This window comes from Pseudoalteromonas sp. APC 3694, assembly GCF_030407565.1.
Classification (GTDB): Bacteria; Pseudomonadota; Gammaproteobacteria; order Enterobacterales; family Alteromonadaceae; genus Pseudoalteromonas; species Pseudoalteromonas tetraodonis.
Genome location: NZ_JASDDE010000034.1, coordinates 1 through 42,555, shown reverse-complemented (window position 1 = coordinate 42,555; position 42,555 = coordinate 1). Strand labels below are relative to the sequence as shown.

General features: G+C 40.6%; 32 protein-coding genes and 1 pseudogene. 22 read left to right on the top strand and 11 right to left on the bottom strand.

Features of this window, described 5'->3' with window-relative positions:
- The first annotated feature begins 479 nt into the window (after nucleotides 1-479).
- The 4 genes and pseudogenes from QMA00_RS12535 to modF all read left to right on the top strand — a co-directional run bounded on the left by QMA00_RS12535 (nucleotide 480) and on the right by modF (nucleotide 6,534).
- Complete coding sequence (locus QMA00_RS12535) at nucleotides 480-842, top strand: hypothetical protein (protein WP_013463853.1); 363 nt, start codon at nucleotides 480-482, stop codon at nucleotides 840-842.
- Complete coding sequence (locus tag QMA00_RS12530) at nucleotides 842-3,172, top strand: fatty acid cis/trans isomerase (RefSeq protein WP_076922188.1); 2,331 nt, start codon at nucleotides 842-844, stop codon at nucleotides 3,170-3,172. Before QMA00_RS12535 ends, QMA00_RS12530 begins: the two co-directional genes overlap by 1 nt.
- 119 nt (nucleotides 3,173-3,291) lie before the next feature.
- A pseudogene (locus QMA00_RS12525) lies at nucleotides 3,292-5,015 on the top strand (response regulator).
- A 67-nt stretch (nucleotides 5,016-5,082) separates the two neighbouring features.
- Nucleotides 5,083-6,534, top strand: a complete 1,452-nt coding sequence (gene modF / locus QMA00_RS12520) for a molybdate ABC transporter ATP-binding protein ModF (protein ID WP_076922187.1) — start codon at nucleotides 5,083-5,085, stop codon at nucleotides 6,532-6,534.
- Nucleotides 6,535-6,540: 6 nt separating this feature from the next.
- On the opposite strand, the gene QMA00_RS12515 is transcribed toward modF, so the two are convergent.
- The 4 genes from QMA00_RS12515 to QMA00_RS12500 form a co-directional block, all read right to left on the bottom strand.
- Complete coding sequence (locus QMA00_RS12515) at nucleotides 6,541-7,419, bottom strand: TraB/GumN family protein (protein ID WP_076922186.1); 879 nt, start codon at nucleotides 7,417-7,419, stop codon at nucleotides 6,541-6,543.
- Nucleotides 7,420-7,519: 100 nt separating this feature from the next.
- Entirely contained in the window at nucleotides 7,520-9,454 is a 1,935-nt protein-coding gene (locus QMA00_RS12510; protein WP_076922185.1) for an LTA synthase family protein, read from the bottom strand.
- Complete coding sequence (locus QMA00_RS12505; protein WP_076922184.1) at nucleotides 9,445-9,816, bottom strand: diacylglycerol kinase; 372 nt, start codon at nucleotides 9,814-9,816, stop codon at nucleotides 9,445-9,447. Before QMA00_RS12505 ends, QMA00_RS12510 begins: the two co-directional genes overlap by 10 nt.
- Nucleotides 9,813-11,486, bottom strand: a complete 1,674-nt coding sequence (locus tag QMA00_RS12500) for a phosphoethanolamine--lipid A transferase (protein WP_262976416.1) — start codon at nucleotides 11,484-11,486, stop codon at nucleotides 9,813-9,815. Before QMA00_RS12500 ends, QMA00_RS12505 begins: the two co-directional genes overlap by 4 nt.
- A 529-nt stretch (nucleotides 11,487-12,015) precedes the next feature.
- Here QMA00_RS12500 and ilvG point away from each other — a divergent pair.
- From ilvG to QMA00_RS12460, 8 genes are all read left to right on the top strand, one after another.
- On the top strand, nucleotides 12,016-13,665 hold the full coding sequence (gene ilvG, locus QMA00_RS12495; RefSeq protein ID WP_076923018.1) for an acetolactate synthase 2 catalytic subunit: 1,650 nt from the start codon (nucleotides 12,016-12,018) through the stop codon (nucleotides 13,663-13,665).
- Nucleotides 13,662-13,904, top strand: a complete 243-nt coding sequence (ilvM, locus tag QMA00_RS12490) for an acetolactate synthase 2 small subunit (protein ID WP_028834467.1) — start codon at nucleotides 13,662-13,664, stop codon at nucleotides 13,902-13,904. Before ilvG ends, ilvM begins: the two co-directional genes overlap by 4 nt.
- Nucleotides 13,905-14,006: 102 nt before the next feature.
- A complete protein-coding gene (gene ilvD / locus QMA00_RS12485; protein ID WP_013463862.1) occupies nucleotides 14,007-15,863 on the top strand; it encodes a dihydroxy-acid dehydratase in 1,857 nt (618 codons plus the stop codon).
- A gap of 2 nt (nucleotides 15,864-15,865) precedes the next feature.
- Nucleotides 15,866-17,419, top strand: a complete 1,554-nt coding sequence (gene ilvA, locus QMA00_RS12480) for a threonine ammonia-lyase, biosynthetic (protein WP_013463863.1) — start codon at nucleotides 15,866-15,868, stop codon at nucleotides 17,417-17,419.
- Between the two features lie 144 nt (nucleotides 17,420-17,563).
- On the top strand, nucleotides 17,564-18,547 hold the full coding sequence (locus tag QMA00_RS12475; protein ID WP_076923017.1) for an ABC transporter substrate-binding protein: 984 nt from the start codon (nucleotides 17,564-17,566) through the stop codon (nucleotides 18,545-18,547).
- Nucleotides 18,548-18,680: 133 nt separating this feature from the next.
- Nucleotides 18,681-19,865, top strand: coding sequence for a methyltransferase (locus tag QMA00_RS12470; protein ID WP_076923016.1), 1,185 nt, complete (start codon nucleotides 18,681-18,683; stop codon nucleotides 19,863-19,865).
- A 10-nt stretch (nucleotides 19,866-19,875) separates the two neighbouring features.
- The gene (gene can, locus QMA00_RS12465) at nucleotides 19,876-20,541 is read left to right on the top strand and encodes a carbonate dehydratase (RefSeq protein ID WP_076923015.1); all 666 of its coding nucleotides are present in this window, start codon (nucleotides 19,876-19,878) and stop codon (nucleotides 20,539-20,541) included.
- 1 nt (nucleotide 20,542) lies between these two features.
- Nucleotides 20,543-21,187: an NAD(P)H-binding protein gene (locus QMA00_RS12460; protein ID WP_028834472.1), complete on the top strand. Its 645-nt coding sequence runs from the start codon at nucleotides 20,543-20,545 to the stop codon at nucleotides 21,185-21,187.
- Nucleotides 21,188-21,235: 48 nt separating this feature from the next.
- Here QMA00_RS12460 and QMA00_RS12455 read toward each other — a convergent pair whose 3' ends face one another.
- A complete protein-coding gene (locus tag QMA00_RS12455) occupies nucleotides 21,236-21,499 on the bottom strand; it encodes an accessory factor UbiK family protein (protein WP_008112735.1) in 264 nt (87 codons plus the stop codon).
- A 113-nt stretch (nucleotides 21,500-21,612) separates the two neighbouring features.
- On the opposite strand from QMA00_RS12455, the gene rep reads away from it, so the two are divergent.
- The gene (rep, locus tag QMA00_RS12450) at nucleotides 21,613-23,631 is read left to right on the top strand and encodes a DNA helicase Rep (protein ID WP_076923014.1); all 2,019 of its coding nucleotides are present in this window, start codon (nucleotides 21,613-21,615) and stop codon (nucleotides 23,629-23,631) included.
- 13 nt (nucleotides 23,632-23,644) lie between these two features.
- Here rep and QMA00_RS12445 read toward each other — a convergent pair whose 3' ends face one another.
- The 3 genes from QMA00_RS12445 to elbB form a co-directional block, all read right to left on the bottom strand.
- Nucleotides 23,645-26,209 carry a diguanylate cyclase gene (locus tag QMA00_RS12445; protein WP_076923013.1) on the bottom strand — a complete coding sequence of 855 codons (2,565 nt, stop codon included), beginning with the start codon at nucleotides 26,207-26,209 and terminating at the stop codon, nucleotides 23,645-23,647.
- A gap of 174 nt (nucleotides 26,210-26,383) precedes the next feature.
- Nucleotides 26,384-26,776, bottom strand: coding sequence for a cytochrome c5 family protein (locus QMA00_RS12440; RefSeq protein WP_016899314.1), 393 nt, complete (start codon nucleotides 26,774-26,776; stop codon nucleotides 26,384-26,386).
- A 223-nt stretch (nucleotides 26,777-26,999) separates the two neighbouring features.
- Complete coding sequence (elbB, locus tag QMA00_RS12435) at nucleotides 27,000-27,647, bottom strand: isoprenoid biosynthesis glyoxalase ElbB (RefSeq protein WP_175610064.1); 648 nt, start codon at nucleotides 27,645-27,647, stop codon at nucleotides 27,000-27,002.
- Between the two features lie 509 nt (nucleotides 27,648-28,156).
- Here elbB and polA point away from each other — a divergent pair.
- The 3 genes from polA to QMA00_RS12420 all read left to right on the top strand — a co-directional run bounded on the left by polA (nucleotide 28,157) and on the right by QMA00_RS12420 (nucleotide 32,494).
- Entirely contained in the window at nucleotides 28,157-30,892 is a 2,736-nt protein-coding gene (gene polA / locus QMA00_RS12430) for a DNA polymerase I (protein WP_076923011.1), read from the top strand.
- 499 nt (nucleotides 30,893-31,391) lie between these two features.
- A complete protein-coding gene (locus tag QMA00_RS12425; protein ID WP_076923010.1) occupies nucleotides 31,392-31,979 on the top strand; it encodes a YceI family protein in 588 nt (195 codons plus the stop codon).
- Entirely contained in the window at nucleotides 31,976-32,494 is a 519-nt protein-coding gene (locus QMA00_RS12420; RefSeq protein WP_024602130.1) for a DUF1285 domain-containing protein, read from the top strand. The genes QMA00_RS12425 and QMA00_RS12420 overlap by 4 nt, the downstream gene beginning before the upstream one ends.
- On the opposite strand, the gene yihA is transcribed toward QMA00_RS12420, so the two are convergent.
- A complete protein-coding gene (yihA, locus tag QMA00_RS12415; protein WP_076923009.1) occupies nucleotides 32,495-33,151 on the bottom strand; it encodes a ribosome biogenesis GTP-binding protein YihA/YsxC in 657 nt (218 codons plus the stop codon).
- A gap of 281 nt (nucleotides 33,152-33,432) precedes the next feature.
- Here yihA and QMA00_RS12410 point away from each other — a divergent pair, with 281 nt between their 5' ends.
- The 3 genes from QMA00_RS12410 to QMA00_RS12400 all read left to right on the top strand — a co-directional run bounded on the left by QMA00_RS12410 (nucleotide 33,433) and on the right by QMA00_RS12400 (nucleotide 35,909).
- Nucleotides 33,433-34,065, top strand: a complete 633-nt coding sequence (locus QMA00_RS12410; RefSeq protein WP_013463877.1) for a c-type cytochrome — start codon at nucleotides 33,433-33,435, stop codon at nucleotides 34,063-34,065.
- Nucleotides 34,066-34,796: 731 nt separating this feature from the next.
- Nucleotides 34,797-35,381: a Der GTPase-activating protein YihI gene (gene yihI, locus QMA00_RS12405; protein WP_013463879.1), complete on the top strand. Its 585-nt coding sequence runs from the start codon at nucleotides 34,797-34,799 to the stop codon at nucleotides 35,379-35,381.
- Between the two features lie 12 nt (nucleotides 35,382-35,393).
- Complete coding sequence (locus tag QMA00_RS12400) at nucleotides 35,394-35,909, top strand: DUF2489 domain-containing protein (protein WP_024602131.1); 516 nt, start codon at nucleotides 35,394-35,396, stop codon at nucleotides 35,907-35,909.
- 71 nt (nucleotides 35,910-35,980) lie between these two features.
- Here the strand turns inward: QMA00_RS12400 and hemN are convergent, their stop codons facing one another.
- Entirely contained in the window at nucleotides 35,981-37,354 is a 1,374-nt protein-coding gene (hemN, locus tag QMA00_RS12395) for an oxygen-independent coproporphyrinogen III oxidase (protein WP_076923008.1), read from the bottom strand.
- A 116-nt stretch (nucleotides 37,355-37,470) separates the two neighbouring features.
- Nucleotides 37,471-37,995: a ribosome biogenesis factor YjgA gene (yjgA, locus tag QMA00_RS12390; RefSeq protein WP_013463882.1), complete on the bottom strand. Its 525-nt coding sequence runs from the start codon at nucleotides 37,993-37,995 to the stop codon at nucleotides 37,471-37,473.
- Between the two features lie 145 nt (nucleotides 37,996-38,140).
- On the opposite strand from yjgA, the gene pmbA reads away from it, so the two are divergent.
- The 3 genes from pmbA (at nucleotide 38,141) to QMA00_RS12375 (ending at nucleotide 42,391) form a co-directional block, all read left to right on the top strand.
- Complete coding sequence (pmbA, locus tag QMA00_RS12385; RefSeq protein WP_013463883.1) at nucleotides 38,141-39,490, top strand: metalloprotease PmbA; 1,350 nt, start codon at nucleotides 38,141-38,143, stop codon at nucleotides 39,488-39,490.
- Nucleotides 39,491-39,599: 109 nt separating this feature from the next.
- The gene (locus QMA00_RS12380; RefSeq protein ID WP_076923007.1) at nucleotides 39,600-40,079 is read left to right on the top strand and encodes a DUF721 domain-containing protein; all 480 of its coding nucleotides are present in this window, start codon (nucleotides 39,600-39,602) and stop codon (nucleotides 40,077-40,079) included.
- Between the two features lie 239 nt (nucleotides 40,080-40,318).
- Nucleotides 40,319-42,391, top strand: coding sequence for a M13-type metalloendopeptidase (locus QMA00_RS12375; RefSeq protein WP_262976421.1), 2,073 nt, complete (start codon nucleotides 40,319-40,321; stop codon nucleotides 42,389-42,391).
- Nucleotides 42,392-42,555: the final 164 nt, after the last annotated feature.

Here is a 42,555-nt window from a genome sequence, read left to right as displayed (position 1 = left end):
AGGTGGCCGTACTGTAGGTGCTGGTGTTGTAGCAACTATCGTAGAGTAATAATTAACGTTTAAGTTAATTGTTAGAAAAAGGTCACTTAGGTGGCCTTTTTTAATGCCTGCAATAAAATAAAGGTTTCAGGTGCAAGGTTTAAGGTTTTAGGTAAAGCAGCTCGGTGTAAATTTAACACTGTCACTTGGGTTGAGTTTTATCGCACTTAGAGGGTAAAGCATGAAGGTTCTACACTTACCTTATGCATTGGTGCTTAGTAGCAACGATCGTTGAGTTCTCAATTATTGTAATGCTGCAGGTTTCAGGTTTTAATGAGTGAAGTTTGGCGTTCCTGTTGTTGTCGTAACGAAGTTTAAAGCAGCATTGATACCGCTGCTTAAAAATTAACGAGGCTATTTTAAGGCTTGTTTATCGTTATTTAAGTTGGAACGTTGTTATAATAGGTAATAATTAAATAGTCAGTAGCGCAGAGAGTCCAATGGAACTTGAACAAGATAGCAATTTAACACTTCCTTTATTTATTCTAGATGAAACACTAAGTACCCGTGACTTAGCGCAGCCTGACTTGGAAATTTCAGTTATCTTAAGTGATGAGCTGCTTACTCAACTATGCCAGAACCCCAGTGCAGACAGTAGTATAGGCATTAGCATTGCAGACTATGAGTTGAATATCATCAATTCAAGCTTTGCTACCATAGCGCATAGCGAGCATGACGCTCAATTAACCATAACACAGGGCCCTCTATTAAGCGCTGTGGTGACTACTGTTGAAAACCTAACATTTGTATCACCACAAATTGATATGATGCCTACGTTCGATTTAGGTGATGAGACAGAATAATGAAAAAAAATATTATAGGTACTTTTGTACTGATTATCTTAAGTGGTTGTGCTTACTTAGGTAATGCACATTACAATGAATTATTCGGTCCTGAGCAAACACAAGATCGTATGGTTGCTCATAATAGCGGTGCTGGGGCTGAGTTTTTACAGCAGGTAAAGCCTGTACTCGATAACCGCTGCGTGGTTTGTCATGGCTGTTATGATGCGCCTTGCCAATTAAAACTCTCTTCTCCTGAAGGTATCGACAGAGGCCTCAGTAAAGAGTTGGTTTACGATGGTACTCGGTTGTTAGCCTCAACGCCGAGCCGATTATTATTTGATGCAACCACGACCGAGCAATGGCGTGATAAAGAATTTAGCCCGGTATTAAACGAGCGAGCACAAACTGAAGAAGCCAATTTAGCGGGTAGTGTGTTATTTAATACGCTGGTATTAAAGCAAAGTTCACCCTTGCCAGAAGATGAAGTATTAGATGAACGTTTTGATTTTTCGCTTAGCCGCAACCAAAGTTGTGCGACGATGGGTGAGTTTGACCAATTAGCAGATGAGCAACCGCATGCGGGTATGCCTTATGGCTTGCCTGGAGTGACTGCTGCTGAATTTCAGCACTTACAAAACTGGATTAAAAAAGGCGGGAAAATGGCGCACATCAAGCCGCCATCAGCTGCTGAGCTTGCGCAAGTAAAAAACTGGGAAGCATTTTTAAATCAAGATGGTTTGAAGTACCAATTATCAGCGCGCTATATTTATGAGCATTGGTTTTTAGCACACATCTATTTTAGTGATGCACAATCACCTAACTTTTTTAAGTTGGTACGCTCAAGTACCCCCCCTGGTGAAGACATTAAGCTAATAAGTTCTCGTCGCCCTTACGATAATCCAAACGTTGAGCGTGTTTATTATCGACTGCTTCACGACCGTTCTACTATTTTATCAAAAACGCATTTACCGCTTAAACTTAATGATGAAAAGTTGGCACGTATTTACCAGCAATTTATTGCGCCAAATTACACTGTATCTAGTTTACCAAGCTATGAGCCTACCCTTGCATCAAACCCGTTTAAAACGTTTGAAGCACTGCCTATAGATGCAAAATATCAATTTATGCTCGATGAAGCTGAGCTAATTATTATGGGCTTTATTAAAGGCCCTGTTTGTCGTGGTCAAATAGCACTCAATGTGATTAATGATCATTTTTGGGTGGCGTTTGCTGATCCTAAAAAGGTAGCGACTCCGGCGGTAGGTAAAATGCTGGTGCAACATGAGGATGCATTAGAGTTGCCCGCAGCAGAGGAAAGTAATGCGTTACCGATTTCTAATTGGGTCAAATACTCGGTTCGCGAAAAACGTTACTTAAAAGCCAAGGTAGAGCTTGCTAATAATCTGTTCAAAAACGGCGAGCATTTAACCACCGACTTATTGTGGAAAGGGGATGGGCACAATCAAAATGCGGCACTGACTATTTTTCGACACTTTGATAGTGCAACTGTAGTTAAAGGCTTTATTGGCCAACAACCTAAAACTATGTGGGTGCTTGATTACGCGCTGTTTGAGCGTATTCATTACTTGTTAGTTGCGGGCTTTGATGTGTATGGCAATATTGGCCATCAATTAATAACGCGCTTATACATGGACTTTTTACGTTTAGAAGGTGAGCACAACTTTTTAGCTTTGTTACCTGAAGCTCAGCGAGAGACAATTAAACAGAGTTGGTATCGAAAATCACCACCTAGTTTGTCGACCTTTTTTGAAAACAATCGTGAGTTTAGTCAACCCAGCGGTATTAACTATCAAACAGATGAACCGCAATCAGAGCTATATGGCTTAATTAAAGAGGCATTAGAGCCCGTTTTAAGTCCTCGTTATGACTATAAAAAAGTACCCGCACCATTAAGTGCGATTAATACCATGCCTGCTAAAGCAGTTAACTTACTGCCACAGCTATCTTATGTGCTAGTGAAAGAGCAGGATGGCCACACAGGCTATACGATTATTCACCATAACGCGCACTATAATATTTCGAGTCTACTAAACGAAGATGGACAGCGCGCTTATGAAGAAGATACAGTGACAATTGTTCCGGGCTTTATTGGTGATTATCCTTCTGCAATTTGGTATTTAAATAACGCCCAACAGGTTTCGGCCTTTGCAGAACAGTTACCGCTAATGCAAGTGGAAGCTGATTATCGCGCTTTAAAGTCTAAGTTTGCGATTCGTCGAACTCACCCGCAATTTTGGCAATACAGCGATATTTTACATCAGGTTGCCCGCCAGTACCGAGGTGTTGAATTTGGCATGTTTGATTATAATCGACTAGAAAATCGTTAGGTACACGCTAAACGGTTACAAGAGCCCAGCTTAACTAGCTGGGTTTTTTATATTTAATAATTTAGTAATTAGTTTGCTAAGCTTAGGCTACAGTTAAAACAAAAAAAGTAACCTAGTGTATGTTCAACATTGTTAAGAGTATTCGCAAACGTTACCGTTGGGCTTTAGTTGCCATTGCCTTGTTGGTCAGCGTATCTGCATTACTGATGCAATACTTCTTTTCAGTGCAAAAATACGATGCAAAAATTATCAATATAGCTGGCAAGCAACGTATGCTTTCGCAAAAAATAGCTTGGCATAGCAATGCATTAATTAATCAAACGGATAATCACGCACAACATCTTCAATCGTTAAAACACTCCCTTGAGTTATTTGAACAAGCCCATGAATATTTACTCACTAAAGATGAACAAGGTGACGCAGTTTATCTAAATACACCTTTATTTGATTTATATTATGCCCCCCAAGCAACTTAGATGCAGAAGTGTTGGCCTTTATAACGCAAGCTAAAAATTTGGTTTCTCAAAAGGAGCCTATTAATTTGGCTTCGTTTTCCGTGAGCGAAGTTGAAGCATTACTTAAAAAATTAGACACTGCGGTGAGCTTATTTGAGCAACAAGCGGTAAAAAAGGTTGATTGGATCGCTAGTATTGAACTGCTTTGTTGGTTTTTTACTCTGGCATTATTGTTTTTAGAACTTAGATTTGTGTTTATGCCAATGGAGAAACGAGTTCTAGAGACCTTACAAAAGTATCAACAACAAAAAGAATTTGCGGAGCAGGTAAGTAATATCAAAGAGCACTTTATTGCACGAGCCAGTCATGAATTTAGAACCCCATTACAGGGGTTAATTACCTCGATCGATGAGCTAAAAATTCCCACTTCACAGCAGGATATACAACGCCAAGCTCGGTATTGCTCGGCGAGGTTGTTGGCGATGTTAGATGAATTACAAGATTTACAAGCGCTGAGTTTAAATCGTTGGTCGTTAAACCCGACCTCTGACAACTTACTAACGACCATAAATAAAGTGTTAGTTGTGTATGAATATGGTTGTACTGAAAAAGGGTTAAAGTTAATCAGAGAGTTGGCAGCGAGCTTAGACTGCGCGGTGATTGTAGATCATGCACGCTTACAACAAATAGTTAATGAGCTACTTAGTAATGCATTAAAGTTTACAGAGCAAGGAGAGGTGAAAGTCATCGCTACGCTCAACAATAACCAACTATCGCTGAGCGTCGAGGACACCGGCTGTGGCTTTGATCACCTTATCGAGCAATTAGAATTAGACAGCACTGAGCAAAGTAACCATTTTCAAGGACTCAGAACAGGCCTTACCCGTGTACAATATATTGTTGATGCCTTAAAGGGCGAGATTCGTTTTGAAAATAATCGTCAGCAAGGGGCATCTGTATTTTTAACATTACCATTAGAGATGGATACTACTTTAAGCAAGTCATCGTCAATTCCTGATAACTTACATTGTTTAGTCGTTGAAGATAACCCACTTAATATGCTGGTACTCACTAAGCTATTAACTGCATTGAACATACACGCTGAATGCGCTGAGAATGGCAAAATAGCGTGTGAAATGGTCGCCAAAAAATCTTATGACGTCATCTTTATGGATTTAAATATGCCGGTTATGGATGGGTTTGAAGCCACTAAAATCTTGCATGATAACGATAAAACACTGTCGATTATTGTGGTTACCGCAAACACCTCTGATAGTGATCTTGCTCGCGCTAAAGCTTGTGGAGCAATAGGTCATATTCATAAACCCATAGATCAGCAAAGCATAATCGCGGCGCTAAACGATGCTTTTCTACCTGAGGTTGATTAAATCTCACTTGCCTAATTATTCCTTATTACGTTAGTTTGAGTTTTTAAGCTCTGTTTTGGGATCTAACGTGCGCTCAATTTTACTACAGCAATTTAGTGGTTATTTATCTACCGATGACAGTGTTCGGTATTATATCGACGATTTAACTTGGCAAGTAAAGCAGGGTGAACATTGGGTCTTACTCGGGGGTAATGGTGCTGGAAAATCAGCACTCGCAGCAGCGTTAATTGGTGAAGCAAAACAACAAAGCGGGCAACGTCATAGTACCTTTAACAAGCTACAATTAGTGTCAAGTGATCTACAAAAGCAGTTACTTAACACGCATCGTAAAAGTGAAAAGCCACAAAAAGTAACAGACATGCTCTTTGCTGAGCCTCAAATAAATAGCGATTTATGCCAACAGTTAATCACCGCTTTTAATTTTGATGCCTTACTTAATCGTGATTTTACTGATTTATCTACTGGCGAAACGCGTAAATTATTATTAATTAAAGCGCTATCTGCTAACAGTGATTTAGTTGTGCTTGATGAACCATTTGATGGCTTAGACTCTGAATCGGTTGGGCAGCTAAACCGCCTATTACAGCAGTTGAGCGCACAAACCTGCTTTGTGTTTGTGCTAAACCGTGTTGACGAAATTCCAGCGTTTGTTGATCACTTTGCTTATGTGAATAATGGTCGTTTACAACATAGCTTGGCAAAACCGTGTGCAGCAAAACGAGCGGATTTATTCAAATTACTTCATTTAGAGCATACATCATTAAGTATTCCCGATGCGCCTGAACACTGCTTTAAATCAGCGACAAACACGCCACTCGTTAAGCTCACTAATGTTCATGTGCGTTACAGCGAACAAACAATTTTTGAAAATTTAAACTGGACGATTAACCAATATCAGCACTGGCAACTCACCGGGAAAAATGGCTCAGGTAAAACCTGTTTATTAAATTTAATTACAGGTGATAACCCTCAATGCTATAACAATGAGATTGAAGTGTTTGGTTTTAAGCGTGGCACAGGGGAGAGTATTTGGGATATAAAACAGCACATTGGTTATATTTCAAATACGCTACATTTGCAGTATCGAGTGAGTATTTCGGCGCTTAATACTATTATTTCAGGGTTTTTCGATAGTATTGGTTTATATCAACAAGCCAGTGAGTTACAAACGCGTTTAGCTAAAGAGTGGTTGGCACTAATTGGTTTAAGTGACAAAACAAATAGCGCTTTTACCCAGCTATCGTATGGCGATCAGCGACTATTACTGATTGTGCGCGCAATGGTTAAACATCCTGCTTTGCTTATTTTAGATGAGCCATGTTTAGGGCTTGATGAGGCAAATCGTCAACGCGTTTTACTGCTGATTGAAAAGGTGTGTGCTGCAAAAACGAGTACCGTTATTTATGTAAACCATCATGCAGCAGATACCATTAAAGGGATTGAACACACCTTAAAAATGGAAGATTTTAAACCGGCTCACTATGGGCAACAAGCTGCTCATAGTGAGACGCTTATATAAGCTTGTTTATAACTGAGTAACCTTAAACCCTTGGTCGCGAAGTTGTTTAATTAAACCATGCTGCTCAACTAAGTGCAGAGCACCTACCGCAATAAACACCTTGCCTTGTTCAAGTTTAGGCGTGAGTTGAGTGACCCAATTATTATTGCGCTCAATCAGCATCACTTGCTCGCTTTGTTGACCGTATTGGCTGTCATCAAAACTGGTGTGGTAATAGCCGGTTAGGGTTTGCATATCGCCCTTTTTCCATGCATCCACTAGGGTGATAAAGTAGGTATTAATATCGCTTAGTTGCTCAAAAGTTTCTGCCATCATGGCATTGCTTAATGACTCTAAGCCATTAAACATCTGTAGTTGTTGCTCTATGGTTTCAAGCTCCGCAATGTTAATACTGTGCTTTTGCGCGTACTCGAGTATTTGCTTATCGATGCCGTTTTTATCTGAATAGCCCGCGTTTTGAAACTCAATTTGCATCATGGTCAACATAACAGCCCAAGGTTTGAAACTGTTGAACATGGCAATATCAATCGATTTTTTAGCAAAGTAGTCTTTGAGGAGTTGATAATTTTTTTCTGAAAGCTCGCTCTGTAGCGTACGCCCGTTAGTAAGCAGCATAAACGGCATAGAACGTTGTTGCATTTGTAATGGTGATAGTTTATTTATATCCACTTCAACAACAACTTGATTACTGTTATCCAGTGCGTGAGTCACTTTTTGTGGTAGCCCTTTCATGCTGGCATCACCCACATGCACGGTGCCAAATAAATACGAGCTAGCGCCTTGTTTTTCTATTTTGAATAGAGCCGGTGCTGCATAGCCATTGACGCTAAAGGCTAAAAGTAATAACACCATAAATAAATGACTAATACGTAATGACACGTTCATAAAATCCTATCCAAGTTTAAGTTGTTTTATAAATACTAACTTAGTTTACTTTATAGGTAACGTAAAAATGCCTTATTAATCAATCAGGCATTTTTCGGTGTTATTGATACCAATTATTGCTGTAGGCCATGTTGCCATAATTAGCCAGCGCACGAGCTTGCTTGATGAGTGCGCTATCGTTATGCTTGGGGTGTAACTGCTTATTTTTATAAATATAGGTGGTTGCTGGTTTATCTGGCTGCAAAATAACAACGTTATCATTTTGCATGTAAGCAAAGTTTTTATCGTACTGCATCATTGCACGCTGCTTATTTTTGGCCACGGGGCGAGTGAGATCGTGACCAATCATTGGGTGTTCACCGCTGGCGCCAATAAGCGACAGTAAGGTGGTAGGAATATCCAGCTGACTGGCTAATTGATGATCGCGTTTGGGCTTAATACCGTTTCCAAAAATAACCGCAGGAATTCTAAAGTGATCAATAGGTATAAGGCTGGAACCAGACACGCGTGAGTCGTGATCAGCAATCACTATAAACACAGTATCGTCCCAGTAAGATGATTTTTTCGCCTTTTCAATGAATGTGCCTAGGGCATAATCTGCATATTTAGCTGCGTTATTACGGCTTTGCTTTGGTTGCTCAAACAGGGCTATTTTACCGTCCGGAAATTCATAAGGGCTATGATTAGAACTACTAAAAATCAGACTAAAAAATGGCTTTTGCTGTTGCTGTAATTTATTCAGCTCTTTATCTGCTTGAGTAAATAAATCTTCGTCAGATGCGCCCCATGAACCATTAAAGTTAATGTTAGCGAAGCTTTCACTATCAACAATATCACTAAAGCCGTTACCCAAAAAGAAGCTACGCATGTTGTCAAAGTGACTTTCTCCACCATAAATAAACTGAGTATGGTAGTCCTGCTTTGCTAAAAAACTAGCCAAGGTAAAAAAGTCACGTTGTGATTTATCGAGTTTTACAACCGCGCGTGAGGGAGTCGGTGTAAAACCGGTTATAACTGCTTCAATACCGCGTACAGAGCGAGTGCCGGTAGCGTATAAGTTATCAAATCCCCAGCCCTGTTGATAAAGTGCATCTATATTAGGCGTTAAGGGTAAGCCACCTAAGGTACCTACATAACGAGCGCCCAAGCTTTCTTGCAGAATAATAACCAGGTTTTTCTTTTTACCTTGGTAGCTTGCCTGATGAAAAGTGCGGGTAGGGGCATTTGGATTATTAAATATTGCTTGAGGATTTTGCATGGTACTGCGTACTATGGCGAGTAACTCCTCTTGAGGGACCTTGCCATAATATGCCTGACTTGATTGCTCATTGGAGAGCTGTTTTAACGCAAATGCTACGCTATATGATGAATTAAGCGTGAGGTCATTCAGCAAGTGGTCGGTCGAAAATGCCACCATAGCGGGGTTTAATGGACGATGGCCTAATGAATTTCGAGCGCCTAACAGTGTTAGGCTACATATAATAACAGCTAATAGTGATAGTTTTATTGCCCCTAGGGACGAGCGGTTTTGCCATTGCTGAGTAAGAATTTTGTTAGCAAATTTAATGGTGAAAACGAGCGCTAAAACAGCGAAGAGGACTTCGAGTTTGTAACCTGAAAAAATCATTTTAGAGACTTCTTTAGGATAAATAAGGTATTCAATAAATAGGCGATTAGGGCGTAAGTCGTATTCGTTAATAAACGTGGGTGTAATAACCTCAAAAAACACTAACATTGCAGCCATTATTACTAAATACCACTTTACGACTCCTCGAATATAAGCAGTTAATTTGAGAGCATGTGCTGTAAGTGTTAGTAACAAAGCGGGGGTTATGATGTAGCATAATGTTGCTATATCAACACGTAAACCGCCTACAAAAACAAAGTGCCAGGCGCCTTCGGTAAATACACGGCCACTTTGCCACAAACTTAAACCTAATCGCGCAAAAGTTAGCAAGCATAGGAGTGCGAAAAAAAATACCGCTAAAACCCACAATGGCCCCAGTACTTTTTTAGTGCTACTGATTAAGTCCATAGCACAGACCACCAAACTAAAATAGCAATAAGCATGGCGATAAAGACACTGGCGGATGCAATATCTTTAGCTAGGCCTGATAGTTCATGATATTCGCTACCGATGCGATCAACCACCACTTCGACTGCGGTATTGACCAACTCAGCAAATAACACAAACAATAAGCTGGCAATCAATATTAATTTGCTACTTAAAGTAATTTCTTGCAAGTAGGCAAATACGCCTAGCAAACTAAATAAAACCAACTCTTGCTGAAAAGCAGCCTCAAATCGGCTCATCCATTTTAGGCCATTAAATGTATGGCTTAAGGTAAAAATTAGGCGCATTAGGCCTTGGCGTTTTATAACGGTTTTATTATTCATATTTTAGTTTCGTTATGGTTAATCGTTTGACATGACGCGAGTAAATCTTCAGAGGTTTGGTAGGTTTTACTCGCAACACCGGTTAAGCTTAAAAGGGTATGAAAAATAGCATCGTGTGATTGCGCTAAAGTGCTATTTAAGTTGTTTAGACACTTGGCTGTAATGCGCTGATTATGCTCATCAGCCCAGATGTAAAGAGGCACATGGGTTTGAGCTGTTGGTGCAAATGCATAGGGAAAGCCATGTAAGTATGCGCCATTTTCACCGAGCGACTCGCCATGGTCTGACACATACAGTAACTGCTTATCAATATTAGCTGGCAGTGCCTTTAACTGTTCAATAACTTGAGCGTTGATAAAATCACTATAAGCAATTGTATTATCGTAGGTGTTAACCAGTTCTTCAGCGCTACAGTTTTGAATATCGCTGCGGTCGCAGGTAGGACTAAACTGTTTAAATTTTTCAGGGTAGCGCTTAAAGTAAGTAGGGCCATGTGAACCCATCATATGCAGCACTATAACCGTATTAGCCTGACTCAAATTGGCAAGCTTGTGCTTTAGTGGGGCTAGTAACGCTTCATCAAAACAGTATTTACCATCACATAGTTCGGATGCTTTGGTATCAATACTAATGGTAGGTACGCGCGTGCAGACGTTTTTACAGCCACTATTATTATCAACCCACAACACATCTGCGCCTGCTTGTTGTATCAAATCAATCACGTTTTGCTGATTATCACTGTCTAAACGAGAAAAATTGGCATGAGTTTGCAGTGAAAACATACACGGTACTGACACTGCCGTGGCCGTGCCACACGACGATACGTTATCAAAATAAGTGACATTATGTTTTTGCGTGTATTGGTTGGTATTACGCTCATAGCCTTGGTAGGCAAAATTTTCAGCTCGTGCGGTTTCACCTACCACTATGACAGTAACTCGTGTTGTACTTGGTGATGCTAAAGTTGGCGTGGTATCAATATTTTTAAATTCAATATCGCTATAAAGTAACTGGTCACGGGCGTATTTGTAGCCACTAGAGAGATATTGAAATGGAATAATTTCTTTTTTAAGAATACGGTTATTACGACCCGTTGCCGCGTAATCGGCGTAAAAGTTAACGACCACTAATGCAATGAGTGCAAAGCTTGCTAAAAGCAGTTTAAGACGGCTAATAACTTCTTTGTACGGGCGGGCGCAGTTTATTTTTATTCTACTCAGAATAAAGACAGGTAATGCGGCAAAAAGCAGTAAAAAGCCAACAAGTTGCAGGTTTAAATAACTTAACGCTTCACTAGAGTCTGTTTCTACGGTGTTTTGTATCATGGAATAATCAAACACCACACCATAGTTCAATGAGCCATATAACGCCGCACTCGAGAGCACTAGCAGCAAGTAGTTAATGGGTTTTAGTATTCCCCGAATAGAAACCACTGAAAAGAATATGATTAGCAAACAAATCAGTAGTAACGGCACAGAAATCAAAAATAGCCATGAAAATGTGTGCAACGAGGTAATAGCGCTAAACGCACCATGCATAAATGGAATATTAATAACTAAGCCGTAATAACAAGCCATAAAAATAATGAATGCATTAGCACTGCAATTAAAATAAAAGCGTTTTTTAGTATTTTCTTGCGGTTGCTTACTGAGTTTGAAAGTTGGGTTCATAACACGCCTCTTTTTCGTGAACGTTGTTATGCTAGGCTGCCAGACTTAAGAAACTCTTAAGAAATCGATTTATTTTAATTTTGTTAGATAAAAATGAGGTGGCTTACTAAAAATTAATCAAACCAGAATTCAGTGTTATAAGAATAGTGAATTTCCTGAGTTGAAATGAAGGGATAAAAAATCTATTTAACCTGGTTTAATTGAATTTTAAAACCTGAGTAAGCGTGTTTTTATAATTATTTTGAATTGAATTTGGTGTTGACTTACCGCCCTGAGCGCGGTACTAATATAAAAAGACAGCGAAACAAGATGTTCGCAATGACTAAATCTTAAATGGTACTGAATTTTATGCTTAAAAATGCACTTAACCTAGTCCTGATTATTATCGTGGTGATTATTCCCGCGAGGGCTTCGTAGTGCTTTAAAAAACTAAGCATTGAAAAGCCCTCCGCACTTAACCGTCCGGGGGGCTTTTTAGTTTTAGAGTTAAATTTTTAATGGGTTGTCACACAGGAATGAGGATTTACTAATGACAGGCGCAGAACTAACAATAGATTTACTCGCCAAACACGGCGTAGATGAAGTATTTGGCTACCCAGGTGGTGCTATTATGCCCATTTACGATGCCTTGTATGGTGCGCCTGTAAAACATTACCTTACTCGTCATGAGCAAGGTGCAGGGTTTGCCGCCGTGGGCTATGCACGCAGTACTGGACGTTTAGGTGTGTGCTTGGCAACATCAGGCCCTGGAGCTACTAATTTAATTACCGCATTGGCAGATGCCATGATGGACTCAGTGCCTTTACTTGCTATTACAGGGCAAGTACCAACCGCCGCTATTGGCTCTGATGCTTTTCAGGAAATTGACGTGCTTGGCATGTCGCTTTCGTGTACTAAACACAGTTACATGGTTGAGCGAGCAGAAGATTTAGCCGAAATATTACAAGAAGCGATGCATTTAGCACAAAGCGGCCGCCCAGGCCCCGTTTTAGTTGATATCCCCAAAGACATTCAAATGGCGCAGGTGCCTTTTAAACCTTGGTTAGCGGCAGATGAATACTTACCGCAACTTAATTTAAACCAAGTTGCTATCGCCAATCAATTACTCAGTGAAGCCAAGCAACCCGTAGCGTATGTTGGTGGGGGCGTTCATGCCGCTGATGCGCAAAATGAATTAATGCAATTTTTAAATAAAACGCAAATGCCTGCGGTTTCAACCCTTAAAGCATTGGGCAGTGTATTACCTGATTACGAATATGATTTAGGCATGCTAGGTATGCATGGTGGTCAAGCCGCTAATTTAGCGGTGCAAGAATGTGATGTATTAGTGTGTATTGGTGCTCGCTTTGATGACCGTGTAACAGGCAACTTAGCTAAGTTTGCTGCAAAAGCAAACGTGATTCATTTAGACATAGATGCAGCCGAGGTCGGTAAGCGTAAACCCGCAAAGGCTTCTTTAATTGCTGATTTAAAAACCTCACTTCCCGCCCTTGAGTGCGTCGTTACGCCAAAAGCGTGGTGCGATCATAATAAACAAATGATGGTTAAGCATGCATGGCGCTACGACTATCCTGGTGAAAAAGTATTTGCCCCTTATTTACTTAATCAACTAAGCCAGCGTATGCCAAGCACCAGTGTTGTTTGCTGCGATGTGGGTCAGCACCAAATGTGGGTTGCGCAGCATATGAAATTTAACCATCCATGCAACCACTTAAGCAGTGGCGGTGCAGGCACCATGGGATTTGGTTTACCTGCGGCAATCGGCGCACAAATAGCGAGAAAAGATGACTTTGTGATCACCGTATCAGGTGATGGCTCAATCATGATGAATATCCAAGAGCTTGCCACTATTCGTCGTAATAATTTACCAGTAAAAATACTGATACTTGATAACCAGCGTTTAGGCATGGTTCGCCAATGGCAGGAGCTATTTTTTGAAGGGCGTTACAGCGAAACTAACCTGTCAGACAACCCTGATTTTGTCCAACTTGCTGCTGTGTTTGGTATTCCTGGACAAACGATTACCCACGCTAACCAAGTAGATGATGCAATTACAGCCTTATTAAATAGCGATGGGCCTTACATTGTTCATGCTTGTATTGATGATAAAGAAAACGTATGGCCACTTGTTCCACCTGGGGCTGCTAACGATGAAATGATGACGGAGAAAGCACAATGAAACACAGTTTAACTATTGCCTTAAAAAGCCAAAGTGTCGCAATCGAGCGCTTTTTACGTGTCGTGCGTCATCGTGGTTTTGATTTAACTCACTTGCAGCTCAATATGGACGATGGCCAATATAATATGGCCATGACGGTTGATAGCGATAAACCAATTTATTTGCTTACCAGTCAACTAAATAAATTGGTTGATGTGAAACATGTCACGCTGCAAAGCTTACAGCAACAAGCTGTATAACAAAAAATTTAACAGATTTTACGAGTAACTGTTCACGTGGTTACTCATCAATTTTAAGAATGAGGAATGCCCGCATTTATTGCGGCAAATACTGAGGTAACTATGGCTAAATTAAGAAGTGCAACGACTACTGAAGGACGTAAACGCGCAGGCGCAAGAGCATTATGGCGTGCAACAGGCATGACCGACACCGACTTTGGTAAACCAATTATTGCTGTGGTTAACTCATTTACACAATTTGTGCCGGGGCATGTGCATCTTAATCAGCTTAGTGAACTAATGGCTGAAACCATCACCCAAGCGGGCGGTGTTCCAAAAGAATTTAATACCATCGCCATAGATGACGGTATTGCCATGGGGCACGGCGGTATGCTTTATTCACTGCCATCGCGCGATTTAATAGCCGACTCGGTAGAGTACATGGTCAATGGCCATTGTGCTGATGCGATGATTTGTATCTCAAACTGCGACAAAATCACCCCTGGGATGATGTTAGCGGCGCTGCGTTTAAATATACCGGTTATTTTTGTATCGGGTGGCCCTATGGAAGCGGGTAAAACTAAATTAGCCAATATCGATATTAAACTCGATTTAGTAGATGCCATGGTTAAAGGTGCCGATGAATCGGTAAGTGATGCCGACTCAGAGCAAGTTGAACGCTCTGCATGCCCTACCTGTGGGTCGTGTTCAGGGATGTTTACTGCCAACTCAATGAACTGTTTATTAGAAGCAATAGGCCTTGCGCTGCCGGGTAACGGTACCACGCTTGCGACCCACAAAGACCGTAAACAATTGTATGTTGAAGCAGGTGCTCGCATCGTTGATTTATGCCGCGAGTATTACCAAAAAGATAACCAAGACGTACTGCCTCGTGCCATCGCTAATAAAACCGCATTTATGAACTCTATGGTGGTTGATATTGCCATGGGCGGCTCATCAAATACGGTATTACATTTACTCGCAGCGGCACAGGAAGCTGGCGTTGATTTTGATATGTCACACATTGATGAACTTTCACGTAAAACCCCGTTTTTATGTAAAGTTGCCCCAGCTACCGCGCAATACCATATTGAAGACGTACACCGCGCTGGTGGCATGATGGCCATAGTACGCGAGCTTGGTAAAGCCGGCTTGGTTGATTTATCGGTTAATCATGTTGCCGGCATGACCATGGGTGAGCTGGTAAAAAAATGGGATGCAACGGATCCTAATAACGAAGTGGCGCGAAAGTTTTACCGCGCGGGTCCCGCTGGTATTCGCACTACTAAAGCCATGAGCCAAGATTGTCGTTGGGACGAAGGGGATAATGACCGTGAACATGGTTGTATTCGCAGTGTTGAACATGCATTTCGTCAAGATGGCGGCCTCGCGGTACTTTCAGGTAATTTAGCGGTTGATGGCTGTATTGTTAAAAGTGCCGGCGTTGTCGATGAAATGCTGCACTTTGAAGGCACTGCTGTTGTTTATGAGTCTCAAGATGACTCTGTAGAAGGGATTTTAAATGGTGAAGTAAAAGCCGGCGATGTAGTTGTAATTCGTTACGAAGGCCCTAAAGGCGGCCCAGGCATGCAAGAAATGCTATACCCAACCAGCTACTTAAAATCAAAAGGCTTGGCTGAAAAATGTGCCTTGATCACCGATGGTCGCTTCTCGGGTGGTACGTCAGGTTTATCAATTGGTCATGTGTCTCCCGAGGCAGCCAGCGGTGGCGCGATAGCTTATGTTGAAAATGGCGATAAAATTATCATCGATATCGCTACTCGAGAAATCACTTTAGCATTAAGCGATGAGGAACTCGAAGCTCGCAGGCAAAAACAATTGGCTCGTGGTAAACAAGCTTATAAGCCGCTTAACCGCGATCGTTATGTGTCATCTGCGCTTAAAGCGTATGCGCTACTAGCAACCAGTGCCGATAAAGGTGCGGTGCGTGATTTAGCCAAACTGGAGGAGCTTAGTTAGGTATGGTTTCTCAAGAACTCGATTATTTTCGCGCTATTATCCAAGCCAATATGGAGCCTTTAGCTAAGGTGACTGAGGTGAGTGAAATGGCCGAATTGAGTGCACGATTAGGTAATCATGTTTGGTTAAAGCGTGAAGATCAGCAACCGGTGTACTCGTTTAAATTACGCGGTGCTTTTAATAAATTAAATAAGCTGCCAAAGGGCTCGGTCGTGATAACCGCATCGGCAGGCAATCATGCTCAAGGGGTGGCGCTGAGTGCTTCACACCTAGGGCATAAAGCCACCATTGTTATGCCCGTAACGACGCCTGAAATTAAGGTTAATGCGGTAAGGGCATTGGGCGGGGAAGTCGTGTTACATGGTCATCAATTTGATGCCGCAAAGGCGTATGCGCTTGAATTAACTGAGCAGCGAAACGGCGTATTTGTCCCTCCATTTGATGACCCCGATGTCATTGTTGGTCAAGGCACAGTTGCCCGTGAACTAATGCAACAGCTGAACGACTTAGACGTGGTATTTATTCCTGTTGGCGGCGGCGGATTGTTGGCGGGTATGGCGGTGTACATTAAATCGCTGCGCCCAGATATCAAAGTGATTGGAGTCGAGGCTAATGAAAGTGCTTGTTTAAAAGCTGCCATGGAAGCGGGAGAGCCTGTAGAGCTAGAAAGAGTAGGAAGCTTTGCCGATGGTGTTGCCGTAAAAATAATTGGTAGCGAAACATTTAGACTGGCGCAAAAGTTTTGCGATGAAGTGGTGACCGTATCAGATGATGAAATATGTGCTGCCATGCAAGATATTTTTGTATCAACCCGTGCTATTGCCGAACCTTCAGGCGCACTTGCAACCGCAGGGCTTAAAAAATGGTCTCAGCAGTCGGGTTTAAAGGGGTTAAACTTAGCGGCTATTTTGTCTGGTGCTAATTTAAATTTTGATCGCTTACGCTATGTAGCTGAACGAACTGCATTAGGTGAGAAGAACGAAGCATTATTAGCGGTAACAATTGATGAAAAACGCGGTAGCTTTAAACAATTTTGTGCCTCACTCGGTGGGCGCGCTATTACCGAATTTAACTACCGATATGCAGGGCCTGGCGAGGCGCAAATTTTTGTTGGTATTGCACTGCGCCAAGGATTAGCAGAACTTGAGGAGCTTAAACAAAGCCTGACCGATAATGGCTATTCGTTTTGCGACTTGTCAGATAATGAATTAGCAAAACTTCATGTACGGTATATGGTTGGTGGTAAAGCGCCAGAGCAGCTACATGAACGCTTACTGCGGTTTGAGTTTCCAGAGTACCCAGGTGCATTAGCGCGCTTTTTAGATACACTGGGTAGTAATTGGAATATCACTTTATTTCACTACCGTAATCATGGCGGTTCAACGGGTAATGTATTGGCAGGTTTTGCTATTGAACCAAGTCAATATGAGATGTTTAATGAGCACTTAAACCGCCTAGGTTACAGTGTTCAAGACGAAACCCATAACCCGTGTTTCACCCAGTTTTTAACCACACAACCTCAAGCAGAAAAGCTTGAAAAGCTCGCCTTAGCATAATCCTATTTTAAGCAGGCATCTTCTGTGGATGCTTGCTTTATCAGCTGCTTTACATATAGTTACGTTAATCACTACGTTTTTTGGAAACTCTCTTTGTTACTTAAAGGAATGATAATTAGCGCCTGCCTTTTTTGTAGCCAGTTAATGGCGCAGGAATCAGTCACACTACAATTAAAGTGGACACATCAATTTCAATTTGCGGGTTATTATATGGCTCAGCAAAAAGGGTATTATGATGAGGCCGGTTTAGACGTCACTATTGTGCCTGCAGATCAAAAACGACCAAATAGTTTTGGCGCGGTAGAGCGTGGTGAAGCCCAGTTTGGGGTTGCGCATTCTGGTATTTTACAGCAGCGTATTGCAGGTAAACCCTTTGTAGCCATGGCTGCCATATTACAGTTTTCTCCTTATTGCTGGATGGTCAAAGAAAGCTCTGATATTTTTCATGCCCGTGATTTTGTCAATAAACGTGTAAGTGAAGTGAGTAAAGAGAGCAATTCTGAGTTGTTAACTATGCTCAAGCGCAGCGGTATAAATATCGAAAAGTTGGCTATATACAAAGGCGATAAATTACAAAAAGCATGGATGGAAAATAAAATAGATGCCATCGAAGTCTATGTTACCGACTTACCTTATTATATGGATCAGCAAGGTATTGCTCATCGACTTATATGTCCACAACGTTATGGTATGGACGTATACGCTGATATTTTATTTACCAGTGATAACATGATTAAGTACCACCCCGATACGGTAGAAAAGTTTTACCAAGCGAGTTTAAAAGGGTGGCGCTATGCGGTAATGAATATGGATGAAGCCATCGCCATTACTCAGCAGTTTTATGCCCCTGAGCGTAGTTTTCATCAATTAGCTTATGAGGCCGAAGTGCTAAAAAACTATATTGCGCCACCAAGCACCAATGTGGGTAATATGTCGATGGCCAAATGGCGTTTAATTGCTGATTTATATGAGATTGACCAAACAAAGTTTGACGAAGTAAAAGCCGATTTTATTTATAAATATAAAAAACAAGAAACGTTGCAGCTTTCTTGGATGCTGATTGCGGCCATTATTATTAGTATTATTTCTATTCCCCTTTATTTACGGTTAATGTTCAAAGCACGCTAATGGCTAATTTAACCAATAGAAAAGGTGGGAAAGTTAAGTAATCCCCTTGCTCTGCGAGGTTAAAAAAATAACCGCTTAATTAGGCGTGAGTGTACTGGTATAATTTATTGCCTTTTTAATATTTTAAGCTGTTATGACCTTAACTGAGCAATTTACTGCCCTCGATTCGTTACTGATGAATACGCGCTCGTATTGGCAATGTACTGCGTTTGATTTTGACTGTTTACCGTGGCCTGAATTACACGACCCCCTAACTGCTTTAACTGATCAGGACGTTGCTGAGTTAGATACTGATCAAGCGCAACTTTATCAGTTTTTTTCACCTTACATACCCGGTATTGAGCAATTAAGCCGATTAGCTTCACTCCCTGTCATAACAAGCAGTCGAACGGATTATCCGTTTTGGATTAGTAACGGTATTAAAGGACGAAAGTTTACACAGCTACAAGACTTTGTTGGTGCGCTACCTGCCAATGATCAGCCTATTTTAGAGTGGTGTGCAGGCAAAGGCCATTTAGGACGAATGTTAGCTTTTAATGGTGCGCCGAGCGTGCACAGTATTGAGCTACAATCTCACTTATGTGAGCAAGGACAAAAAAGTGCGCAGCAACAGGGGCTTGCTATGCAATTTAGCCAAGCTGATGTACTCACAGATAACACTCAGGATTTTTTTAACCCACAAACCCATGCCGTTGCTTTACATGCCTGCGGTGCGTTACATCAAACTTTTATGCATCAAGCCAGTGCGGCCAAAGTAACACAAATTAGTTTTTCACCTTGTTGCTATCACTTGTTTACCGAGAATAATTATCAAGCAATGAGCGAACAGGCGAAGCGAAGTGCGCTTAATTTAACTCATCGAGATTTAAAACTCGCCTTGCAAGAAACCGTCACAGCTCCATCGCGAGTGGGCAAAGTACGAAAAACAGAAGTTGAGTGGCGACTCGGGTTTGATGCTTTAAGAAAGTCACTCACCGGTGAGTCGGCGTATGTTAGTGTGCCCTCAGTGAATAAAGCAATATTTTCAGATTCGTTTGAATCATTTTGTAAGTGGGCGGCAGATAAAAAAGCCTTAAAACTGCCAAAAGATATTGATTACAATAAATTTTTATTGATTGGGCAGGCGCGAAAAAAGATAACCGAGCGAGTTGAACTGGTTCGACATGTGTTTAGAAGAGCAATAGAAGTTTGGCTTGTGCTCGATCGTGCTTTATATTTGCAACAGCAAGGCTATAACGTCAGTGTTAGTACATTTTGTGAGAAGCAATTAACACCCCGTAATATTTTAATTTTAGCCAGTTTAACGCCCTCGACCTAAAAGAGATGTAATGAGAAATTTAAATAACCTACTAGAAAATAATAAACGCTGGGCATCTAGAACGAGCGAAGCTAATCCCGAATTTTTTAAAGTTTTATCGATGCAACAAAATCCAGAGTATTTATGGATTGGTTGTTCTGACTCACGAGTTCCTGCTAATCAAATTGTTGATTTATTACCAGGTGAATTGTTTGTGCATCGTAATGTTGCCAACGTGGTAGTGCACACAGATCATAATTGCTTATCGGTTATGCAGTATGCGGTTGAAGTATTAAAAGTTAAACATATTATGGTTGTTGGCCACTACGGTTGTGGTGGTGTACAAGCGGTATTAAACGAAGACCGCTTTGGCTTTATTGATAACTGGCTACGCCATGTTGGTGATGTAAAAGAAAAGCATTTAGAGCAACTTAATGCTCTACCAGAAAAACAGCGTCTTGATCGTTTAATTGAGCTTAATGTAATTGAGCAAGTGCGTAACGTATCGCGCACTAGCATTGTTCAAGATGCTTGGTTACGAGGTCAAGAGCTCACAGTGCATGGCTGGGTATATGGATTAGAAAACGGTCACCTGCATGATTTAGAGTCGGTAGTTAGCTGCGCTGAAGAAGAATGCACTAGCTATAAAAAGGCAGTACACCATGTACTGAACAAGTCAGCGGGTAGTCACGCTTAATATGGCTAAAACGGCGTTAATAATCGGCAGTACCGGCTTAGTGGGCAGCCAGTTATTACAACAGCTGTTAGCATCTCCTTGCTATACGAAAGTAGTGAGCTTATCGCGCCGCCAATTAGACTTTTCTCATCCTAAATTAACTAGCCATGTTATTGATTTTGAGAACCTGACACATTACGTTGAGTTATTCAAAGGTGACGTGTTTTTTTCCTGCTTAGGCACCACGCTAAAGCAAGCTGGAAGCGCAGCAGCACAGCGTAAAGTTGATTTTGAATACCAATTTATTTGTGCGCAAATGGCGGCCAATAACGGTGTTCCTCATTATTGTTTGGTGTCATCAAGTGGCGCAAATGCGCATAGCATGAGCCGTTACCTAAAAATCAAAGGGGAACTTGAGCAGCAGGTAAAGCAGCTTGGTTTTTCGCGCTTGAGTATATTGCAACCGTCTTTGTTAGTCGGCGAGCGATCAGAGCTTAGAATTGCAGAAAAGTTAGGTGAGGTGGTACTGCCACTGTTAACGCGTTTTGGCATCTTCAAACGGTATAGACCAATAACCGGTGAGCAAGTAGCTAATAAATTGCTAAGGGTGAGCATAGAGCAGCAACAAGCAACGGGTTACTATGTGCTCGACGAGCTATTTGAATAACTGAGTGATTAGCGCCATAAAGCAGGTTCGTCTATGGCGTTATATTTATTATTCTGCGTCTGTTTTTGCCGATAATTGCTGTTCAAGTATCGCTACTTTTGCTTCTAATTCAGTCAGCTTTTCACGGGTGCGGATCAGCACTTGGCTTTGAATATCAAACTCTTCACGGCTTACAAAGTCCATTTCGGCAAGCTTATTTTGTAACACTTGCTTGGTTTTGCCTTCAAGTGTATCAGCCAGGTTTTTTACACCTTGTGGCATGTTATTAGTGATCTGTTTCGCAATTTCTTCAAGTTTTGCTGGGTTAATCATAGTCGTCCCTTGCCTGTTGCCTAAAATGATAATAACTAATATTACCTTATTGGCTAGGCGTATTGTAGTGATTACGTTAAAATTGCCCGTCTTTTTGCAACCAGCTGGTCGTTATGAAACTCAATCCTAAACAAGATGAAGCGGTAAAGTACATTAGTGGTCCTTGCTTAGTATTAGCCGGCGCAGGCTCGGGTAAAACACGAGTTATCACCAACAAAATTGCTTACTTAGTACAGAAGTGTGAGTATCAAGCGCGTAATATTGCGGCGGTTACCTTTACCAATAAAGCGGCTAAAGAAATGCGCGAGCGGGTTTTGCAAACCTTAGGAAAGCAAGAGTCTAAAGGTTTATGGGTCTCTACATTTCATACACTCGGGCTTGAAATCATCAAAAAAGAGTTAAAAACACTGGGTTTTAAGCCTGGTTTTTCGCTGTTTGACGACCAAGATACGAATCAATTACTTGCTGATTTAACCGAAGATGAGCTTAAAAAAGACAAAGACTTACTTAATCTACTTAAAATGCAAATTGGTAGCTGGAAGAATGAACTCATTTTACCAGAGCAAGCTATTCGCGAAGCCAGAGAGCCACAAAAAGCCTTGTTCGCTCAATTGTACGCACGCTATCAAAACCAACTTCGCGCTTATAATGCACTCGACTTTGATGATTTAATTATGATCCCCACGCTGCTTTTAAGCAGTAACGCCACTTCACGTGAACGTTGGCAGCAGCGTTTTCGGTATTTACTGGTGGATGAATACCAAGATACTAATACCAGCCAATACCAATTAGTAAAATTGCTGGTTGGTGAACGTGCACGCTTTACTGTGGTAGGAGATGACGATCAGTCAATTTACTCTTGGCGTGGTGCTCGCCCACAAAACTTGGTGCTATTAAGTAAAGACTATCCAGGATTAAGATTAATAAAACTAGAGCAAAATTACCGTAGTGCAGGGCGCATTCTTAAAGCGGCTAATATATTAATTGCAAATAACCCCCATGAGTTTGAAAAAAAGCTCTTTAGTGAACTTGGCTATGGTGAGCAAATTAAAGTCATTGGTTGTCGCGATGAAGAGCATGAGTCTGAGCGTGTGGTTGCAGAGATTATTTCTCATAAGTTTATGAAGCGCACCAGCTATAAAGATTACGCGATTTTGTACCGGGGTAATCACCAAGCGCGTGGTTTTGAAAAGTCGTTAATGAGTAACCGTATACCTTATAAAATTAGCGGCGGGATGTCGTTTTTTTCACGTTCTGAAATTAAAGATATCATGGCTTACTTACGTCTTTTAGTGAACCAAGATGATGACAATGCCTTTTTAAGAATCGTGAATACGCCACGGCGTGAAATAGGCACGGTGACGCTTGAAAAACTAGGCACCTTAGCCAATGAAAAACATCAAAGCTTGTTTGCCACCTGTTTTGATAACGACTTAGGATACAGACTAAAAGGACGTGGTTTTAATGCGTTAGCTGGGTTTGCCCGTTGGGTGGTTGAGCTGTCGGATAACGCAGTACGCAGCGATACCTTAGAAGCGGTCAAAGATTTAGTGCGAAATATTAATTATGAAGCCTATTTATATGAATCATCACCGAGTGCCAAAGCCGCCGAAATGCGGATGAAAAATGTCTCGGAGCTGTACCGTTGGATCACCGATATGCTGACTGGCGATGCCGATAATCCGCCAATGACGTTAGCTGAAGTGGTTAGTAAATTGACCCTGCGCGATATGCTAGAGCGTAACGAGGAAGAAGATGAAGCAGATGCAGTACAATTACTTACGCTGCATGCTTCAAAGGGACTCGAGTACCCTTATGTATTTATGGTAGGCATGGAAGAGGGGCTATTACCACACCAAGTAAGCATTGATGAGGATAATGTAGACGAAGAGCGCCGCCTTGCCTATGTAGGTATTACCCGCGCGCAGCAAGAGCTAACCTTAACGTATGCTAAAATTCGTCGTCAATTTGGTGAAACATCACAAACAGAGCTCAGTCGATTTGTGCAAGAGTTACCCCAAGATGACTTAGCCTTTGAAAACAAAAAAGCGCCTAACACCCAAGCTGAACGCATGGAAAAAGGCCAAGCTCGGGTTGCAAATTTAAGAGCAATGCTGAAAAAGCCACAATAAGGTGTGTTTAGCGCTATTTTAATTCTGAGTTTTTAAGTGTAGCTGGTATAGCGCTGGTTAGTGGGTGCTGTTTAGCAACGAATAGGTTTATGCCGTGTTTATCTAAAAGAGCTCTAAAGTTTAATATTGATGGGCCTTTAGCTATCACTTTTATCTGTTTAAGCTTAGTAATAGCCAACACCCCCTGCAACTGTAAATCGTAGCTTTCTTGTTGTAATACTCGTTTACTGAAGGTGGAGCTAAGGAGTAAATAATCACACTCTATTTCAGTCACCAAATTAAGCTCGCATTTGTCTTTTGCGAAATTGTTTAAGCCAATCGAATGACCGAGTTTTTTAAGCTGTTTTAAGTTCTCTAATTGCTGTGCGCTGGCATAACGCAGCTCCTGCTCATCAAACAACAAGCAAAGCTGTTCATTGTTTACCGGTTGTTTTAGTGTCGCTTTTAGTAAAGAAAATTTATGCTCTTCTAACAGTAAACTGGAGCAAGGCAATAGCGCAACGGCTATCTCTGCATTTTGTGCTTGTTGGTAAGCTTGTTGGATGAGTTGTAGTTCAACTTTGGTATGTTGTTCTTTATCACTTGCAAATTTCTTTAAAATATCAAAACTAGTAAAGCCAAGTACAGGGTGTTCACCAAACGCTTCAAATAATGAGGCATATTGATAATGCTCATCCATAGAAATAATATCTGAGCTACGAAACGTCATAGGTAATACATCAAGATGGTGCAATGTTTGTGACTCATGTTGCAGCATTGGCTCTGTGAGTAACGGGTGAAATAATTCGAAGCGATTTTTACCAGAGTTTTTAGCGTAATACATTGCGGCATCAGCATCTCTAATAATTTCATCTGTATGTTTATAGCTTTGTTTTGAATAAGTGATACCAATACTCGCGCCGCTTTGCACACAAATACCTTTTGTACAGAAAGGTTTTCGCATGATGTTGATGATTCGATTTGCAACATCTTCAGCTTGGTTTGGCTCGGTTAAATGAGTGAGTAAAATTACAAATTCATCTCCCCCTAAGCGTGCTAATAAATCATGCTCACGAATACATTGAGAGAACAACTGACCCACGCTAATTAAAAATTCGTCTCCGGCATGGTGCCCAAGCTGGTCGTTTATATCTTTAAATTTATCAAGATCAATAAACAGTACCGCAAAGTGCTCATCAGGGTGACGTTGGTAAAACTTTAGCGTTTTTTCTAGCTGCGTTAAAAATAAATTACGATTAGGCAAGCTTGTTAATGAGTCATGGTGCGCATCGTGATACAGCTGCTGCTCTATTTTTTTACGCTCATCAATTTGCATCTGTAAATGCAAATTTGCTTGGCTTAGCTCTTTGGTTTTTTCGTTTACTCGAGAAGCGAGCTCTTGGTGGCTCTTTTTCAGCGCCTGTGAGGCTAATTTTGTTTGTAATACCGTGGCAATTTGATGCGATACAAAGGTTATGAGTTCTGCATCATCTTGTGTGAAAAGGTGTTCATTATTATAAGCTTGGCAAACAATTAAACCTATAACTCCTTGCGATGTTTTTAGCGGAGCGCCAAGCCAGCTGGTGGCTCTTCTAGATTCATCAATTGGTTTTTCACGCTCTACAATGCCACTATCTAATAACTCTTGTGCTCTTTGCGGGTGAATTATTTGTGTTTCTTCGGTGCTGATCACCAGCTCACTGTACCCTTTTGCAAAGCGCCTTGGTTGGGTGCTGCCTTGAAATTCGTCAACACTGTAAGGAAAACTAATACAGCCCGTTTCTTTATCATACAAGGCAATATAAAGATTTTTTGCGTAAGTGATGGTTTTTATTATTTCGTGTATTTGAAAATAAGCATCATCTAGGTTTTTAGCTTGAGTTGTCAGCTCTGAAATTTTAAATAATATTTGCTGACGTTGCAGGGCGCTTTTTCGCTGTTGTATTTCAACATTTAAAGCATCATTGCTTTGCGTTAATGCACGGGTTCTTAGTTTTACTTCTGATTCGAGCAACTCTCGTTTCTTAACGCGTTCAATAGCTGTCGCTAAATAAAGTGATATTGCTTCAAGTAGGTTTATTTGTTGCGAACTATAACCTTGCTCAGTGTCGTAACTTTGCGCTGCTAATACGCCAATAATATTTTTTTCTTGATAAACGGGAACGCCTACCCAGTGTTCTGCAGGTGTACCTAATGCTTTGAATAAGCCTTGCTGTGCAGCATCATGCATTTGTTGCTTAGTGAAATAAGTGGTCTTTCCTTGCTTAAACACATAACCCGTTGCGCCTTCTTCAAAATTATTCTCCCGATTAAGTGGTACAGAAATTCCATCTTTTTCATCAGAAAAATAAGACAGTTCCAACTGTTGTGATTGCGGCTCAACAAGCACCACATAAAAGCTTTTACTCGGGACATACTTTTGTAAAATGTCATGAATAGCTGGGTAAAGTAAGGTTAATTCGGCAACAGTACTTGCTTGCTCTGATAACTGTATCAGGGCATTGTGGAGGTGGTAGGCATGTTTATACTTTTTCAATAGTGCTTTTAGTCGTTTATTTTGGCGCACTACGCTACTCGGTACAATGAGTTTATCTTCCAATGATGTTTAACCAGTTATAATTTTTTGTATAGTTATTAATCATTATAGTTCCACTTTTAACATTTTGCGTCAAGTAGATATTTATCTTAATTATGCTGCGAAAAGTCGATAATTAGAAACAAAAAAGGCTTACTGTGAGTAAGCCTTTCATTTATAGTTTTAGCCTGACTGATTTTATTTAGCAGTCATAAAGTCGATTGCTGCGCTTATTTCATCATCAGAACAATCCATACATGTACCACGTGGCGGCATTGCATTGAAGCCGTTGATTGCATGATCTAATAAGGTATCTTTTCCTTTAGCAATACGAGGAGCCCAATCGTCAGCTGATTTAGGAGCGCCTAAAGCACCTGTACCATGACAAGCAAAACAGGCCGCTTGATATACTTGCTCGCCTGAACGAGGCCCTGTTGGTGCAGCAACCGCTACTTTTTCACCTTCAAGGTAAACAGCACCGATAGGCGCTAAACGTTTTTTAATTGCATCTTCAGTCATAGAGTTATCATATGGCTGTGCGTATGCGGTGGTTGCTAGCACAAGTAATGCTGCAGCTGATAGTTTTTTCATTTTGCCTTGCCCACTTCAATTTGAACGTGATCAATCACGATTTTAAATGACGGAATTTAAATCAATTATAACTCCACTAAGTCATTTATAAAATGCTCAGAGTCGATTTTATTTAGAAATACGACTAATGATTGTCTTAACTCAATAAAATTACATGGTTTAGCGCATAGTTAAATTATAAAACGGGATCATCACGCCTTTAATGCGATCAAAGCCCTTACGACTAACTCATAGCTAATACGTTACGCACTAACTTATCGATTCCTGCATCTGCATCCATAATGGATTGTGCCAACATATAGGCCGGTGTCGTAACGAGTTTATTGCTTTTATCAATAACAATATCATTCACTTTACACTCTACGTGTTCAGCGCCTAATGTGCTAAGAGCCTCTGCTGTGTCGCTATCATTACCAATAGTAAGCTGAGGTTTATGATAAATAAAAGGCAATAGAGCCGGTGCAATACACATGTAACCAGTGGCTTTTTTTGCATCCGCAAACGCTTTACAAGCGCTAAGTACTGCCTCGTTTACTTTAGCGTTAGTGCCATTAATAGCAAAGTCAGATAGATTTTTAGCTACCCCGAAGCCTCCAGGGACAATGAGTGCATCAAATTGTGTAACGTCTAATTCAGCGAGTGACTTTATATTGCCACGGGTGATGCGAGCTGATTCAACTAATACATTTCGCGGCTGTGCTATTTCTTCACCAGTGATGTGATTAATGGTGTGGTACTGCTCTATATCAGGTGCAAAGCACTGATACTGGGCATTATTTTTTTCAATGTGTAATAAAGTCAGTACCACCTCATTAATTTCACTACCATCAAACACACCACAACCTGCTAAAATTACAGCTATATTTTTCATATCATTTCGCTCCATTAAAGTCTCTTAAATAAAGTTTAACACGATGAATCAGCCGATTTAAAAATTTATTTGCTCGTTTTTTAGGCGCAAAGCACGTTGTTATGCGCTATATGCCATTTAGTGATTAGTAGCCATGAAAAAAATTATAAAGGATCGCTATGATCTTTGATCCATTATGCTAGAATGCTCATCCAGTTATTTAAATGGACGTAAATAATTAAGGTGGGTTATAAAACCAGTGACGGTATAAATGCTTTTTCCACATTAATAAAAAAATAATAAAAAAGAACCTCGAATTATCTTTTTTAAACAAAACAATAAATTACAAATTAATCTAGGCATTTAAAGATGCTTCGGATGAATTGCTTGTGGGTGTTATCTACATAGTTATCCACAACTTACTAAAAATGTAGCGCGATTACTCACATTAATTCACAGTCGTTTTATTTACTGCCTTATGGCATGCTTACACTCATATTACTTTTTTGTATTTAGGATCCAATTTTACCATGGCTCAGATCCCCGAAAACCCGCTTATTTTAGTTGATGGCTCTTCATATTTGTTTCGTGCTTATCATTCACCACCACATCTAACCAACTCTAAGGGTGAGGCCACCGGTGCTATTTATGGCGTGGTAAACATGCTTAAAAGTTTGATCAAACAATATGATCCCTCACATATGGTGGTGGTATTTGACGCCAAAGGTAAAACCTTCAGAAATGATATGTACAGTGAGTATAAAGCGAACCGTCCGCCAATGCCTGATGATCTGCGTACTCAAATAGCGCCGCTGCACAGTATTATCAAAGCAATGGGTTTTCCGTTAATTAGTATTGAGGGCGTGGAAGCCGATGACGTAATCGGTACTTTTGCACGGATTGCCTCTGAGCAACAACGTCATGTACTGGTATCGACTGGTGATAAAGATATGGCGCAGTTGGTCAATGAGCATGTAACCTTGATTAATACCATGACCGACAGTATTTCAGATCCCGAAACTGTGGTTGAAAAGTTTGGTGTTGGACCTGAACTTATTATCGATTATTTAGCTTTAATGGGCGACAAAGTAGATAATATTCCTGGCGTTGAGGGTTGTGGACCTAAAACAGCAGTTAAATGGTTACAAAAGTACGGATCGCTTCAGGGCGTAATTGATAATGCTTCTGATATAAAAGGTAAAATAGGCGAGAAACTGGCAAAAGCGATTGATCATTTACCGTTAAGCTATGAGCTTGCCACTATTAAATGTGATGTTGAGGTTGAATCTGATCTTGATACTTTTAAATTACAAACACCGAATAAAGACGAATTAATTGCCTTATACGGTGAATGTGAGTTTCGTCGTTGGCTAGCTGAATTGCTAGACAACCCAAAAGATGCCGACACACATTTAGCAGTACCAACGCAAGAGAATGAGCTGCCAAAAGTTGAAGATGCGCACTATGAAACTATTTTAACTGAGGCCCAATTTGAGACATTAATAGAACAGCTTAATGAAGCTGAGCTATTTGCTTTTGATACAGAAACAACCAGTTTAGAGTATATGAAAGCGCAATTGGTCGGTATGAGCTTTGCGGTTAAAGCAGGGGAAGCGGCTTATTTACCAATAGCACACGATTACCCCGGTGCGCCCGATCAGTTAAGCCTTGAATTTGTGATGCAAAAGTTGGGGCCAATATTAGCAGACGAAAATAAAGCTAAAGTAGGTCAAAATCTAAAATACGATAAAAGCGTGCTTGCCAATGCAGGCTACGAATTAAATGGTATTAAGTTCGACACTATGCTAGAGTCTTATGTATTTAATAGCGTAGGCACCCGTCATGATATGGACTCGTTGGCGCTTAAATACTTAGGCCACAAAAATATTAGCTTTGAAGATATTGCTGGTAAAGGTAAAAAGCAGCTTACATTTAATCAAATAGAACTTGAAAAAGCAGCGCCTTATGCCGCTGAAGATGCCGATATTACTTTGCGTTTGCACCAAGTGTTATGGCCGAAACTTGAAGCGGATGAAAAACTAAAATCGGTGTTTGAAGATATAGAAATGCCACTAGTAAGTGTTATTTCTGATATTGAGCGCACCGGTGTTGCTATCGACAGCAACATGTTGGCCACGCATAGCCAACGTTTAGGTGAGCGATTACTTGAGCTTGAAAAAGAAGCGTTTGAAATCGCGGGCGAACCGTTTAACTTAAGCTCACCAAAGCAACTACAGGTGCTGTTATTTGAAAAGCTCGAATTGCCCGTTATCAAAAAAACACCTAAAGGCGCGCCCTCTACAGCAGAAGAAGTACTACAAGAGTTAGCGCATGATTACCCATTGCCTAAAGTGATTATTGAGCATCGTGGTTTATCTAAGCTCAAATCAACCTACACCGATAAGTTACCCTTGATAGTCAATGAACGCACGCAGCGAGTGCATACTTCTTATCACCAAGCGGTAACAGCAACAGGTCGATTAAGCTCAAGCGATCCTAATTTACAAAATATTCCTATTCGTTCAGAGGAAGGGCGTCGTATTCGTGAAGCGTTTATTGCCGCAGATGGGTATAAAATTGTGGCTGCCGATTACAGCCAAATAGAACTGCGTATTATGGCGCATCTCTCGCAAGATAAGGGATTACTAAGCGCATTTGCTAATGGCTTAGATGTTCACAGTGCCACGGCTGCTGAAGTATTTGGGGTTGAGCTTGAAGAGGTAACATCAGATATGCGCCGTAAAGCTAAAGCGGTAAACTTTGGCTTAATTTATGGCATGTCAGCATTTGGCTTAGCACGTCAACTTGATGTACCACGCCATGAAGCGCAGCATTATATTGATAAATATTTTGAGCGTTTTCCAGGTGTTTTAGAATACATGGAAACAACGCGTGAGAAAGCGGCCGAAAATGGCTATGTAGAAACAATTTTTGGCCGTCGCTTACATTTACCAGAAATAAATGCGCGCAATGGCGCTCGTCGCAAAGGGGCTGAGCGCGCAGCAATTAATGCACCGATGCAAGGCACTGCGGCTGATATTATTAAAAAAGCGATGTTAAGCGTGCATGCTTGGGTTAATCAGCAAGCACCTAATACAGTTAAGCTGCTCATGCAGGTACACGATGAATTGGTATTTGAGATTAAAACAGAATGTACTGAGCAATATACCAAACAGATTTGTGAGCTGATGTCACAAGCGGCGCAGTTAGATGTACCACTTATTGTTGAAGCTGACGAAGGTGATAACTGGGAACAAGCACACTAATTTAGTATGCCAAGGATGCCTTGTCTTAGGTAAACACAACAGTTAAAAAGAATTATTTAAAAGCGCCAATAGGCGCTTTTCTTTTAGCTTGCAGGTTAAAAAAAAGTTAAATTAAACAGCAGTTTGTATTAAATCGTTAGAGGTTCGTCAATTCGCTACGATTATCAATAATATGCTTGTATTTTTACACTTGCTTTTGGTAAAGTGCCGCCCGTCCTCATCCTGTAGGACATCCTGTTGATGATGCATCGTAAGATGCAACGTATTAATAGCTTCTCCCCAGTTTGCTATATCGGCCTATCATATATTTGATGGGCCGTTTTTTTATTGTCTTGCATCCAAGCGTTAAATTTATTCTCTAATTGCACTTAGCGTTTCAAGTGATACCATCAGTCTACTTAGCATTTTCGATTTACCACACAGTAACTAATGATTTTCAGCTGGGCTGATCAAAGTATTATTTTTACCGGTATAAGTCTTTTCATTTTAGGAGTGCATTATGTTTAAAACGTTAGCTGTAGCAGGTTTATCTTTATCATGTTTACTAGTTTCAGGTGTTGCATCGGCAAACTGGCAGTTACTCAACGATAAAAGCCAATTAAGTTTTGTCTCAATTAAAAAAAATAGCATTGCTGAGGCAAGCCATTTTACTCAGTTATCAGGGCAATTGAGTGAGCAAGGTCAGTTTAGCCTAAATGTTGATTTAACCTCAGCTGAAACGTTTATTCCTATTCGTAACGAGCGCCTAAGCAAAATTTTGTTTGAATCTGACACTTTTGCAAATGCAGTATTAACTGCTGACTTATCTGATAAATTGTCACTTATTAAGCAGCCTGGGCAGTACGTATTAAAAGGTGTTAGCGCCGAGCTAGACTTTCATGGTCATAAAAAGCCACTTGCTGTTGATGTACTCGTAAGCAGTGCGGCCAATGGAGATTTAAGTGTGGCATCATTCACCCCTATCATTATCAACAGTGATGACTTTAAGATCACCGAAGGGGTAATGCAGTTACAAAAATTAGCCGGATTACCTTCAATTGCTAATGCCGTGCCAGTTACTTTTGCACTGACATTTAAAAAACAGTGATTTCACTTAACGAGCTTAGCAAGCAACTCAGCGAGCCAAGCAAACCTTTTGAACAATGGCAGCCCGCTCACTGCGGGCAGTTACCATTATTGATTGATGAGCAAGGTAAATGGTTTTACGCAGGTAGTGAAATAACTCGTCAATCAATGGTGAAACTTTTTGCCAGTGTATTATGTAACGAAGATGGGCAGTTTTACTTAAAAACACCCGTTGAAAAAATCGCGATCGAGGTGAAGGATGCGCCTTTTATTATTGTAAATTGGCATAGTGAACCGACATCAGAGGGAAGCGTTATTTGTTGTATTGATAACTTAAACCGCACATGGCTATTAGGTCGTTCTGAGTCACTTTATATCAATGACTACAAAGGTGCGGCTGTGCCTTATATGCAGTTACCCTACGGCTGCTTTGCGCGAGTTGCGCGAAATGTGTTTTATCAGTGGGCTGAAATAGCCGAAACAGATGAACTCGGCTATTTTATTACCTCCGCACAGCAGAAATTTTACTTACAGTAATTATTCGCTATCTGGCGCTACTAAATCAGCAGGTGGAACGGCCACTATTGGGCCTAAATACCACTCATCTAGCTTTTTAGCGACTTCTGGTAAGCCGGTGCCTTTAAGTGATGAAAATGCATGAACCGTAATATCGCCATCTAATTCACTTAACTCACGACGTACGTTAAGAACTTGTGATTTACGCGGACCTTGCTTTAGCTTATCGGCTTTAGTTAATAGTGCCAATACCGGAATTTCACTGCCTACAGCCCAATTAATTAAGTCGCGGTCTAAATCTTTTAATGGATGACGAATATCCATTAATACCACAATACCTTTTAAACTTTGACGTTTTTGCAGGTATTCGCCTAGCGATTTTTGCCATTTCTTTTTCATTTCAATCGGCACTTTTGCAAACCCATAGCCAGGTAGGTCAATTAGGCGCATATTATCTACATCGGCAAGTTCAAAGGTGTTGATCAGCTGAGTACGGCCGGGTGTTTTACTGGTTCGTGCTAACTTTTGATCGGTTAGGGCATTTAGCGCACTTGATTTACCTGCATTAGAGCGACCGGCAAACGCGACTTCAATTCCCGTATCAGCAGGTAATTTAGTGATGTCTGGCGCGCTTGTAACAAAAGACGCAGTGTTATACTTGATACGAGATTTGAGCACAGGCTCTCCTAAAACTTAAAAAAATAACATTGGGTAAACCAAATTCACCCGTGGCGCGTATTTTATACTATAAAGTAGCTATTAAAAAGTGTATTTGAGCATGTAAGATCATTGCTGACAGTACATTTTAACTGGCTTAGCGTTTAATTTTACTCAAAACCCTATAATTTATAGGTTTAATGTGTGTAGAAAACGTGCCAGAGAATTTAATATCGTGTAGAATATAAAAATCACAACATCCATATTGTAGATGATACAGGGTCGGAAACAGAGAATTCACCATGAAAAAAATAGCACTATCTTTAACTATATTGCTTGGTGCGTTGTCAGCAAGCAACGCAACAGCATTTGATGGCGATGTAAACGCAGGTAAAGAAAAATCAGCAACGTGTGCGGCTTGTCACGGCCCAGACGGTAATGCGCCGGTTAACATCTACCCAAAAATTGCAGGCCAACACGCAGATTACATATACAAGCAACTTACTGAATTTAAATTAGGTATGACTTCGGGCGGTAAAGAAGGTCGTATGAATCCAGTAATGAGCGGTATGGCAATGCCATTAAGTGATCAAGATATGAAAGACTTGGCTGCTTACTTTGCTTCTTTGAACATGTCTGAAGGTGCTACACCGAAAGATGTTCAAGAAACAGGCGCAATGTTATATAAAGCAGGTGATGCTGAGCGCGGTATCCCATCATGTGCGGCTTGTCATGGTCCACGTGGTAATGGCTCTTCACTTGCTAAATTCCCAAAGATTTCTTTCCAACATCCAGAATACATCAAGTCACAACTTGAACAGTTCAGAGATGGTGTTCGTAATAACGACCTAAATGGTGTTATGCAGGACATTGCAAAGAAACTAACAGATAAAGACATTGAAACACTCTCTAAATACCTTGGTGGTCTACACTAAAGTCGTATTTATTTAGATGTTGTTAACATAATATAATGTTAATTAGTGAAAAAGGCAGCTTTAGCTGCTTTTTTTGTGCGTGCTGAGACCGATAAAGCTCCTTCCCTTGTAAGACATTGACCATACTTTGGTGTAAGAAAAATCTCATTTTATTTTTATTTTTTAATGTAACTTATTGTAATTTATGCTTTTAGTGTTTTTTGTCATATGTAGTACAAGAAAAAAGATATAAATTAGTTGTAACAAAATTATTAACGAGTAAATTAACCCCTGTCGCAAAAACAATAACAAATAGGAAAACGTTATAAGGATAGTAGCGCGGCACGACTGAATAGCACATAGAGTGTGCTACCAAAGGAAATATCAAAAAAGTGTTAGGAAGACCGAAAATAATAAAATACTCATGGAAGTTTAATAATAAAAACAAAATGGAATGCTACACGGAAGATAAATAATAAAAATACGGATAGAAAATAATAATAAAAACAATAAAGACTAAAAAGTCGAAGGGAGAAGTGTCCATATAATGGCGCTCAGATTAGTAGGCGGTAGAGATGTTTTCTCTACCGCCTTTTTATTTGTCCTGTTACAATACCCCCCGTTAAAAAAAAGCACCTTAACTGTGCTTTGGCGCGCAAAACGCCCAAACTGAATTCTCCTGGCTAGGCCAGCACCGCGATGCCCATTGAGTTGCGCCTCGCTCAAAACCTCTTAAGTGAGACGATCAAAATATGAGTAGAAAGAAAAAGTCACGTAAAATTCCATCAAATGGTCCCGTTCGTTTAAGTCAAGATAAGCTTAAAGAAATGCGCGCATTGAAAGAGCAACGTGTTAAAAAAACTAAGGGCGCTAAACCTGGTTCACGTAATGCACCGGATGCATTGAGTAATGACACTCAAAAAGCAGGTTCGGCTGCTAAAGATAAACGCGTTGGTAGTAAAAAAGCAGTGCCATTAGTTGCACCTGCTGCTGAACCAAAAATCGAAATGAAACGTAACCTTAAACCTGTAGCAGAGCTTAAAAAGGCTGTTGAACCAGAATTAACGCCTGAACAAGAGTTAGAAGCCCTTGAAAATGATGAGCGCTTACTTAAATTAGTTGAGCGTCATGAGCAAGGTGAAATGCTAACGGGTAAAGATGCAAAATACTTTAATAGCCGCATAGCGCGTCACCAAGTGCTTTGTAAATTATTAGGCATTGAAGATGAAGAAGAGTTTGAAGATGACTTCAGCGATGAAGACAGTAATTCAGACTTTGATCAATACCTATCAAACGATCTAGCGAATGAATGGCTAGATGACGACGAAGATAAGTAATAAGGACACGCAATGAGTACAGCAGTGATCTTAGCCTTAGTTGTAGGTGCTGCTATTATAGCGGGCTTGGCATTTTATGCGGGTCAGTTGCTCTATAAGCTAAATGTGCAAAAAAAGCTAATTAGCAAAAAACAGGCAGAGCAACAGCAAAAGCTAAAACAGTCGCGTTTAAAGCGTAATGCGAAGTTAGCCGATAGTATTCATTTAATTGCACGTGCTATGAATGAAAAGCAATGTGATTATTCTGAGGGGTGCTTACGTATTTGGGTGCTTATGTCGCAATATAGTTTTGATACTGAGCGCGACCTAACGAGTGCATACCCGGGTATTTATAAAATGTACGACGTGGTAAAAGAAATGCCAACCCATGATTCGCGCAAAAAGTACGCTAAAAAAGAAATTTTTAAGCAAGACACGGCGCGCTGGCGCGCAGAAGAATCACTGAGTGATGAAATAGAAGCTGACTGTAAAAAAATTATTGTTGAGTTTAAAGCAGCCCAAGGCAGCGAAAACGTGGTTTTTAACTAGCGCTTAGATTTTACGGCATATATAAAAAAAGCAGACCTTGGTCTGCTTTTTTTATGCGTGCTAGTTTTAAATTATATAACCCGTGAGAAGCGAGTGGCATTTATCTGTTTTTGTAAATGCGCATCAAAGCACATACAAATAATACGAATAAATAAATTCCCTTTTGGTGTTACGCTAATTAGGTTGTTTTCTATTGTTACCATTTCATCGGCAATTAATGGTGCGAGTGCCTCTAAAGCATCTTGAAAGTAGTCATTAAAGCTGATTTTATGTCTGTTAGCGAATACGCTCATATCAAGCTCAAACTGGCAAATAAGCTGCTTAATCGCATCGGCGCGAATAATATCATCTTGGGTTAAATGCATGCCTTTATTAATGGCACTGCCTGCTTGCTCATCAACTGCTTGATAATAATGTTTTAACTCTTTTTTATTTTGTAATATGGCCGTGCCTATTTGTGAAATAGACGAAACACCTAAGCCCAATAAGTCGCACTCGCCATGAGTGGTGTAGCCTTGAAAATTACGATGCAGCTGACCCGTATTTTGTGCAATGGCTAGCTCATTATCAACTTTTGCAAAGTGATCCATACCTATAAATTGATAGCCCGCCTGCGTCATTTGCTCTAGGGTATTTTTAAACATGGTGAGCTTATTATGCGCACTGGGTAAATCGGCGTCTTTAATTTTACGTTGGGCGGCAAAACGTTCTGGTAAATGAGCGTAGTTAAATACTGAAACGCGGTCAGGGTTTAAGGCAATAAGTTGCTCAATCGTTTGCGTAAAGCTCTCAGGTGTTTGTAGTGGCAAGCCATAAATCATATCAGCATTAATTGATTTAAAGCCCAACTGTTTTGCTTGGGTAATTAATTGCTTTACCTCATCAACATGCTGAGGGCGATTAACAGCCAGCTGAACCTGATCATTAAAATCTTGAATACCAAATGACACACGATTAAACCCCAACTCGCTTAAATCAACCAGCATATTGTCAGCCAGTGAGCGAGGGTCGATTTCGATACCGCGCTCGCAGGTATCGCTAAAGTTAAAGTGTTGCTCTAGCAGCTTTACTAAGCGCGTCATTTGCGCTGCGGTTAAAAAAGTTGGTGTGCCGCCCCCCAAATGTAATTGCTCAACCCGATAATCTTGAAACAGCGGCGCTTGTGCTGCAATTTCTTTAGCTAAAAAGTCTAGGTAGGTATCGGCTTTAGATTGGTGGCGAGTAATGACTTTATTACAGCCACAGTAATAACAAAGCTGACTACAAAAAGGAATATGAATATATAAAGACAACGAACGGGTTTGCGATGATTCAATAGCGCTAATCAAATCTTGTTGCTGATAACCATCAGCTAACGAAAGCGCGGTCGGGTAAGACGTGTAACGCGGGCCCGATACATTGTATTTGTTTATTAAAGTTTGATCCCATTGAGGAAGTTTAATCATCACGCGCACCTTATCTTTTAAGTTGCTGCGTATTGTAAAAAAGCAAAGATGAGGAGGTTTTGATCTACAACAAAAAAAGGTGCCGCAGCACCTTTTTAATATATAACGCGGCTGCGTTACATTATGGCGTCTTTTAAGTACTGAAATAACTCTTTGTAGCTTCTCGCTGGTTTTTCAGCTTTTACTTCTTTGGCAGCATTACGCACCATTTGGCGCATTTTTTGGCGCTCAAGAGCTGGATATTGTTCAATTGTTTCGTTGATTAAGTCATCGCCTTGTTCAATTAAATCACTGCGCAGTTGCTCAATTTTTTTGATCATAACCTCAGCTTGGTTATTTTTATTAAGCATGACATCAATGATCGCTTTAATTTCTTCAATATTTTCTACCGTACGAAGGGTTTTTGCGATGTAATTTAAATGTCGGCGGTAGGCATCACTTTTATTACTTATTTTATCAGCAACCACCATTGCTTCTTTTAAGTCATCATTGAGCGGCAGGCGTTCACGCTGCTTTTTACCCATTTTGGCAATTTCAGATCCTAACTGATGAAACTCTTGCGCTTCGCGCTTAAGTTCACTTTTTGATACATATATAATTTCTTCTTCAATTTCAGCAGGCTTGCCTTTTTTCTTCGCCATGGGGTGCTCTTAAATAAAAATAACTTCATCTATTATACGCGATTCTTTTAGTGATTAATATTAGCTGATGTGGTGCAGTGAGTGTGTTAGCATTTAAATATAAAAAATGTGTGCAATATGGCCTTCAGGGCTCAGGACAGAATTTATGAAAAGCCAACACCAAGATCCAATTTATTCGCAAATCTCTCAAGTAAAAGACGCTGTATCAGAAGTACTTGAGCATGCTAAAAAACTAGGTGCTACCGCTGCAGAAGCTGCTATGTCAAGCACTTCTGGGCTGTCGGTAAGTACGCGCATGGGGGAGGTAGAAACCATTGAGTTTAATCAAGACGGTGGTTTAGGTATTAGCGTGTATGTTGGCAATAACAAAGGCTCGGCATCAACGGCTGATTTAAATCCTAAAACATTACGTGCTGTGGTCGAAAAAGCCATCGATATTGCTAAATTCACTTCAGACGATCCATGTAATGGCATTGCTGATAAAGAACTGCTTGAGTTTGCCCCTAAAGATTTAGACTTGTTTCATCCTTGGGATGTAAGCCCAGAGCAAGGGATTGATTTGTGTCATGCAGCAGAGCAAGCCGCATTAAACGCCGATGAGCGAATTGTGAATTCAGATGGCGCTAGCTTTTCATCGCATCAAGGGTTGCGAGTATATGGTAACAGCCATGGTTTAATTGCAGGCTTTCCACGTACTCGCCACAGCATAAGCACTATGGTGATAGGTAAAGAGGGCGAGCATATGCAGCGCGACTCAGCCTACACGATTTCTCGCGATCAAGCAGGGTTAAAAGATGCAGCAAGTGTTGGACTTGAAGCTGCAGCAGAAACCCTAGCAAAACTAAACAGCCAAAAACTAGGCACCATGAAAGTGCCGGTTATTTTTAGAGCCGATATTGCTAATTCATTGTTTGGCCATTTGGTATCAGCAATTGGTGGTGGCGCACTGTATCGTAAATCCAGCTTTTTATTGGATAGCTTAGGCACGCAGGTATTTAGCAAAACCGTTAATATTTCAGAGCGTCCGCACTTACTTAAAGGCTTAGCATCATCGCCATTTGATAGCGAAGGGGTTAAAACTCTCGACAGAGAAATAATTCACGGTGGCGAGTTACAAACGTATTTATTAGCAAGCTATGCGGCACGTAAAATGAATATGACCCCAACAGGGCACGCTGGCGGTATTCATAATTGGTTAGTAGAACAAACGCATCAAGATTTAACTGCATTATTAAAAACCATGGGTACGGGCTTATTAGTTACAGAATTGATGGGGCAGGGCGTGAATACAGTAACCGGTGACTACTCTCGCGGTGCGGCTGGTTTTTGGGTTGAAAATGGGGAAATACAATACCCAGTAAGCGAAATTACGATTGCTGGTAATTTAAAAGATATGTTCAAAGGTATTTCCGCTATAGGTGGCGATATAGAGCGTCGCGGCGGGATTCAGACTGGTTCAGTACTGATTGAACAAATGCAAGTAGCAGGTGCTTAATACCAATCCGCAATAATATTTATTTCAGTGAATTGGTATAACCCCACTTTGCTTGCTTAAATTAAGTTTAATTTAAGCAAGCCTTCTTTTGATGTTTTTAAGGTGTGATATGGCTAAAGATAGATATGCGCCAAAACCGTTAACCGATATTATGGCTGGGCTGAACAACCGCTTAGCAGCCTATGCGGGAAAAAGCCAAGCACTGGATACACAGCAACAATTGTTGCGCGATTTCTTAGGCCCTAAGTTAGGTGAAAAGTGCCGAGTAAGTAATTACCGTGACGGCACCTTAATGATAGAAGCCGTTTCTGCACCTATTGCGCTTAGGCTTAATTATTTAAAAATGGACATGCAATCGCATTTTAGAGCCGCGGGTATGGCCGAGCTTGGGCAAATAAAAATTACTGCCAATCCACAGGCAACTCAACGGTTAAGCACTCGACCTAAAGTGGCTGATGGCAAACCAACGAACTCCCTTAAAATGAGTGAACAAACGGCTGATTATTTAAATGCGATCGCCGATTCTGCTCCACCGTCATTAAAAGAAAAGCTTCAACGCTTAGCTTTACATGGTAAAAATAAATCTTAATTAAATACCATTTAACACCTTGCTCGGTTTGTTTTGCTGGCTTTAAAATACTTTGTTACATATTCGATTTTATTGTTATTTAAATCAGGTTTATGATGCCTAGTTAGTACTTCCTAAATTAGGTTGTAGCTGATGCGTATTTCATTAAGCAGATAATAGACTGCATCCTATTGTTGTTTTTTTGAGTTATCAAATCTTAATGAAATGCGTATTTATTCTAATTAATATACGGAATTCTTATGAAAAAAATAACAATGACTGCCGCCAGTATTGCATTGGCGTTAGGTTTGGTTGGTTGCGGCGAAAAGCCACAAGAAATGCAAGCAGAAGCAACAACAGTAACCGCACCGGTGGCAACCCCTGGTGCCTTAGGTGTTGATTTACAAAATATCGATAACAGTGTTCGTGCACAGGATGATTTTTACTACCACGTAAACGGTAAATGGTTAGAAAAAACTGAAATCCCTGGCGATAAGTCAAACTATGGGTCGTTCTCACAGTTATATGATGAATCGCAAAAAGCAATGAAAACAGTTCTAGAAAATGCCAGTACCAATAGCAGCGCAAAGCCAGGTTCAGATGAATATAAGATCGGCGCATTTTATACTAGCTACATGGCAGAAAATGCTCGTGAAGAGTTAGGGATGTTACCACTTGAGCCTGCTATTAAAAGCATTGATACAGTAAAAGATAAAGCCGCGTTGGTCACACTGATGGCACAGCTACAAGTTAAAGGCGGAGATCTTCCTTTTGGCTGGTATGTTAATAATGATGCTAAAAACTCAAGTGAAAATGCGCTTTATGCCTATCAAGCCGGACTTGGTTTACCTGACCGTGATTATTATTTAAAAGATGATGAAAAATTCACAAAAATTCGCGCGGCATATCAAACCTATATTACCGATATTTTAGCTAAAGCTGGCGTTAATAATGCCGCTGATGCAGCCAAAGCGATACTTGCCCTTGAAACGACACTTGCTGATGCACAGTGGAGTCGGGTACAAAGTCGTGATGCAACAAAATCATATAATAAAATGTCAGTAGCTGAAGCTAACACGTTAATGGGAGATTTTGATTTAAGTGCTTACTTTGAAGCCGTTGGTGTTGATGCCCAAGAGTTGATTGTGCGCCAACCAAGTTACTTTGAAAAATTTGCAGACATTTTCAAAAATACAGACTTATCGGTTTGGCAAAACTACTTAAAATTCCATTTCGTTAGTAATTACGCGCAGCTACTTAATAAAGACTTAGTGGATTTGAAATTTAATTTTTACAGCACCACATTGCGCGGTGTTGAAGAGCAAGCGCCACTTTGGAAGCAAGCCGTTGATGCATCAAACAGTGTACTGGGTGAAATTTTAGGTAAAGTCTACGTTAAAGAAAACTTCCCGCCAGAAGCGAAAGCGCGCATGGAAGAATTAGTTGATAACGTGATTAAAGGCTATTCAGTGGCAATTGAAAACCTTGAGTGGATGAGCCCTGAAACAAAAGTTGCGGCGCAAGAAAAGCTGGATAAGTTTACGCCTAAAATTGGTTACCCAGATAAATGGAAAGATTATTCAGATTTAGTAATTAATCCTGATGAACTAGTAGGTAACTATATTCGCTACAGTGAGTGGGCTTATGCAGATATGATTGCTAAATTAGGTAAGCCAGTTGATCGCTCTGAGTGGCATATGACGCCACAAACAGTGAATGCTTACTACAACCCAGTGAATAACGAAATAGTATTCCCTGCGGCGATTCTGCAGCCTCCTTTCTTTAATTTAGAAGCAGATGATGCGGTTAACTATGGTGCTATTGGTGCGGTTATTGGCCATGAGTTAGGCCATGGCTTTGATGACCAAGGTGCAAAATACGACGGTGATGGCAATTTACGTAATTGGTGGAGCGAGTCAGACCTTAAGCAGTTTGAAGAGCGAAGTGCTGCCTTAGTTGCGCAGTATAATCAATATAAACCGTTTGAAGATGCTAGCGTTAATGGTGAGCTGACACTGGGTGAAAACATTGGTGATTTAGGCGGCTTAACCGTCGCTTATAAAGCGTATCAATTATCGCTGGGTGATTCTAAAGCGCCCATTATTGAAGGCTATACGGGCGACCAACGCTTCTTTATGGGCTGGTCGCAAATTTGGCGTCGTAAATACCGTGATGAAGCATTGCGCAATCGTTTAATGACCGATTCACATTCACCGAGTCATTATCGCGTGATTGGTATTTTGTCGAACATGCCGGAATTTTACCAAGCGTTTGATGTTAAAGAGGGCGATAAAATGTATATCAAGCCTGAAGATCGCGTAAAAATTTGGTAATTTAAGCTGAAATTAGCTTAAGCGGTTAGCCCCACTAATCGCAAAATAAAAAGCCAGTGAGCATCATGCTCACTGGCTTTTTAGTTACTTTTATACCTGATGATAAAACTAGGGTCTGTTGACCTTTGCGGATTAAAATTTGTTCAAACTAGGGGCGATTTAAT

Bases quoted from the DNA above. Each gene is read 5' to 3' on its own strand.
- yjgA (WP_013463882.1), bottom strand. From the start codon at position 37,995: ATGGCGAAGAAAAAAGGCAAGCCTGCTGAAATTGAAGAAGAAATTATA.
- ilvD (WP_013463862.1), top strand. From the start codon at position 14,007: ATGGCTAAATTAAGAAGTGCAACGACTACTGAAGGACGTAAACGCGCA.
- ilvG (WP_076923018.1), top strand. From the start codon at position 12,016: ATGACAGGCGCAGAACTAACAATAGATTTACTCGCCAAACACGGCGTA.
- hemN (WP_076923008.1), bottom strand. From the start codon at position 37,354: ATGATTAAACTTCCTCAATGGGATCAAACTTTAATAAACAAATACAAT.
- ilvM (WP_028834467.1), top strand. From the start codon at position 13,662: ATGAAACACAGTTTAACTATTGCCTTAAAAAGCCAAAGTGTCGCAATC.
- QMA00_RS12460 (WP_028834472.1), top strand. From the start codon at position 20,543: ATGGCTAAAACGGCGTTAATAATCGGCAGTACCGGCTTAGTGGGCAGC.
- polA (WP_076923011.1), top strand. From the start codon at position 28,157: ATGGCTCAGATCCCCGAAAACCCGCTTATTTTAGTTGATGGCTCTTCA.
- QMA00_RS12470 (WP_076923016.1), top strand. From the start codon at position 18,681: ATGACCTTAACTGAGCAATTTACTGCCCTCGATTCGTTACTGATGAAT.
- QMA00_RS12510 (WP_076922185.1), bottom strand. From the start codon at position 9,454: ATGGACTTAATCAGTAGCACTAAAAAAGTACTGGGGCCATTGTGGGTT.
- rep (WP_076923014.1), top strand. From the start codon at position 21,613: ATGAAACTCAATCCTAAACAAGATGAAGCGGTAAAGTACATTAGTGGT.
- ilvA (WP_013463863.1), top strand. From the start codon at position 15,866: ATGGTTTCTCAAGAACTCGATTATTTTCGCGCTATTATCCAAGCCAAT.
- pmbA (WP_013463883.1), top strand. From the start codon at position 38,141: ATGAAAAGCCAACACCAAGATCCAATTTATTCGCAAATCTCTCAAGTA.
- QMA00_RS12475 (WP_076923017.1), top strand. From the start codon at position 17,564: ATGGCGCAGGAATCAGTCACACTACAATTAAAGTGGACACATCAATTT.
- QMA00_RS12535 (WP_013463853.1), top strand. From the start codon at position 480: ATGGAACTTGAACAAGATAGCAATTTAACACTTCCTTTATTTATTCTA.
- QMA00_RS12455 (WP_008112735.1), bottom strand. From the start codon at position 21,499: ATGATTAACCCAGCAAAACTTGAAGAAATTGCGAAACAGATCACTAAT.
- QMA00_RS12500 (WP_262976416.1), bottom strand. From the start codon at position 11,486: ATGAACCCAACTTTCAAACTCAGTAAGCAACCGCAAGAAAATACTAAA.
- yihI (WP_013463879.1), top strand. From the start codon at position 34,797: ATGAGTAGAAAGAAAAAGTCACGTAAAATTCCATCAAATGGTCCCGTT.
- QMA00_RS12505 (WP_076922184.1), bottom strand. From the start codon at position 9,816: ATGAATAATAAAACCGTTATAAAACGCCAAGGCCTAATGCGCCTAATT.
- QMA00_RS12530 (WP_076922188.1), top strand. From the start codon at position 842: ATGAAAAAAAATATTATAGGTACTTTTGTACTGATTATCTTAAGTGGT.
- can (WP_076923015.1), top strand. From the start codon at position 19,876: ATGAGAAATTTAAATAACCTACTAGAAAATAATAAACGCTGGGCATCT.
- QMA00_RS12375 (WP_262976421.1), top strand. From the start codon at position 40,319: ATGAAAAAAATAACAATGACTGCCGCCAGTATTGCATTGGCGTTAGGT.
- QMA00_RS12380 (WP_076923007.1), top strand. From the start codon at position 39,600: ATGGCTAAAGATAGATATGCGCCAAAACCGTTAACCGATATTATGGCT.
- QMA00_RS12400 (WP_024602131.1), top strand. From the start codon at position 35,394: ATGAGTACAGCAGTGATCTTAGCCTTAGTTGTAGGTGCTGCTATTATA.
- elbB (WP_175610064.1), bottom strand. From the start codon at position 27,647: ATGAAAAATATAGCTGTAATTTTAGCAGGTTGTGGTGTGTTTGATGGT.
- QMA00_RS12425 (WP_076923010.1), top strand. From the start codon at position 31,392: ATGTTTAAAACGTTAGCTGTAGCAGGTTTATCTTTATCATGTTTACTA.
- QMA00_RS12410 (WP_013463877.1), top strand. From the start codon at position 33,433: ATGAAAAAAATAGCACTATCTTTAACTATATTGCTTGGTGCGTTGTCA.
- QMA00_RS12515 (WP_076922186.1), bottom strand. From the start codon at position 7,419: ATGAACGTGTCATTACGTATTAGTCATTTATTTATGGTGTTATTACTT.
- QMA00_RS12440 (WP_016899314.1), bottom strand. From the start codon at position 26,776: ATGAAAAAACTATCAGCTGCAGCATTACTTGTGCTAGCAACCACCGCA.